Genomic DNA, 56,807 nt, shown 5'->3' on the forward strand with positions numbered 1-56,807 from the left:
AAGAGATCATCCGGTATTAGCACTCGTTTCCAAGCGTTATCCCAGTCTGCCAGGCAGGTTACCCACGTGTTACTCACCCGTCCGCCGCTGACATCAATGGAGCAAGCTCCACATCAGTCCGCTCGACTTGCATGTATTAGGCACGCCGCCAGCGTTCGTCCTGAGCCAGGATCAAACTCTCAAGTAAAGTTTGATTCAAGGCTCGAATCGATTCTCATCTATCACTCGTTTAGTTTTCAAGGATCAATCGCGTCACCGTAGTGTCTCTCGCGGCGACAAGAGTTACTATACCACGCTTCATCCCCGCAAAACAATCTGTAACATCATCCAAAACCAGCAAAAAAAGACTCGTCTCCTAGAGATCGAGTCTTTTTCCCTCCTCGCCCCACACTCATTCAACGTGCAAGGTAAATCGGAACGAAGTGTTGACGTTCAACTGCGTCACATGAGCAGGCTCTGGGATCACAAACGGTGCCGTCGTCACAAAGCTCGCCACCTCATAATCACCCGGCTTGTCCGGTGCGGTCACTTTCAATTTCTTCACCGCATACTTCCCGCGCGGAACCTTCACATACCAATAAGGTTGCGCACTCTCCCACGGCACCTGTTGCCAGCCTAGCGTCGTCCACACCAGATAGTCCTCCACCTCTGGGTCACCCCCGGCCCGGATCAAAAACTCCACAGACTCACCTGGCTTGGCTGTGACCTTTTTCGGCGGAATCTTAAACGTGTCGAAGTTCTCTAGCTGTTGATCCATAAACACGCCTCGAAACCCGTTCGCATCCCGAGTAACCTCGCTCGGCGCGGGAACTGGCGAACCTTGATAGGTTGCCCCTTGCTTCGTGACGATCGTGTACCTCGCCGACGTCCCAAAAAACTCAGACGGCTCCTTGGCCTCACTCGTCAACTTGTTCGAATCCGCGATCAGCGAGAGCACCAGCGCATGCGCCCCTTCCCCGAGATTCGGTAACGGGAAGTGTACGGGGACCAGTTTTTCCTCATTGTTTTTCACATCAAATGTAACAGTCAGCTCCGGGACTTGCTTGTAATCCAGATACACCAACAGCGAGAACTTCGCATCGTGTCCGGAGAAGTTGTGTACTTTGGCTGGGTAATGAAACTCCTGCTGGCCCGTCAGATCGATGACGAATTGCGGATTCACCGGCGCATCCAACCCCAAATTGTAGCCAAAGTCTTGGCCTTGGTTCTCCGACACTTGCTGTGTCTGCGTCTGCTCATCCGGTTTGTCAAAATACGCGATCTTGACGTAGACAATCCCAAAGCCCAACACCAGACCGATCACGATCAGCAGGAGGAACTCCAGCACTTTTTTCTGCATCAGGTCCACCACCTCGAGAAGTAGAACAACTCCCATCACGTGATCACGTGACAGGAGTTGCTCGTGTTCAACTGTAAAACCTAGAAGTACAGGTTCGTGGAAACGACTGCGAAGCCTGCAGTGCTGTCGGTGAATTGATGGTAGCCTGCGAAGTGACCAGAGGTGTTTGCGAGGGTGTTGGAGCTGGACTCGACGTAGGTGCCGTTGTCTACGGAGTTGGAATGGCCACCGTAGTTGATGCCGCCATCGCCGTAGTAGGTGTGCAGGGAAGCAACCAAGTTGCCAACCGGGCTGGAAGTAGCCGAAGTTGCATACGCAGTCGGTTGTGCGCCGCCGGATACGAGAACGAGGTTACCCGTCAAGGTTACACCGTTTTTCACTTTGGAAGCGGTTTGAGCTGCACCTGCAGTGGTAGCAACAGCCAGAGCTGCGACAGCCATAATGGTAGCGAGTTTCGTGATTTTTTTCATTTGATTCACTCCTAACGTAAATTTTATTGGTGGTTACGTCTTTCATATTAATATATTCGATCTCGTTTTTCACCTTAACCAACTCTCGTATATGAGAATTAGAGAAGCCTACCTAACCAATAGCTACTAATTTCGTAGTTTTAAACACAATATCAATATTATGAATTATAATTACATTCAAGAGTAAAATCTTTACACCACTGCCACAAAAAAGACTCGATCCGTTTGCGGACCGAGTCTTTTTTTACCCTTGGAGTTGCTGGAGACGCTTGCGAACTTCTGCTACGAGCGTTTCCTCCGCTGCCACGAGCGGCAGACGCACACCGCCAACTTGCACACCTTGCATCTCCAAGGCCGCTTTAACCAACGTCGGGTTGGTGGCGAGAAACAGACCTTTGAAGATCGGGGTCAGGCGCTTGTGCCATTCGGCAGCCTCTGCCGTGCGACCTTCTAGAAAGGCGTTGATCATCTGTGTCATCTCCTCACCAATCACATGCGAGGCGACCGAGACGATCCCATAGGCACCCGCGGCCATCATCGGCAGGGTCAGGATGTCATCCCCGCTGTAGACGAGGAAACCTTCTGGAGCCCGCGCCGTGATCTCGCTGATCTGCCCGAAGTCACCGCTCGATTCCTTGGTGGCGACGATGTTCGGGATCTCAGCGAGGCGCAACGTGGTGTCCGCATCCATGTTGATGGAAGTACGACCTGGAATGTTGTACAACACACAGGGGATCTCGACCGCTTCGGCGATCGCCTTGAAGTGCTGGTACATCCCTTCCTGGGACGGTTTGTTGTAATACGGCACGACGAGCAACAGCCCGTCGACGCCTGCCGCCGCTGCTTCCTGCGAGAAGTGTACACTGTCTGCGGTGCTGTTGCTGCCGGTGCCCGCGATCACTTTGACACGGCCTGCCGCCTGTTTCACCACGTGTTGGAACAGCGTGATCTTCTCGTCATGGCTCAGGGTCGGGGATTCACCTGTCGTACCGGCGACCACAATCGATGTGGTCCCGGTCGCGATCAGATGCTCAACCAATTTGTCGACTTTTACAAAGTCGATTTGCAAGTTTTGATCGAATGGCGTGACCATTGCAGTCACGAGTCTTCCGAAAGTCACTGTCTACACCTTCCTTATGTCTTAGCGCTGATGAAGTTGAAACTTGTTGTGAAGAGCTCGAATGGCTTTTACCATGTCCTCGCCGCGCACGAGCACCCAGATCGTGGTGTGTGAGTCGGCCGATTGCAGGATCTCGATCCCTTCGGAGATGATCGCTTCGACGATATGCGCCATGACGCCTGGCATTCCGGTCATCCCGGCACCTACGATCGCAACTTTGGCACAGCCGGGCACCACTTCAGGCTCGTAGCCGAGACCTTGCAGCACACGCACCGCTTCTGCTGTATCCTGATCGGTGACCGTATAAGCGACACCGCGCGGGTTGACGTTGATCAGGTCGACAGAGATGCTGTTGTCTGCCATCGCCCGAAAAACGCTGCGCTGCATGTCGGAATGCTGTCCCACCGTGGCAAACACTTTGATCTGCGTAACATTTGCCGTCTGCGTGATCCCTGTGACCATGCGGTCATTCAGCGGATCTTCGATCCGGTTGTTTTCCAAGTGGTTGGTCACGAGGGTGCCTTCGTCCTTGCTCATCGTGGAGCGGACGCGAATCGGGATGTTTTTCTGCATCGCGATCTCGACAGCGCGCGGGTGAATGACCTTCGCGCCTTGGTACGCCAAGTTGCAGATCTCCGCGTAGGTGACGGTGTTGAGGCGCGACGCGTTGTCCACGATGCGCGGATCGGCCGTCATGATCCCTTCGACGTCCGTGAAGATATCGACAATCTCCGCGTCTAACGCCACTCCGAGCGCGGTAGCAGATGTGTCGCTTCCACCTCTTCCAAGCGTCGTGATCTCCTGGTTTTGGGTCGCCCCTTGAAACCCGGTGACGATGACGACGCGATCTTGCTGCAGCTCTTGGAGGATGCGCTTCGGGTTGATGGTCACGATCTGGGCACGCGAGAACTCCTCATTGGTGATGATCCCGGCCTGCCCACCGTTCAAGACGGTGGCCTCCACACCGTGACCACGCAGTTGCCCCGCGAACGAGACAGCGGAGATCAGTTCTCCACAGGACATCAGCATGTCGAGTTCCCGTCGGTTCGTCCGGTCCTGCTCCCCAAGAATCGAGAGCAAGGAATCGGTCGCATATGGATCGCCTTTGCGACCCATCGCCGAGACGACGACCACCACGCTGTAGCCGTCTCGACGCGCATCTAGGATGTGTTCGATCGCCTTCTCGCGAGTCTCCCGCTTGGCAACGGAAGTTCCGCCGAACTTTTGGACTAAGATACGCATAGTGTCCCCTTCTATCTGGTTTTCACCATGTACTCCGCGATCTGCACCGCATTCCAAGCAGCACCCTTGAGCACGTTGTCAGACACGACCCACAGATTCAGACCGCGCGGATGGAACAGGTCGCGGCGGATGCGACCGACATAAGTGTCATAGGAGCCTTCTGCGGTGACCGCCATCGGGTATTCTTGGGCGGCCGGGTTGTCAACGACTTTGATGCCCGGCGCCTGTTGTAACAACTGCACGACGTCTTCCATATCAAACGCATCCTTGGTCTCGATGTAGACAGACTCGGAATGCCCGTAGAGCACCGGAACGCGAACGGTGGTCGGTGTGACCTGAATGTCCGGGTCGCCGAAGATCTTGCGGGTCTCGTTGACCATCTTCATCTCTTCCTTGGTGTACCCGTTGTCGGTAAAGGCGTCAATCTGCGGAATGACGTTGAACGCCTGTTGGTGTTTCTTCGGAAGCGAACCGACCGGGAGCACTTTCGGCTCCGGCTGCTTCCCGTCGAGGATGGCGCGGGTCTGGTCGAGCAGATCGTTGATCGCATTCTGCCCAGCCCCGGACACCGCCTGGTAGGTCGAGAGGATGATACGCTCGATGCCATATGCGTCATACAGCGGCTTCAGAGCAACGACCATCTGGATCGTCGAGCAATTCGGGTTCGCGATGATGCCTTGGTGTTGACCGATCATGTGCGGGTTGACTTCCGGCACGACGAGCGGCACTTCCGGCACCATGCGAAACGCCGAAGTGTTGTCGATGACAACCGCACCGCGCTCTACTGCGGCAGGTGCCAATTTCTCACTGATAGAGCCTCCAGCGGAGAACAGAGCAAAGTCGATGCCTTCAAACGCCTCCGGGCGGGCTTCTTCGACCGTGTATGTCTGGCCGTGAAACGTCACCTGCTGCCCTGCGGAACGCGCAGATGCCAACAGTTTCAGCTCACCGACCGGAAAGTTGCGTTTCTCAAGCGTTTCGATGATCTTTTGTCCGACTGCGCCAGTGGCTCCTACCACTGCGACATTGTAGCGATCCTTTTTCTCCATCTGGTATTCCATCTCCTCAACAAGGGCTTGCCTTTATTTTTGTAAATCCCGCCATTTCTCGACCAATACCGGCTGGATTTGTTTTTTCTCCAAAGCGTGTTCGAGGGTTGGGATGATCATCTCGTTGCGAGCAACCAACGAATTGATCTTCTTCACCGGGTCATCCTGGCCAAACGGCACGAAAAAGATGTTCTTGGTCGCCATCAACCGCGCGAGGTTGGCCATGTTCAGGCCTAGCCCGTCGTTGGTCGAAATCGACAGCACGACAGGTCCCTCGTTGCGCAAAGTAGCTTTGGCCGCCATCAGAACGGGCGACTCCGTCATCGCATTGGCGAGCTTGCTCAAGGTATTGCCTGTGCACGGTGCAATCAACACCACATCGCACATCTTGGTCGGCCCCAACGGTTCCGCTTCCGGAATCGTGCGAATCGCCTTCTCACCCGTGATTCTCTCAATCGTCGCGACCCACTCGTCTGCTTCGGCAAAACGCGTGCTCGTCGACTGTACTGTATAGGAGAGGATCGGAATGACGCGCGCCCCGATCTTGACCAGCTCTTCCAGCGCCGGTTGAACGTCCGCATAGGTGCAATGCGAACCGGTCAATGCAAAGCCTACCGTCTTTCCTTTGAGATCCATAATCGATACCTCCGAGGTTTTATGCGTTTTCCCACAACAACCGGCACAGTGTGCGTGCAAGTATCAGTCCGGAAGTTTTGGGCGCAACGATCCCCGGCAGGCTTGGAGCCAAAATGGCTTTGATTCCCCGTTTCTCAGCGTAGCGGAAGTCCGTACCACCAGGATTGGAGGCGATATCAATGATCACACAGGACTTCGGCACCTTCGCGAGCACTTCAGCCGACAGAACCATCGCCGGCACGGTGTTATAGATGATCTCCGCATCTTGCACAGCTGTCAAAAGCTCCTGCATCGCCACCGCTCGCAGTCCCATCTCTTCGATGCGGGCCAAATCCGGTGCGCTGCGGGCGCAGACGGTGACTTTGGCTCCTAGTCCATCCAGCATGCGTGCCAAGGTAACACCACATCGACCAAAGCCGAGCACGACCGACCTCGACCCATGTATGGTGATGTCCGTGTTCTGCATCGCGTACTGGATCGCCCCTTCGGCAGACGGGATCGAGTTGTGAATCGCCACTTCATCAAGTTCCATCAACTTGAACAAGCGCAACTCAGATTCCTGTGCGATCTTGCTGAGACGCTTGCGAGCGATGCCGGTGAACACTATCGAGTGGCGCGGCATCGCTTCAAAGTGTGACTCGTCGAGCACGAGAGGACTCGAAGAATATTGTGCTTGCACTTTGCCTTCGTCATCCATCCCAGAGACGGGAAGAACGACAGCGTCGACGTCAGCAAAAACGCCAGGGGAGAGCTCCGCCTTCACCGTGTCGGGAAGGAGGGTGGCAAGTTGGTCGAAGCCGATCAACACGATGCCCGCATCCAGTTCACTGGCATGCTTGATGACCTCGATGATGCGGGCGTCGCCACCGACGAACGCCAGTTTGATCCCTGTCAGCATGCTCCGGTGCCCCTTTCAGAACATTTTACGCCAAACCCTGCAATTTGCATAGACTGCGCCGCACGAGAACGGGGATGCTCCATGCCGCGACCGTTGCAGTGAGATATCCTATTCATGGGCACTATGTCTGGTGACACGCGGTGCGGGTTGTGAATCGAGAATGATCATGTCCGGCCCGATCTTGACGACCGCCGACCACGGAATGACCGTCTCCTCCCGGCGCTTGCCAAACGAAAAACCGCTCGAAGCGAGCAGAATCGAATCGATCTGCCCGGTCTCCTCATTCACCCACAGATCGGCTCCTCCCAGCACGCCGACCTTGGTCCCCGTCTGCATGTCGATCATCTCTTTGCCTGCCAACTCGCTCAATCGCATCGATGCACCCCTCCAATTGATGGTTCGTTCGTATTGCTTATGCGGCGCAAAAATAAAAAAGTACCCGCCCGCAGGCTGGTACTTTTTTCGACTTCCTGTTATTGACCCGGTGCTCGCAGCGTCTCGTTGGGACCGACGGCCGCCATCGCAAACGCACCGCTGACCATCTGTTTGGCCACTTCATGCACGTGATCGAGCGTGACCGACTGGACTTTGGCGACCAACTCATCAAGCGAGTTGTGGCGGCCGAGCAGTTCGTTTTTGCCAAGTCGGCTCATCCGGCTGGAGGTGCTCTCCATCGACAGCATCAACGAACCTTTGACCTGTTCCTTCGCCTTCGTCAACTCGTCTTGGGTAACGCCTTTTTGGGCGATGTTGTGGAAGATTTCATGCGTCAAGTCCAGCACGGTCTGCGCACGTTCCGGAGCGGTGCCGCAGTAGAGGCCGAACACACCGGTGTCTTTGTACGCCGTGTGGTAGCTGTAAATCGAGTACGCCAAGCCGCGCTCCTCACGCACCTCTTGGAACAAGCGCGACGACGAGGTGCCGCCGAGGATGTTATTGAAGAGAATGCACGGGTAGATCATCGGATGGTCGTACTGGAAACCAGGCATCCCCAGCACGATGTGCGTCTGCTCGGTGGCTTTGTGGCGAATGGCTTGCCCAGCGGAGAACGTCGCCTGTTCCAGCGTATTCCGACGAAGGGACGGCTTGATGCCACCAAACAGTTGCTCCGCTTGCTTCAACACGTCGTCACGCTTGATGTTGCCAGCGACCGCGAGCACGATGTTGTCGGTGGTGTAGTTGTCAGCCATGTAGGCAAACAGATCCTTGGAGGTGAAGGCGTTGAGCGTCTCCTCCGTGCCGAGGATGTTGTAGCCCAGCGGATGTGTCGGGTAGATCACTTCCGCGATCAGGTCGTGGACGAGTTCATCCGGTGCGTCTTCGTACATTTTGATCTCTTCGACGACAACACGGCGCTCCTTGACCAATTCCTCCTCTGCAAATTTCGAGTTCAGCAGCATATCGGAGAGCGTCGAGAGCGCGAGACCGAAGTGTTCGTCGAGGACTTTCGCGTAGTAGCAGGTGTATTCTTTGGAAGTAAAGGCATTCACCTGACCGCCGATGCCGTCAAACAGCTCTGCGATCTGGCGGGCGTTCAGCTTGTCGGTGCCTTTGAACATCATATGTTCGATAAAATGGGTCACGCCGTTGTTCTGTGGGTTCTCATCACGAGAACCGGTGCCCACCCAAATGCCGAGCGACACGGAACGAACGGTTGGAATCTCTTCAATGACCACACGAATTCCGTTCGGGAGTATTTCACGGTAGATCAAGGACATCCTCCTCGTACACATTGCGTCTTATGGAAACTGCCACTACTATAACAGAACATTCCAATCGTCACAAGAGCGCTGCCTGCCAAGCTCAAGGTGTTGGCAACGGTCGTACCGGGTCGAGCAACGTCGAGACCGTGACGAGGCCGTAGCCTTTTTTCTGCAACCCTTGCAGTATGGTACGCAGGGCATCCCGCGTCGGTTCCGTTGGATGCATGAGCACGAGGGCTCCGTTTTCCGCGCGGGAGAGCACGCGGTCCTCGATGACGGAAGCGGGCGGTTTCTTCCAATCGACCGTATCGAGCGTCCAGAGGATCGTGCGCAACTTCTGGCCGTGCGCCGTCTTCACCGTCGTTTCATTGTACGCACCCGACGGAGGGGCAAAAAGCGTCGGTGTCTGCCCCGTCGCTTTTTTTATGACCTCGTTGGTGCGCGTGATCTGGCTCCGTTGTGAGCCGGCGTCGAGGTGGGACATATCCGGGTGCGAATACGCATGGTTGCCGATCTCATGCCCACGTACCACGATCTGCTTGGCCACGCCTGGATGATCGGCTGTCCACGAGCCGTCGAGGAAAAACGTAGCCTTCACTTGAAACTCGTCCAACGTTTTGAGTAGATCCTCTATATATTCTGTCCCCCAAGCAACGTTTATCATAAGTGCCATCTGTTTTTTTTCTGGATTGCCTCGATAGATCGGCACAGCGCCGAGGTCGTTGAGCGTCACGTTGGGAGGAATTTGTTTGGCGACGAGCGGTATCCGACCGTCCATGGCTTTTTGCGCTTGCTTGATCGTCGCTTCTACATCGACTTTTAATCCGTTCAGCTCTGGAACTCCCTTCCAGACCGGGTCGTTGCGAGCGTCGATCGGATCGGCGTTGTAGAGCTTTTCCAACAGCTGTACGCGCTGCTCCAAACTTCCCGACGGAGAGGCCCCTGCCATCGCGCTGACGACGGCAAGCGTAGGCTTCGCATCTGGCTCCCCCTGTTGCCCGGTCAAAAAAAAGCCGCCCACGAGCAAGACCCCCGTGGCAACACCCGCAAGCAAGCGGCCACGGGCGAGTTTGATCGTCAGAATCGGCTTTGACTGCTTGTTCATGAACGCACCTCCCCTTGCAAGTCGGAACAGGTGCGCCATTGGTACCCTGCCTTTTGCACACGCTGCAACAGTTTCGGCAGTTGCTTGGCGGTCTCCCCGTCGGTGCGCAGACGGAGGATGTCACCTGCGTGCAGGGAAGTTTCCAGTCCACTCCAGACGGCGACCGCATCTTGGCCCGGCTCTGGCGCGAGGTTCGTCGTCCAAGCGATCAGGTTTTCATGGCGCTCACGAATCGCCTTGGCGACCGCACCTTTGGATTCACCAAACGGGATGCGAAAAAGCGTACTGTCCGGCAGGCCAGCTTTTTGCCACGCCTTGTCCGCCTGTGTCAGTTGCGCCTGCACTTCATCCTCCGACATCTCCGTAGCTTTCTGGTAGGTGTAGAGCGTGTGGCCGACTTCATGGCCTTGGCGGACGATCTCCAGTGCCGTGCGCGGGTTTTTCTCCACCCACTCCCCCGTCAGGAAAAACGTCGCGTGTACGCGTGCGGCACGCAACTGTTGCAGCACATCTGCAACGCGTTCCGAATCGCTCGCTCCCACGTCGAACGTCAACGCGACCGCTTGCTCTGCCGTGTTGTAGCTCTGGACAGGCAGGGCGAGGCCTTTCAGATCGCGGACATACGTATTGATCGCCATCGTATCGCTAAGACCCGAAAACAGCAGCAGGCAGACTGCCGCCGCTGCCAACAGTTTGCCAGCTTGTACTCGGCGTGCCGTTGAGGTCGTCTTGTTTTTCATGCATCGTACCTCCTCACTTTGCTAGGAGATTCTATGCGGAACTCGGTAGGACTAGACCGAAAAAAAGAGACAGGCCGCAGGTGCGGACTGTCTCTTTTGCTGATCTAGAGATTGCTTGCTCGGTTATTGCTTGGTTTCTTCGCGCGGACGGTCGTTATTGCTGCGACGGTCGCCACCGCGATCTCCACCACGGTCGCCTCGCGGACCACGATCGCCATCGCGGTTCTCACGACGCGGCGGACGGGTCTCAGACACCGGGAGCGGAGGCAAACCTTTCAGTTCGCGCAGTGCTTCCTTGTGCGACAGGTTGACGCGGCCTTGCGGGTCGATCTCGGTACACTTGACGAGCAACGAATCACCGACTTTGACCACATCCTCGGTGTTCGCCACACGCTCTTCGCCAAGTTGCGAGATGTGTACGAGACCTTCCTTGCCCGGCAGAACTTCGACAAACGCGCCATACTTCTCCACGCGGGTGACTTTGCCGTTGTAGGTGACGCCCGCTTCGACTTCCTTCACGATGCCTTCGATGATCGCTCTGGCCTTGGCACCTGCTTCGCCGTTGGTTGCTGCGATGAAGACGCGGCCGTCTTGCTCGATGTCGATCTTGACGCCGGTTTCGTCGATGATCTTGTTGATCACGCGACCACCCGGTCCAATGACGTCGCGGATCTTGTCCGGATTGATGCGCAGGGTGATGATGCGCGGTGCGTACTGGGACAGATCTTCACGCGGTTCTGCGAGTGCTTCCATCATCTTTTCGAGGATGTGTGCACGGCCACGGTGTGCCTGCTCCATCGCCGTCTCGAGGACTTGGCGGGTGATGCCTTTGATCTTGATGTCCATCTGCAGGGCGGTGATGCCCTTCGCAGTCCCTGCCACTTTGAAGTCCATGTCGCCGAGGTGGTCTTCCATGCCTTGGATGTCGGTGAGGACAGCCATTTTGTCACCATCAGCGATCAGACCCATCGCGACACCGGAGACCGGAGCTTTGATCGGTACGCCAGCGTCCATCATCGCGAGGATCGAGCCGCAGATCGACGCTTGCGAGGAGGAACCATTCGATTCAAGCACTTCAGAGACGAGGCGGATCGTGTACGGGAACGATTCTTTGTCCGGGATGACCGGTTCCATCGCACGTTCACCAAGCGCACCGTGACCGATGTCGCGGCGGGACGGAGCGCGCAACGGACGCGCTTCACCGACGGAGAACGGCGGGAAGTTGTAGTGGTGCATGAAGCGCTTTTCTTCCTCAAGACCGATGCCGTCGATCTCCTGGGCATCCCCGAGCACGCCGAGGGTGCAGACGGAGAGCACTTGGGTTTGACCACGGGTGAACAGGCCAGAACCATGCACGCGCGGCAAGATGCCGACAACGGAATCGATCGGGCGAACTTCGTCGATCTTGCGTCCGTCAGGACGGACGCCTTCGTGTACGATCGAGTAACGAACTTGTTCCTTCACGATGTCGTAGAGGACTTCGTTGATGTCCTTTGCATTCGCGCCGAAACTCTCTTCGCCGAGGTCTGCCAGCAGCGCGGTTTTGACTTCATCCTTCACGGCGGAGATGTTCTGCTCACGCTCATGCTTGTCAAACGTGCGGATCGCTTCTTTGAGCTTGTCCGTCGCGAGAGCGCGGACTTTTTCGTTGATCACGGCATCGACGGTATGGAGAACGACTTCCATCTTGGCCGGTTGCAGTTCTGCAACGATCTGCTCTTGGAATTCAACCAATTCCTTGATTCGATCATGACCGAACATGATCGCTTCGATCATATCGACTTCGGTGACTTCCTTGGCACCCGCTTCGACCATGTTGATCGCGTGCTTGGTACCTGCAACGACGAGGTGCATGTCCGACAGTGCCGATTGCTCGACAGTCGGGTTCACGATCAGTTCGCCGTCGATGCGGCCGACGATGACGCCCGCGATCGGACCTTCAAACGGAACATTGGAAGTCATCAGAGCGACCGAGGTTCCGAGCATGGCAACGATTTCCGGTGCGCAGTCTTGGTCCACCGACATGACGATGTCCATGACTTGAATGTCGTTGCGGAAGCCTTCCGGGAACAACGGGCGGATCGGGCGGTCGATCAGGCGAGACGACAGGATCGCTTTTTCCGAAGGACGGCCTTCGCGCTTGATGAAGCCGCCTGGGATTTTCCCAACCGAGTACAGACGTTCCTCATAGTTGACGGTCAGCGGGAAAAAGTCCAGATCCTTCGGTTCCTTGGATGCCGTGACGGTTGAGAGAACAACAGTATCGCCATAACGAACGAGGCAAGACCCACTGGCTTGCTTTGCAACTTTACCGATCTCAATGCTCAGCGTTCTGCCGCCGAGCGTAGTCGTAAAGGTTTTATGCATGGTATGCAGGATACCTCCTTACGGATTAGGTATTATGTATGAACGACTTAAATCTAAGATTACTTCGCACTTGTGGACAGTATTTCCTTCTTTGCCCTATAAAAATCATCCATTACACAAAGAAGAAGCGGGAAAAAACTTCCCGCTTCTTGCTGTGATTACTTACGCAGACCCAGTTTCGCAACGGTTTCACGGTAACGGTTGACATCCTTCTGACGAAGGTAGTTCAACAGGTTACGGCGATGACCGACCATTTTCAAAAGGCCACGACGGGAGTGGTGATCCTTCTTGTGCGTGCGCAGGTGGTCGTTCAGGTAGTTGATCTTGTTGGTCAGGATTGCGATTTGTACTTCCGGGGATCCAGTATCGGATTCGTGTACTTGGAAGTTTTCGATCAGTGATTTTTTCGCGTCTTGAGACAGTGCCATCTCAATACACCTCCTAGGTTTATATCCCCAAGGCCCAGAATGTCGTCGGTGTGCTCGACAATCCGCGCTCGTGGTTCATGATGTCATTTGCCGATTACTGTGATGACGAGCCGTCCCTGTGCTATGTCTTTTGCTACAATGTCAAAGGCTCTTCCATTGAGGGAGAAAAATCCCCGGAATCTCGTCGCAACCGGTACAACGCCTGGCAACAGCCGCGCAGCTCTCACAATATCATCGATGTGAATGCCTCGCTGCCGCTCCTCATAGAGACGCTGCTTTGCATGGGCTGTGACGATAACCTTCATGACTAGTTGTACTCAAACGACAGTTGAAAGTCGTCGTCTCCCTCGGTGAACAAGGAAAACAGCGAGTCTTGGAACGCTAGCAAAAAGGGATCGTCCATTCCGGACTTGCGGTAGAATTTCAGCAGGTCACGGTTGAGACGTTTGAACTCATCACTGACGCAGATCCGTGCCACTTCGCGGCACCACTCCATCAGCTTTTCATCTCGTTCGTCGACGTGTGGGTATCTCACGGCTTATCCATCCCTCGCTCTCACGATCATCTAAGGCCGGGAGCTGGGTATAGTAGGACGACGTGTAGAACCACTAAGAGATTATAGCATATCTAATACCCAACTACAACACCAGCGCTTGTGTTCATGTGTATGCAGGGGTGAAAGCGCCTTAGACCGGGTATTAGAGGGAATATTGCGCGAGACGCACTTGCGATTCCTGCACATCTGCTTGAATCTGTGCAATCAATTCGTCGATGGAGAAAAACTTTTTCTCATCGCGCAGGAAGTCGAGCAGTTCCACATGGATCAGTTGATCATATAGATCGCCGTCAAAGTGCAACAGATGCGCCTCCAGCGTTCGCTTGGCCTGGTCATGGAACGTCGGCTTGGTACCGATGTTCATCACGCCTGCGTACCGTTCACCGCCGACGTGGACGCGAACCAAGTAGACGCCGTTTTTCGGAAGCGAGTACGATTCGGTCAATTCGAGATTCGCCGTGGGGAAGCCGAGCAACCGCCCGCGCTTCTCCCCATGCACGACATGACCGCTGACCGTATAGGGACGACCGAGCAGTTCGTGAACGAGCCGCATGTCACCATAGCTCAGCTTCTCGCGGATCAATGTCGAACTGACCTTCTCCCCATAGCGGTTGACCGCACCGACGATCTCGACGTAGATGCCGATCTGCTCCGCCAGTTTTTTCAAAACGGACGCGTCCGCTTTGCCACCGCGCCCGAAGGCATAATCAAACCCAACCACGACCGTTTGCGGATTCAATGCCGCCAAAAAGCGGAACACAAACTCCTCGGCGGTAAGGCTTGCAAATTCAGTTGTGAAATTCACCACATATGCGGTCTGCACACCGAGCCGGTCCAACACGCGTGCCTTCTCCTCCAACGGAGTTAACAAGTTGTTGTAGTGGCCGAGGCCCAACACTTGTCGCGGATGCGGGTCGAACGTCAACACGCTCGCAGGCAAACCAGATGCGTCCGCCAACTCCTTGGCGCGACAGATCAATTGTTGATGCCCGATATGCAGGCCGTCAAAGTTGCCGAGCGCCATCACAGACGGACGATCGGCACGACCTTCCGGAAGACCGTTGATCTTCAAGATCTCCATGTCACTCTCACCCCTGCTCTACTGCTCTTTGAACACTTTCTCAGGCAGTGTATGCGTCTCACCGTCGGCGATGGACTCGACCCGGTAGAGCGCCAGCAATTGCCCGGCGGGCGTTTCCATGCGAACCAGCGAGCCAACCTCCGTGCCTGGCACCTCGCGTTTGATCGTAAAATCACGACCGTTGTGAATGCGGCGCTCTAACACTTCTGGCACCAAGTGGATCGGCAAGTGCGGAAGTGCTGCCCCCAGCGGTTGGAGGCGCTGTTCCAGCGTGCCGTCCTGCACCGCAGCTTCGATCTGCTCCAGCGACATCGCCTGCTCTAGCGTAAACGGACCCGAGCGGGTGCGCACCAGATGCGACATGTGCGCGGGGACGCCCAGTGCCTGACCGAGATCGTGGCATAGCGTGCGGATGTACGTACCTTTGGAACATTCGACGCTGAACCGCACCTTCGGGTGCGGCAAGTCGAGTTCCAGCGCCTCGATGTCAAGCTTGTAGATCGTGACCTCACGCGCTGGGATCGTCACCTCTTCGCCTGCCCTCGCCAAATCGTAGGCGCGCTTGCCTTCGATCTTGATCGCGGAATACGCGGGGGGGACTTGCGAGATCGGGCCAAGGAAACGCGCAAACGCTTCCCGGACTTGGTTCTCTGTCAGGTTAACGGCCTCAACAGAGTCCACAGTCTCACCAGATGCATCCTGTGTGGAAGTCGACCAGCCAAACGTCACCTCGCCCCGGTACGCCTTGGCCTGGTCGAGCAGGTATTCGGCCACGCGGGTAGCAGCTCCTACACACAGCGGCAGCACGCCGGTGACATCCGGGTCGAGCGTGCCCGTGTGTCCGATCTTTTTAATCCCAAGAATCCGACGGGCGCGTCCCACCACTTGTTGGGAGGTCAGCCCCGCCGGTTTGTTGACGACGAGAATTCCATTCATGCTGGGTTCGCCTCGACTTGAAATGCGTGCTTCACAAGGGCGAAGACACGCTCCTTCACTTCCTCCATCGTGCCGCTTACCGTGCAACCAGACGCACGGGCATGACCGCCGCCTCCCAACTCCTGCGCCAAAGCGCCAACATCGATGATGTACTTGGAGCGGAAACTGACTTTCACCTTGCCAGGAGTTGCTTCACGGAAGAGGATGCCAACTTCTACCCCTTCGACGTTGCGCGGGTAATTGACGAGACCTTCGACGTCCTCGTCACAGCCTTTGGCGTCCTCGATCATCTGACGGGTAACACAGAGCCATGCGTACTTGCCGTCCTCGCTACGCCCTAAGTTTTCCAATGCAGCGCGGATCAACAACACCTGAGCCCAAGTCATCGTCTCCATGACTTTGTCGATCACGTTGTACGGCTGCACACCGAGCTTGAGCAAGGACGCGGCGATCAGCATCACTTCCTCAGAGGTGTTCGAGTAGCGGAAACCGCCAGTGTCGGTGACCAAGCCGGTATAGAGGCAAGTCGCCGCATCCAGCGAGAGTTCCAGACCCAGTTCACGCGAGATCTTGTACACGATCTGACAGGTTGCCGCCGCCGTGAGATCCACGAGGTTCTCCGTGCCAAAAAAGTCATTGGTTTTGTGGTGGTCGATGTTGAGAAGCGCTGCGTCCGTGGCGATCAGGGAGCCTGACAGCCCCAGACGCGGGCGGTCCCCACAGTCAAAGGAGATGACACTCCGGTACTTGGTCTGGACATCCTCAGGCAGTTTAAAGGAATCCGCCATCGGGAGAAACAAGAACTTGTCCGGAATCGGGTCGTCGTTGACAAGCGTGAACGTTTTGCCGAGTTTTGTGAGGAGGTGGGCCGCACCCAGCACAGAACCAAGTGCGTCACCGTCTGGCTTTTCGTGTACGAGCAACAGAAAATCATCATGCTCGCGGAAGAATTGGGCTGCCGTCTTATACGCCGCTATCAGTTCCGGAGTCATCGCGAGTGTCACCTTCTTTGATATCCCGCAGGACTTCGCCGATGCGGGTGGAGTAGTCGAGCGAGGTATCGAGTTTGAAGTGCAGTTCTGGGGTACGGCGCAAACGGATGCGGCGTCCGACTTCTGCACGGATGAATCCTGTTGCTTTTTGCAGGGCTTCCAGCGTGCCCTTGCGCGTTTCGTCGTTGCCCAAGACGCTGACGTAGACAGTGGCATGCTGCAGGTCGCCGGATGCTTCAACGCCCGTGATGGTCACGAACCCGACACGCGGGTCTTTTACATCAGTGCGCACGATGTCGACAATCTCTTTTTTGATTTGCTCGCCGACGCGGCTGACACGAATCTTGGCCATGTTGGGTCACCTCTTATACCAGGATGTTTGAAAGGTCATATGTAGAAGTTAGGAGTTGCGCTCAGCGCGAACGCGAGACACAACTCCAAGTTGGGTTTATACGATCTTAATCTGTTCCATCTGGAAGGATTCGATGATATCGCCTTCGCGGATGTCGTTGAAACGTTCCAAGGTGACCCCACACTCGAAGTTGGTTGCCACTTCTTTGGCGTCGTCCTTGAAGCGCTTGAGCGCGTCGAGTTTACCCGTGTACAGGACGATGCCATCACGGATCAGGCGAGCTTCTGCATTACGCACAATCTTGCCTTCCGTGACATAGCAGCCTGCGATGGTGCCCACTTTGGAGACCTTGAAGGTCTGGCGGACTTCGGCGCGGCCATTGAGAACTTCCTTGAATTCCGGGTCGAGCATCCCTTTGAGGGCTGCTTCGATTTCATCGATCGCGTTGTAGATGACGCGGTAGAGGCGTACATCGACTTTCTCGGATTCAGCCATTTTCTCCGCATTCGGCTGCGGACGAACGTTGAAACCGATGACGATCGCGTTCGATGCGGTTGCGAGGATGATGTCGGATTCGTTGATCGCACCAACGCCTTGGTGAACGACGCGGACGCGAACGCCTTCGACTTCGATCTTCTCAAGCGAGCTGCGGAGGGCTTCGGAAGAACCTTGAACGTCAGCCTTGAGGATCACGTTGAGTTCCTTCATTTCGCCGTCCTTGATCTTGCTGAACAGGTCGTCGAGCGTTACACGGCTCTGCGAAGAAATGGCTTCCGCACGAACTTTTGCAACGCGCTTGTCGACCAGTTTGGATGCTTTGCGCTCATCGTCGTAGACGACGAAGGAGTCACCAGCAGACGGAACGTCGGAGAGACCGAGGATTTCAACCGGCATCGACGGACCTGCTTCCTTGATTCGGCGACCACGGTCATTGACCATCGCACGGACCTTACCATAGGTGGTTCCGCAGACGACGACGTCGCCGACGCGCAGCGTACCGTTTTGAACGAGCATCGTAGCAACCGGACCGCGGCCTTTGTCCAGCTCGGCCTCGATTACCGTACCGCGTGGGCGGCCGTTCGCGTTCGCTTTGAGTTCGCCGACTTCGGAGACGAGCAGGATCATTTCCAGCAGGTCTTCGATGTGCAACTTTTGCTTCGCGGACAGGGTTACGAAGATCGTTTCCCCACCCCACTCCTCAGCTACGAGGCCATACTCGGTGAGTTCTTGCTTAATTTTATCCGGGTTCGCATCCGGTTTGTCGATCTTGTTGATCGCGACGATGATCGGCACGTTCGCTGCCTTCGCATGGTTGATCGCTTCAACGGTTTGCGGCATGACGCCGTCGTCCGCTGCAACGACCAGGATGGTGATGTCGGTGACTTGCGCACCACGTGCACGCATCGAGGTAAACGCTGCGTGACCTGGGGTGTCGAGGAAGGTGATTTTTTTGCCTTTGATCTCGACTTGGTACGCCCCGATGTGCTGGGTGATCCCGCCTGCTTCAGAAGCGGTGACGTTGGTCGTGCGGATCGCGTCAAGCAGGGTGGTTTTCCCGTGGTCGACGTGGCCCATGATCGTGACGATCGGCGAGCGCTCCAGCAAGTCTTCCTGGTTCTCCTCTTCGATCAGCATGTCGAGAGCTTCCTCATCGACCGGCTCTTTGACGATAACTTCTACGCCGAGGTCTTCGCCGACGAGTTGAACTGCGTCGGTGTCGATCTCTTGGTTGATTGTCGCCATGATGCCGAGGAACAGGAGCTTTTTGATGATCTCGGACGCTTCACGCTTCATCGCTTTGGCGAGGTCGCCAACCGAAATCGGCCCTTCGATCTCAATGGACTTCGGCAAATCCGGCAATCTCGGAGCCGGACGCTGACCGCCCTGATTGCTCTGGTAGCCACCACGAGCGCCACCACGGTTCCCACCGCGGTTGTTGCTGTTGCCGCCACGGTTGTTGTTCCCACCTGGGCGGTTGTTGCCACCCGGACGGTTGTTGTTCCCGCCTGGACGGTTGTTGTTACTACCCGGACGGTTGTTGTTGGTACTCGTACCGCCCGTGGCTGGTTTGGCACCACTAGTGCCTGGCTTCGCGCCCGGTGTCACACCCGGTTTTTTCGGGATGCGCTGGTTGCGCGGTTGAGAGGCTACAGAGGCGACACGATCAGGTACGAGCGTATCGTAATCCTTCTCCGTGTTACCTGCTGCTTCCGACGTTTGCGTCTGTTTGGTTGTTTCATTCGGTTTGTTGTTTTGAGTCATATTCCCCTGTGTTCTCCGTTCTCCACCAGATTGATGATTGGATTCTTTGATTTTTCGCATGAACAGTTCCACCTGCTCGACCATCGGTGTATCCATCACGCTCATGTGGTTGGTCACAGTGACCCCTACACGACCGAGGATGTTGATGATCTCCTTGCTGGACATATTCTGCTGTTTTGCGTATTCATACACCCGCAATTTGGTCACTCAGTCACACTCCCATCCAATTCATTTGCTAATTGGATGATGCGTCCGGCAAAGCCTTTGTCGGTGATCACGGCAATCGCACCATGCTCCTTGCCCAAGGCGCGACCGAGGCGTTCCTTATCGAACAATTCGATGAGGGGCACTCCAAACGACTTGCATTTGTCGTGATACTTTTTCATGGCGTTGCCGCCTGTGTCTTTGGCCACGATGGCCAGCAGTGCCTTGCCTGCACCAGAGCGAATCGACTGCATGCAGGCGTCGCTTCCGGTGATCAGTGCGCCAGCGCGTTTGGCAAGTCCTAAGAGGTTTGCGATTTTTTCTTCACTCATCAGGGCCCTCCGGTTCCACCTCGGCGAGTTGCTCGGCGAGGCTGTCGTAGATGGTTGCAGACACAGACGTTTTCAGGGAGCGGTCGAGCGCTTTTTTCTTGCGGGCAGGTGTCAAACAAGTAACGTTGCGACAGATGTACGCCCCACGCCCTGGCTTGCGGCCAGAAGCGTCGAGGTCAACCGTTCCGTCCGTCTGGTTGTAGACGATCCGGATTAATTCACGCTTGGGCTTCATTTCTTGGCAACCCACGCATTTGCGCAGAGGGATCTTTCTCATGTGGGTGAAACTCCCTCCTTTACGTATTCAGTTGGTTATTCTTGAACTTCGTAAGCAGCATCCCGGACCTGTTCGTCAGAGGACGTGCCGTTGGCTTGCGATTCGCTCTTGATGTCGATCTTCCAACCCGTCAACTTCGCGGCGAGGCGTGCGTTCTGGCCTTCCTTGCCGATGGCGAGCGACAGTTGGTAGTCCGGCACAACAACGCGTGCCACTTTGTTCTCCTCGTCCACGTCAACCGAGACGACTTTCGAGGGCGACAGCGAGTTGGCTACGAGTTCCACCGGGTCCTCGCTCCATTTGACGATGTCAATTTTCTCGCCTTTGAGTTCGTTGACGATCGTTTGCACGCGCATGCCGCGCGGACCGACGCATGCGCCGACCGGATCGACATCCTCGTTGCGCGAGAAGACCGCGATCTTGGATCGGTAGCCCGCTTCACGAGCGACCGATTTGAGTTCGACGACACCTTCGTAGATCTCTGGAACTTCTAGCTCAAACAGGCGCTTGAGCAGACCCGGATGGGTACGGGAGACCATGACTTGCGGTCCCTTGGTGGTTTTTTCAACCTTGGTGATGTAGGCTTTGACGCGGTCGTTGTGCTTGAACTTTTCCGTCGGCATCACTTCGTTCAGCGGCATCACCGCTTCAACTTTGCCGAGGTCTACATAGTAGAAACGGCTGTCTTGACGTTGGACGATACCCGTGACGATATCGTGTTCGCGGTCGACGAACGCCGTGTAGATCAAGCCGCGCTCCGCTTCCCGGATCCGTTGGGTGACGACCTGTTTCGCAGTTTGGGCTGCGATGCGGCCGAAATCGCGCGGGGTGACTTCGATCTCGGCGATGTCGCCGATCTGGAAGCCTGGGTCAATCTGCTCCGCAGCGTCCAGCGAAATTTCCAGACGCGGATCGGTCGGGTCTTCTACGACCGTTTTGCGGGCGTAGACTTTGACCAATCCAGTATGACGATTGACATCGACGCGCACGTTTTGCGCCGAGTTAAAGTTGCGTTTGTATCCCGAGATCAGAGCCGCCTCGATCGCTTCGATCAAGATTTCCTTGGCGATGCCTTTTTCGCGTTCGATCTGTTCTAATGCATCCATAAAGTCTGTATTCATCTGACTCTTGATCCTCCTATCTAGCGGGTGCTGTCAGAATTCAATTTAGAAGACGACAGCAAGACGAGCCGAGGCAATGCTCTCAGCTGGCAGAGTGATGGTTTTCTTCGCTTCCTTCACGGCAACCGTGACGGTTAGAGCACCGCCTTCGTAACCCTCCAGCAGTCCTTCGAACGATTTCTGTCCATTAACAGGTTCATACGTGGTTATGTATACGTGCTTGCCGATCGAGCGTTCGAAGTCGGCCGGCTTTTTCAACGGACGTTCCGCGCCCGGACTCGACACTTCCAAGAAATAACTGGTTGGGATCGGGTCCACCTCGTCGAGCATATCGGAAACTCTCTCACTTACACGACCGCAGTCGTCGATATCAACGCCCTCAGGCTTATCGATGAAGATGCGCAGGAACCAGTTGGCCCCTTCCTTTTTGTACTCCACGTCTACGAGCTCGAGACCCTCGCCTTCGACGAGCGGTGTCGCGAGTTCTTCGACTATCTCGGTGACTTTGCGCTTGGTCATTTGTACCCTCCTTGTGTTTCAGCAAACGGACGTGGCAGTAGTATTCCCACAGAACACCCGATGTGAAACACCTAGATAAACCGAAAGAGTGGGTTTCCCCACTCTTCATACGTACCGTATTCTACGTCTTACCCAAAGTATAGCATGGCTCACAAGACTATGCAACCTTAGAACAGGGACAGCTGATTGGTCTCCGGGAGGCCGACCAAGCACTTGTGCGCCTCCAACAATTCGACCACCGTCTTGGAAATCCGGGACTTTTCCTGCAGATCTTGCACCGACAGAAACTCCCCGTGCTTGGCGGCTTCCACGATCGATTTCGCTGCCGACTCCCCACAGCCTGCAAGTGCGCCAAACGGCGGGAGCAGGCCATTTTCTTCCTTAATAACTTGGAACTTCGTCGCACCTGACTTGTAGAGATCAAGCGGCAGGAACTTGTAGCCCCGCGCCGTCATCTCCAGCGCCATCTCGAGGACGGTGTGCAACGCTTTTTCCTTCGGTGCGGCGTTGAAGCCCTTCGCTTCGATCTCTTCGAGCTTGGCAACGATCGAGTCATAGCCTTTGCCCATGATTTCCAGATCGAAATCGTCGGCGCGAACGGAGAAGTAGGTCGCGTAGAACTCCAGCGGGTAGTGGACTTTGAAGTACGCAATCCGCACCGCCATCAGCACATACGCGGTGGCGTGCGCCTTCGGGAACATGTACTTGATCTGTTTACAAGACCAGATGTACCAGTCGGGCACGTTGTTTCGCTTCATCTCTTCTTCCATCTCCAGGGTCAAGCCTTTCCCCTTACGCACGCTCTCCATGATCTTGAAGGCAAACGAAGGTTCCAGACCCGCGTAGATCAGATAGACCATGATGTCATCTCGACAACCGATAACTTCCTTGAGTTTGCAGATCTTGTCCTGGATCAGCTTCTGTGCATTGTTCAACCAGACGTCCGTTCCGTGCGACAGGCCGGAGATCTGCAACAACTCGGAGAAGGTCGAGGGTTTGGTATCATCGAGCATCTGACGCACGAACTTCGTCCCGAACTCCGGGATGCCATAGGTGCCCGTCTTGGAGCGAATGCGTTGCGGCGTGACCGGATTGTCCGGGTCGATGGTCAGCGCATCCGTGCCGGAGAACAGCGACATGACTTTCGGATCGGAGGTCGGAATTTTTTTCGGGTCGAGCCCGGTCAAGTCTTGGAGCATCCGGATCACGGTCGGGTCATCGTGCCCCAGAATATCGAGTTTCAGCAAGTTGTCATGAATCGAGTGGAAGTCGAAGTGCGACGTTTTCCACTCGGCGTTTTTATCATCGGCCGGGAACTGGATTGGGCAGAAGTCGTACACGTCCATGTAATCTGGCACGACGAGAATACCGCCCGGATGTTGACCGGTGGTGCGCTTGATCCCGGTACACCCCGCAACCAGACGCATCATCTCGGCGTTGCGCAGGTTCCATCCCTTTTCCTCCGCGAACTTCTTGACGTAACCAAATGCGGTCTTGTCCGCAACGGTTGCAATCGTCCCTGCGCGGTACACGAATTCGTCCCCGAACAGGACTTTGGTGTAGGCATGGGCTTGTGATTGGTATTCACCCGAGAAGTTCAAATCGATATCAGGGACTTTGTCGCCCTTGAAGCCGAGGAAGGTTTCGAACGGAATGTCGTGGCCGTCCTTGTCAAATGTAGTGCCACATTTCGGGCAGTCTTGGTCTGGCAAGTCGAAGCCAGAACCGACAGAACCGTCAGAAATCCACTGACTGTGCAGGCAACTTGGGCATCGATAGTGCGGCTGCAACGGATTGACCTCGGTGATCTCGGTAAAGGTTGCGACCAGCGAAGAACCGACAGAACCACGCGAACCGACGAGGTAGCCATCGCTGAGTGATTTTTTTACGATCTTCGCCGAAATCAGATAGATGACGGCGAACCCGTGCGTGATGATCGAGTTCAACTCTTTTTCCAGACGCTTCTCGACGATCTCCGGCAGCGGGGTGCCATAGAGCTCATGCGCTTTTTCATAGCACATCGTGCGAATCTCTTCGTCCGTACCTTCAATCTTCGGCGTGTACAGCTGTTCTGGAACCGGTGAGACGTCCTCGATCATGTCCGCAATTCGGTTGGTGTTGGTGACGACCACCTCTTGCGCCAGTTCTGGGCCGAGGTAGGAGAACGCCTCCAACATCTCATTGGTCGACATGAAGTACAGCGGCGGCTGATCATCTGCATCGCGGTCATTCTGGGCTTTGAGGAAGACTTGGCGATAGATCGCATCCTCTGGGTTCAGGAAGTGTACGTCCCCTGTCGCCACGACAGGCTTGTCCAGCGCCTTGCCGATCTCGAGGATCGTGCGGTGATAGTGCTGAACCGAATCGAGCGTGGAGATCGATTCGTTGCGCAGGAGTGGCTTGTAATGCAAGAGCGGTTGAATCTCCAGGTAGTCATAGAACTCCGCAATCTCGCTCAACTCATCCTTGGTCTTGCCGCGCAGGATGCCGTCAAACAATTCTCCCTGCTGACACGCAGTCCCGACGATCAACCCTTCCCGATACTTCGCGATCAACGATCTCGGGACGCGCGGAACGCGGTGGTAGTACTTGATGTGCGCTTCCGAGACAAGCTTGTAGAGGTTTTTCAACCCGGTTTTGTTTTTGACGAGGATCGTGGCATGAAACGGACGCTGTCGGCTGTAATCGATCTCGCCTTCGTTCGTATTCAGTTGGGTCAGGGTTTGGATGCCCTTCTCCTGCATTTCTTTCAACATATATTGGTAGATTTTCGCCAGCGCCACCGTGTCATCGAGCGCACGGTGGGCGTTGAGCAAATCGACATCGAATTTTTTCGCAAGCGTTCCGAGGCGGTAGTTCTTCTCTTTCGTGTAGAGTTTGCGAGCCAGCGACAGGGTGTCGAGGACGATGTTGTCCCACGATTCCATCCCGGCGCGCATCGAACAAGCTTTCAAAAAGCCCAAGTCAAACTCTGCGTTGTGCGCGACGAGAATCGCATCGCCGATAAAAGCACGGAAGTCAGGCAGCACTTCGTGGAGTTTGCGTTGACCGCGCACCATGTCGTTGGTGATGTGCGTGAGTTCGGTGATCTTGGCGGAGATCGGCACTTCCGGGTCGATCAACTCGGTCCACTCGGCGATGATTTCGCGCCCTTTCATTTTGACGGCGGCGATCTCGATCAGCGTGTTCTCCGCCGCGTTCAGACCGGTGGTCTCCGTATCGAATACGACCCATTCGGTGTGCTCATCAATCGACATGTCGCGCCCGTTCAGTTGGTGCACGACCGGCACGCCGTCATCAACCACATACGCTTCCAAACCAAGCAGCGCCTTCATGTTGTTTTTCTTGGCGAGCGAGTACGCCTCAGGGAAGGACTGCACAACCCCGTGGTCGGTGATCGCAATCGCCGTGTGCCCCCACTTGGCAGCCTGTCCGATCAAGTCTTTGACCGGAGCCACGCCATCAAGTGACGACATCGGGGTATGCAGATGTAACTCGACGCGCTTCACTTCCGCCGTGTCCTTGCGAGACGGCTTCGGGACTTCGACGAGGTCTTGGATCATCAGCACCAATTCCTTCGCGAACGTGTCGAACTGCACGGTCCCGCGCACTTTCAATTGCATGCCATCCTTCAACAGATTCAAGACATCAACTTGCTTGTCACCCTTGGCGAACGTCTTGCAAGAGATCGAGTCCGTGTTGTCGGTGACGTTGAAGGTGAACAGCGTCCGACCTGATGCGAGCTCGCGGGTCTCCACGCCGAAAATCCGGCCTTCGACCGCCACGCGACGCATCTCGTCCTGAATCTGTTTAAGCGGGGTCGGCGGCTCGTCGATCGGATGACCGAGTTCGACTTTGTCAGGCGGCGGTGAACTGTCGCCTTTTTTCCCACCGCTGGTGCCGCGAGTAGCTTCTTGCTTTTTCTCCTCTTCCACCGCAACGAAGGCCTTTTGCCCTTCGAGACGGTCTTCCTCCTGAATCAGCGAACGGAAGTTTTCCATATCCTGTTCACGCTTTTGATCATCTGCGAAAAACTGCACGGTCACATGGATGTCGAGGAACTCGAGCAACCAGTGGGCTAGTTTCTCATCATAGCCCTTCTGTTTGGCGCGGGTGACCATGACATCCGAGATCATCGGCACACGCAAAAAACGCTCCTCCAGTTGCAGACCCGACGGATTTTTCAATTCGGCTTTCAACGAAAAATCGTCACCGAGCACTTGGTCGACCGCGTAGATCCAATAATCTTGCACACAGCCCAACACGTCGGGTTCTGCACCACCGTATTGGAAGCGCACATCCACCTGTCGAGCATCGTCGCCAAAAAACGCGCGGAACGCTTCCTGCGCCTGCGCGTATACGTTAAACGGCACGCGCGTCGGCAAGTGGAGTTTCACCGCGACGGTGCGCTCACGCTTGTTGACCACGGCCGGACTCGCCAGTCGCGCGTCCGGAATTCCGGCTCGTTCTACAAATGTAGAGAGACTTTGCCCATTCACGTCCACCAAACTCATAATGGGAAATCCCCTCCATCTTTCAAAATATCAGGTATCGAATACTCGATATACGATGCATAGCTCGTTCACCGTACTATTGTAGCACAAGTCAAAAACGCCCGCCTCTTGCTAGGCGGGCGTTTTTTTAGTAGAAACGAGATTATTGACCCAGAACGAGCCCGGTAATCTCCTCAAAGGCTTGTTCAAGGGTAAGTTCCTTGGATTCACCGGTTTGGCGAACTTTGAATTCGACGATCCCGTCACCTGCCATCTTGCCGACGGTGACGCGCACCGGCAAGCCGATCAAGTCCGAATCCTTGAATTTGACGCCTGCGCGCTCGTCGCGGTCGTCCATCAGCACTTCGATGCCTTGTTGTTGCAGGCGGGTGTACAGTTGCTCTGCGACCTTGACTTGGGTCTCGTCCTTGACGTTGACCGGGATCAGGTGCACTTGGAACGGTGCGATCGACAGCGGCCAGACGATGCCGTTGTCATCGTGGCTCTGTTCCAACACAGCCGACATGATGCGGGAAACGCCGATGCCGTAGCAACCCATGATCATCGTCTGTGCTTTTTGGTTCTCATCGAGGAAGGTCGCGTTGATCGGCACCGAGTACTTTGTGCCCAGTTCGAAGATATGACCGCACTCGATGCCGCGGTAGAACTCGATCTTGCCTTCCTTACAGCTCGGACACGTATCGCCTTCGACGACATTGCGAATGTCTGCCACACGCTCCAGAGCGAAGTCGCGCCCTGGCACGACATTTTGCAGGTGGTAGTCGCGTTCATTGGCACCCGCGACGCCCACTTGCACGCCTGCCACCGCTTTGTCGACGACGAGTGCGGTGTTTTTCAAGCCAACCGGACCGATGAAGCCCGTCGGTGCTCCCGTGACGCGCTCGATGGTCGCGTCATCTGCGAGTTCGAGCGTTTTGGCGTCGAACAGATCTTTCAATTTCAGTTCGTTGACTTCATGGTCGCCGCGCACGACGACTGCGACCGGTTTGTCATCGACGACGTAGAGCAACGTCTTGAAGAACGTTTGGGCTTCGAGGCCCAGCGTGCTCACCAGTTGATCGATCGTCTTGGTGTTCGGGGTGTGGATTTTTTCAAAAGCGGGCGCTTCCGTAGACGGAGCCGCCCCCGCTGCTGCAACCTCTGCTCCGTGCGCCTCTGCTTGTTCGAGGTTCGCCGCGTAGTCGCAGTGGTCACAGATCGCAATCGTATCCTCCCCGACATCAGCGAGCACCATAAACTCATGGTTGCGACCAGAGCCACCGATCGCACCTGCGTTCGCTTGCACCGGACGGAACTTCAGGCCCACGCGATTGAAAATCGCATTGTACGTCTTGTACATCTCATCGTAGGTCTCAGACAAGCTCTCATAAGAGGTATGGAACGAGTACGCATCCTTCATCAGGAATTCACGACCGCGCATCAGACCAAAGCGCGGGCGGCGCTCGTCACGGAACTTGGTTTGGATCTGGTAGACGTTGATCGGCAGTTTTTTGTAGGAGTTGATCTCCTGCTTGATCAGCGATGTGATGACTTCCTCATGGGTCGGGCCGAGGACGAAGTCACGGCTGTGACGATCCTTCAAGCGTACCAATTCCGGCCCGTAGTCATCCCAACGACCGGTCTCGTGCCAGAGTTCCGCCGGTTGCAGAACTGACATCTGCAATTCTTGGGCACCGGACTTGTTCATCTCTTCGCGCACGATGTTTTCGATCTTCTTGAGCACTCGCAGACCAAGTGGCAGGTATGTATACACGCCCGCGACCAGTTGGCGGACCAAGCCGGCACGCAGCATCAATTTGTGACTGGTGACTTCTGCTTCCTTCGGCACTTCCCTCAGGGTAGGAAGGATCATTCGGTTTTGACGCATTTTGAGACTCCTCCACATCTAATTAACATGATTCTTTATTCTACGGTATTTCATGGCAAAAGACAAACCTCGACCCTTGCGGAGTCGAGGTTTTTTTCTTCTACTTCAGCGAACCGGTCAGTTCGTATTGCTTGGCGAGCAGATCGATTTCCTTTTTCAGTTCTTCGACCATCGTCGCTTCCGGGATCTTGCGCACGATTTCACCGTGCTTGAACAACAGGCCTTCGTTGCGGGAACCCGCGATGCCGATGTCCGCCTCACGCGCTTCGCCTGGGCCGTTGACTGCACAGCCGAGCACCGCGACTTTGATCGGAGCTTTGATTTTCGAAACGTACTCTTCAATCTCGTTGGCGATCGAAACGAGGTCGATCTCGATCCGACCACAGGTCGGGCAGGAGATCAGCGTCACGGCGTTGGAAGCCAACCCAAAAGCTTTGAGCAGTTCACGGCCAACCTTGATCTCTTCGACGACATCTGCGGACAGCGAGACGCGCATCGTCGACCCGATGCCCTTGGCGAGCAGCGTGCCAAGGCCTGCCGCGCTTTTGATCGAACCTGAGAACAGCGTGCCCGCCTCGGTGATCCCGAGGTGCAACGGATAGTTGAAGCGCTCTGCTGCGAGGGTGTACGCGTCGATGGCGAGCATCACATCAGATGCCTTCATCGAGATGATGATGTCCTCAAATCCCAAATCTTCAAGGATGCCGACATGATACTCCGCCGACTCCAGCATGCCTGCAGCAGTCGGGTAGCCGTACTTGTCGAGGATGTGCTTCTCAAGCGAGCCAGCGTTCACACCGATGCGGATCGGAATCTTGCGCTCTTGTGCCGCTTTTACGACCTCTTGCACCTTTTCCCGCTTGCCGATGTTGCCTGGATTGATCCGGACTTTGTCGATGCCGTTTTCAATCGCTTTGAGTGCAAGTTTGTAGTCAAAATGAATATCCGCAACCAACGGGATGTGGATTTCTTTTTTTATCTGTTTGATCGCCTCAGCCGCTTCCATGTTGTTCACGGTGACGCGAACGATCTGGCAGCCAGCTTCTTCGAGGCGGAGAATTTGTTCCACGGTCGCTTTTACATCGGCCGTTTTTGTCATCGTCATCGACTGCAACACAACAGTGTCGGAGCCGCCGATGGTAACGTTGCCCACTTGAACCGGGCGAGTCATAGAACGATGGTGCATGAGTACACGCTCCCGTCTTACAGTTTTTGCGCCACTTCATGCGCTGCGATCCGCGCCCACGCATCCACAGAGAGGATGTCGTCAAGGCTTGGATTCGAGAGCACATCATGGCGCTCCATCACGGACGCGATCACGCGCTCGATGTCGAGGAAGGAGATGCGCTCCTCCCGGAACAGGCCGTTCGCTACTTCGTTCGCCGCGTTGAGCACAGCTGGCATCGAGCCGCCTGCACGACCCGCATCGTAAGCGTAACGCAGGCACGGGAAGCGGTCAAGATCAGGTGCACGGAAATGTAGCGAGGACGCTTCCAGCAAGTTCAGGCGCTTGTAGTTGCCCGGCAGTCGCGTCGGATATGTCAATGCGTACTGAATGGGCACGCGCATATCAGGTGCCCCGAGTTGCGCCATGATCGAGCCGTCTTGAAATTCTACCAAGGAATGCACGATGCTCTCCGGATGCACGACGACGTCAATTTTGTCATACGGCATGTCGTACAGCCAGTGAGCCTCCATCACTTCGAGCCCTTTGTTCATCAACGTAGCGGAGTCGACCGTGACCTTGGCCCCCATCGCCCAGTTCGGGTGGTTGAGCGCGTCTTGGAGCGTCGCTTGCTCCATGTGAGCACGGGTCTTGTCGCGAAACGGTCCGCCCGATGCAGTGACGATAATGCGTTCCACATCGACGCGACGCTCGCCGTTCAAGCATTGGAAAATCGCCGAGTGCTCCGAATCGACAGGCAACAGGTGACATCCTTGTTGCTTGGCGAGCGTCGTGACCAAGTGTCCAGCGGCGACGAGCGTTTCCTTGTTGGCGAGCGCAATGTGCTTGCCTTTCTTCAACGCTTCCAGGGTCGGAAGCAGTCCTGCCGCGCCGACGACCGCCGTCACGACCACATCGACCGCACCATGCGTTGCCACCGCGACCAGCCCTTCGTCCCCGACCTGCACGTCAACTGCAGAACCGAAACGGCTCTTGATGAGGGCAGCACCCTCTGCGGTTGCCACGCTGACCAACTCGGGGCGGAACTGCTCGATCTGCTGCATCAGCAAGTCGAGGTTGCGTCCAGCCGCTAGCGCAGCGACCTTGTACTCCTCAGGGTGTTGGGCGACAACGTCCAGCGTCGACGTACCGATGGAGCCAGTGGAGCCAAGAATTGAGATTGTACGAGACATTGCTTCACCTCATCACTCTTACGAAACTAGTAGCATTGTACCATAATAGGCAATCGGTGCTGCAAACAGAAAACTATCAAAACGGTCCAGCACACCGCCGTGACCGGGCAAGATCGTCCCTGAATCCTTGACGTCTAGTGCGCGCTTCAGTCCGGATTCTACAAAGTCACCGAACTGACCAAACACCGACAGCAACGCTGCGAGCAACATCCATGAGCCCATCGAGAGCCCCATCACGTTCGCGAAGATCATGCCGACGATGACAGCTGCGACGACACCACCCAGCGACCCAGACACCGTCTTGTTCGGCGAGATCGCCGGCCAAAGCTTCGGTCCCTTTAACGTGCGACCTACAAAGTAGGCAGCTGTGTCTGTTGTCCAGATCGTCAAGATCATAAACAGAAAATACGCCAACCCCAACTTCCCATCCACACGCAACAAGATCGCGCAATGGAACGGCAGACCCACATAGAGCGTGCCAGCGAACAGATAGGTCATGTCTTGAAATGTATATCGGTTTTTTGAAATCACGCTGATCGACAGAAACACGAACAGCACCAGCAACAGCCACAGCGCGGAAAGCGAATCGACTTCCGGCATCCAGGTGCCTGCAAACGGTTGCCAGATCGCGCCGACCAACCACATCAAGGTCGCCATGTAACCGACAAGAGCTGGAGCGGACAGTCGCGACCAACCGCGCATGAGCAACAGCTCGCTGTAGCCGACCACAGCCAACAGCACGAACAGCAGGGCGGACGGCAACCCGCCGTACCACACAGCACCCAGATAGAGAGCGCCTCCGATGATTCCGGTCACTACTCGTTGACGCAACATCGAAATCCCCCTACTTCAGCCCACCAAATCGACGGCCGCGGCCTTGGAAGGCGCGAATCGCTTGGAAGAAATAGTCTCTTGAAAAATCAGGCCAAAACACTTCTGTAAACCAAAATTCTGTGTACGCGCATTGCCACAGCAAAAAATTCGAAAGGCGCACTTCGCCGCTGGTGCGAATCAACAAGTCTGGATCAGGTAACCCTGCGGTCAGCAGATGCTGATCCATCGTGGTATCCTCGATCTCATCAAGCGTCAGGCGCCCCGCTTGCACATCCTCGGCGATCTGCCTGACCGCGCTGAGGATCTCGCGGCGCGAACCATAGTTCAAGGCGATGTTCAAAATCATCCCGGTGTTCGCACGGGTCTTCTCCTCCGCTTCGCGTACAACGCGCAACGTGTGTCCCGGCAAACCTTCTGGTTCGCCGATGATCCGGATTCGACAGTTCCGAGCGATCAGCGTGTCGAGTTCCTTGGCCAGCCATTCCTCCGGCAAGCGCATCAGAAATTCAACTTCCTCGATGGGACGCTTCCAGTTCTCCGTGGAGAATGCATACAACGTCAGCACCTTGACCCCGATGTCGTCTGCCGCCAAGCTGATTTCCTTGACTTTGTTCATCCCAGCCCGGTGACCTGCGATGCGCGGCATCCCGCGCTTGCGTGCCCAGCGCCCGTTGCCGTCCATGATGATTGCGACGTGATTCGGTACAGCGTCGGGAACAATCCCGTGCTCATCCGTCTGAATTTGCGGTTGTGTAGTAAAAAGTCGCTTGAGTCGTTGCAGCATCATGAGTCCTCCACGTGAAAAATAACCCCCTTCGATTTGAAGGGGGCTCCGAAGGTCTTTACACTTCCAAAATCTCTGCTTCTTTGGCAGAGAGCAATTTGTCAATTTCCGCGATGTAACGGTCAGTCGCCGCTTGGACTTTGTCCTGCTCACGGCGAATATCATCCTCAGAAACTTCCTTCTCAAGTTTCTTGAGAGAATCATTGACGTCACGGCGAATGTTGCGCACAGCAACACGGCCGTCTTCGGCCAGGCCTTTGACTTGCTTCGCAAGGTCTTTGCGGCGCTGCTCAGTCAGTTGCGGAATCGTAAGGCGGATGATGTTCCCGTCGTTGGACGGCGTGATCCCGATATCCGACTTGGTGATGGCGCGCTCGATCGCTGCGAGGGAACCTTTGTCCCACGGAGTGATCACGAGTTGACGCGGTTCCGGCGTGGAAACGTTCGCCAACTGGTTGATCGGCATCATGCTGCCGTAGTAGTCGACTTGCACACGATCAAGCATCGAAACGCTCGCACGGCCAGCACGAATCGTGCTGAATTCACGCTTGACGTTACCCAGTGCTTTTTCCATGCGCTCATCAAGGGATTTCATAATCTCTTGGATCATTGGTTGGTTCACTCCTCAAGAGTAGTACCGATCGTATAAAGCATCGTATACGCCATACCCTAATTTCTACGCAGGAAATCAAGATTCCTGCTGATGACTTAAAAAAAGGGAACACGGAGAGTGTTCCCTGTCTGGGTCAATTAACCCTTGTTGACTTGGTTCATAACTTCTTCAACGAAGTTATCAACTTTCTTCTCGAGACCTTCGCCCATTTCCCAACGAACGAAACGACGGATGTTGATGTTCTCGCCGATGGTCGAGATCATTTCCTTCACGACGGTTTCAATCGTTTTGTCCGTGTTTTTCACGAACTCTTGCTCGAGGAGGCAATTCTCTTTGTAGTACTTAGCAACGCGACCTTCCACCATTTTGTCGACGATGTTTGCCGGTTTGCCTTCGTTGAGAGCTTGTGCACGAAGGATTTCTTTTTCGTGCTCAACCGTTTCAGCCGAAACTTCTTCGCGGGACAGGTAGAGCGGCTTCGCAGCTGCGATGTGCATTGCGATGTCCTTGACGAAGCTTTTGAAACCATCGTTTTTCGCTACGAAGTCGGTTTCGCAGTTGACTTCGAGCAGAACACCGACTTTACCGCCTGCATGTATGTATGATTCTACAACGCCTTCTGCAGCGATGCGGCCCGATTTCTTAGCAGCAGCAGCCAGACCTTTTTCACGGAGGAAGTCGATTGCTTTCTCGAGTTCACCATTGGTTTCAACAAGTGCTTTTTTGCAGTCCATCATGCCCGCGCCGGTACGCTCGCGCAGTTCTTTTACAAGTGCAGCAGAAATGCTCATGTCTGTCGCCTCCTTGGTTCTTATCATGTCCAAATGGTTGTATTCTGTGTCATACAGATAAAAAAGGGGGACTTAGGGTTCTAGGTTCTAGAACCCTAAGCCCACCCTCAGTACCAAACAATTACGCGTTTTGTTCGCCTTGCTTGCCTTCCATGATCGCGTCAGCAATCTTAGCGGTGAGCAATTTCACAGCGCGGATTGCATCGTCGTTGCCCGGGATCACATAATCGATTTCATCCGGGTCGCAGTTAGTATCTACAATCGCAACGATCGGGATACCAAGTTTGCGAGCTTCTGCAACTGCGATGCGCTCTTTGCGCGGGTCGATGATGAACAGAGCGCCCGGCAGGGATTTCATGCCTTTGATACCGCCGAGGAATTTCTCGAGACGGTCCATTTCCTTCTTCAGAACGATAACTTCTTTCTTCGGAAGAACTTCAAAGGTACCATCTTGTTCCATGATCTCCAGCTTAGACAGGCGATCGATACGTTTTTGGATGGTCGAGAAGTTGGTCAGGGTGCCGCCGAGCCAGCGTTGGTTAACAAAGAACTGGCCTACGCGTTCCGATTCTTCCTTCACGGAGTCTTGCGCTTGTTTCTTGGTACCTACAAACAGAACTGTTTTGCCTTCTGCAGCCAGTTCACGCACAAAGTTGTACGCTTCCTCGACTTTCTTAACAGTTTTTTGCAGGTCAATGATGTAGATGCCGTTACGTTCGGTGAAGATGTAGCGAGACATTTTCGGGTTCCAACGACGGGTCTGATGCCCGAAGTGTACGCCTGCCTCCAGCAATTGTTTCATGCTGATGATCGCCATAATCTTCGACCTCCTTCCGATTGGTTGTTTTCCTCCGCTACCGTCAACCTCTCTCGACACTCGTCCAGACGGACAAGCACCTCCGAAAAAGTCGGGCAGCGTGTGTTGTGTATTCACACCGGAAATTAATATACCACATGCTTGTTAGGAGTGCAACACTTCCCAACAAAAAAACAACCAAGCCGGGTGTTTCTTGGCTGGTTGTTTTATTGGGTAGGCGGCGTGGTAATCACTTTAAAAACCGCCTGCGGATCGCCCTTGAGCGGCAAGTCATAGACGCCTGCTCGGATCGAGGCAGAGCCTTTTTCCCGCAAAGCGATCAATTGGTTGCCGTCCTCCACTACACCAGACGCTTGCAACAACCACGCGACATCTGTCGTGCCCATGCCGGGCTGGATGTAGACATGAATCGTTTGGACTTGCTCCGGCTTTCCAGACAGTTCGGTTTCTTTTTGCTTAGCACCTTCGTCGTGCGCCTGTTTAAGCTGCTGGTCCAGCTCCGTCTGTGCGAGCACGACCATTCCAGACTTCAATGCTTCGGCCTTCCAGTCTGTAGATGGCGTTGGGGTGATAGGTGGCGCTGAGGCAGCAGGCACCAGCGTGCTCGCTCCCCCGATGATCAAGGTCGCGAGGAGCAATCCGGCGCCAAACCCTACCAACAAGCTCCGGCTCTCCATCAGCGCGCTTCCTCCCGCTTCACAAGGCCGAGCACCAGTTGGATCTCTCCAATCCCGATCCCCGTCTCACGAGCGATCTGCGGCGGTGTGAGACCTCCATCTGAGAGCTCCACAACCTTGATGTATTTTTCGTTCAACAAAAAGCCCGGAGCTTTCGGTTCCGCGCTTTCTAGAACCGCTTCTGCCACAGCGGGTATGGGTCTATGTCTCAACTCAACGACTTGCTGCTGCAACTCCTGCACACGCAACTCCAGTGCGTGAACCACATCCTGTTGCCCCGCCAACTTCTCCCGCGTTTCCCGTTGTAAAACGGCAAATGTGTCGTGAATCCGGTTGTTTTCTCGTTCGATTTCGTTCATAAACTCGTCGAACGTGTCCTTCATCTCTTGGTCAACGGCCGTGGAAATTCCAGTGGGAGTTGCTACAACAGAAGACCCGGCGGAGGAGGCAGACTTCGCACGGGTCAGGGCAAACAGAACGATGGCAACGCCGGCAAGGGCCACGTACAGATACAATTGGTTCATCGATCGTCCTCGCTTACATTCGAATGTCTAGACGTTGTCCCTTGTATGGGTGTGGCGCTTCTGACACGGCGTCAGACGCTTGCGAGTCGTGCTTGTTGCCACGTTCCCGCTGCGCGCCGTCTTGACTTTGCTTTCGTTCACGCAGTTCGGCACGGGCACTGTCCTCCGTGTCGAGCACCGTCTGCTCAGTCACGGTCGTGTCTCGGGTCAATTGCTCACCGTCGATCGCATTTTGCAACGCAGCTTGATTCTGTTGAATCTGTTGGTTGCGGCTGTTGTCGACCGTCCGGGGCAAGGCAATTTGTAATTCCACAGGTTTCAAGGACATGGATGTCCACCTCCTGGGTTTCGTTGCCCGATTAGAAACGCGAGGCCGTGATTTCACCGTCTGTGATGCCATAGACAATCGGGCCACGCTGCGGGTCTCGCAGGTAGGTCACCTGTTGCCCCAGTGTGAATTTCACCCCGGCATAGGCCACGTCACTGACGAAGACTTTGGCGTTGCGTGTATCGAGCAGGATCACTTCGATCTCAGAGCGACGATACATCAATTCCTCTTCTTCATGTTGGTAGTGCTCGTAGGTATGCGTGAGGTTTTGACGCAATGCTTGTTTTTCCGGCGGGAGTTGGTTGGCCATCCCTGCCATGTTATCCAGCAATGCTAGCGCTTTCTTGGTTTTGTCCATATGCAGGTACAATTCCTTTAGACGGGTTTGTACCTCGAGCATTTCAGTGCGCAGGTGTGGGTGCACGCCCACTTCAACCTCAGAAGGTGTTGCCATCGGGGAACCAAGCGTTCTCGTGCGCACCTCTTCACCCGCACGCACCAAGCCGCCGACGATGACCGATTTTTGTGCTTCCATCAGCACATGACGACCTGCGGAGATATGACAATGCATGATGCTATCACGGACGATTACATCGACACCCGCCTCCACAGTCGCACCTTGCATAAAGCGAGAACGCACCGTGCCAGATGCCTTGATCAAGCCCTTGCTGCGCATCTGTACACCACCGCGAACGAGGATATCTCCTCCAGCTTCCAAGATCGCGCCATCGATAAAGCCTGTGACTTCAATGTTGCCTGCTGCTACCACTTTAAAACCTGGCAACACACTGCCGTTAATCTTAACATTGCCTAAAAACTCGATATTCCCGACAGAGAAGTCCACATCACTTTTCACTTCAAATACATCGAAAACGTTGATTTTGTTATCGCGCGGGTTGTACGAGACATGACCATCCGCTTCGGCAAGCAATTGCAGACCATCATCGGAACTATGCGTGTTCTTGCCCACGGGAAGCCGCACATCTCGACCCGGTTTTGCCATCAGCGATGCACCGCCGACACCCACACCTTGAATCCCCTCAGTCAACGGCGTTTTCTTGGCCAAGATCTGGCCTTTCAACACGGTGTTCACGATCCCAAGGTTATAAAAATCGACACGACCATCCTCCAGCACACGCGGGTTTTGCGAATGCGGATTGTCGATCAAGATCTCAATTTGAGCGTTTTCTCCGTTGATCGGTTCCTTACCCACAGCGATGCGGGTTTTGCCACCGATATAACCACGCGGATTCATGACAATCTGCTGACATGCGACCATGTCTACACCGAAAGATACGCCATTTTGTCGTAAATACTCCACGAGGCAGTCATAGTTGAGTGCCGGCAATTCCTGTTCTTGCGACAGGCTCTCATGTAAATTCAAACAGGCGGATAGCCCGCCCTGTTCAATGGTGACCTTGGAGTTCTTCGTCCACCAACTCAGCTCTTCTTGTCTGATCGCCATCGTATCACCCCCTGATCGATCCCCTCACGCTCTCAGTTCTTTTTTTCTGCGGCTCAAGGCACCCCGTAACCGGTAGATCGCTTTGGTGTGCAGTTGAGAAACCCGTGAAGAGGACAACTCTACTATCTCTGCGATTTCTTTGAATGTGAATTCCTCGTAGTAGTGCAATGTGACCACGAGACGTTCTTTTTCAGGCAACCGATCTAACACCGCTGACAAAATCGCTTGAACGTCCGCGCGTTCCAACTCCGAATCAGGTTGTGGCGCATTCGGGTCCATAATCGTGTCAGACACCTTAAAGTCGCTGCCCGGATCTTCGTTGGCTAACATGCCATCGAGTGACACCAACGGAGAAACTGACAATTCATAGAGCACACTTTGAAACTCAGCGATGCTTACGCCGATGCGCTCGGCGATCTCCTCGTCCTTAGCCGAGCGGAGCGTCTGGTGCTCCACTTCAGCATAGGCCGCCTCAATCTCCTTCGCCTTGGCGCGGAGCGAACGTGGAACCCAGTCGAGACTGCGCAAACCATCCAGTACGGCTCCACGGATTCGGTGGGTCGCGAAGGTGTTAAACTCAAATCCTCGAAGTGGGTCGAAGCGTGTAACCGCATCGATCAGCCCGAGGGTACCCATCCCGATAAGATCGTCTGTGTTAACAGGTCCGTTCCAATGACTCGTCATTTTGCGAACCACTTTATGCACCAGTGGAAGATGCGCCAGAACCAGAGCATCCCGCGACTGTTTATCTCGTTGTTGACTGTATTGGGCCCACAGTTGTGTATGCTCTTTGGATAAAAGATTCTGTTCCGGCATCTCCACTCACCACCTTTTCTAATCGTCGAGATGTCGCAATGCTTCGGCTAACTTTTCCGGGTCGATATCCTCAAACGGGTCTGTCAAGGAGTCTGAGCCAGGGTTCCAAGGCACGAAATCATCGGCATGATCCAGATTCTTGGCGTCAGCAGAAGCCCCTTGCTTTTTGGAAGATTGTTCTGGAAGTAGTAAGTCAATGTGCTTTCCAAGAACATCATTATGCTTTTCTTCAATAGTGCCTACAAACGTATGCAAGGCAACACGAACGATGATACCAAGGATAAAAGAACCAAAAAGTCCAACTGCACCTCGCAGTATGCTCGTCATCACTGTATTGCCTGCCGCAAGACTCAGTGCTCCCGTGAAGAAAAACCCTACTACGGCAAACGCCACCGCAATACCAAGATCTATACTCTTGTCCTTGTTGTTCATTACAGTGTGCTGACTCCTTGCTTAGCAGTTCGAATAACCAGAGAACCGTCAGCGGAAAATAGCTCAATGGTACGACCGCAATTCCCGCCCGTATCCTCTGCCACCACCGGAATTGTGTACAGCTGAAGCGCTTCTTTGACAGCTTCGACGTTGCGCGGGCCGATGCGCATCAGATCGCTCTGCCCAGCGAACGTGAACATCTGCGCGCCGCCCGCAAGTTTCGCAGTTAGGCGTCGTTTGTTCGCCCCTTTTTTTTCCATCAGTTCGATCAGCAGGGGCACCGCGGTGTTGGCATACTTTGCGCGATTTGACTCGTTAGCGTTCGTGGAGGTTGGAAGCATGATATGCGCGAGGCCCGAGACCTTGGTGTGAGGATCGTACAACGCGATCCCCACGCAAGATCCAAGACCGGTCGTACGTAACGATTCTTCGACACCTGCCACGTTCAAGTCGGCCATCCCCACTCTGATCACGGTCATTGGACATCCACCCCTAATGACTTGAACAGAATGCTTACTGAACCCGGGTCTGGCAACATAAAGAAGTGACCTTCGATGTTGCGTTCCCCTTGTACAAACTCCGTATCAACCAAGAGTGCATAGTCTGCACCCAGTTGCACCAGTCCGATGCTCAGAATTGCGCCCGCCATATCAACAGCAATCGCCGGAGGAGTCGGGGACATTTCTTTTTTGGTGAAATCGGCCAAGGACGAGAGGTACGATCCAGCCAAGATATTACCGATCTCTTGCAGCGCGGAAATCTCCATCTCCGAGAATTCATCCGGCTCAGCCGCCCCCATCGTACCGATCAGGTCAGCGACAAGACGCTTCGCACTCTCGACTTGTAGCAGGAAGAAGATACTGCCGGGGATCTCCCCTTCGACGCGCAGGAAGATTCCGATAACAAACTTCTCGGATCCACCGACTATCTCAGATATCTCCTCGAACCCAACAACGGAGACGCGCGGCACATTCATTTGAATTTCCGAGCCTAACAACTGGGAAAGAGCAGTTGCCGCATGTCCTGCGCCGATGTTCCCTACTTCGCGCAGGACGCTCAGTTGAAATTCGCCTAAATTACGAATTTCTTCACTCATCTCGACTACCTCTCAATCGAGGACATCGCTTGAATCTCTTCGTTGCTCAGAACTTTATCGAGGTTGAGCATGATCAGCAGACGATCTGCAAGTTTTGCTACGCCACGCAGGTAGGCTTTGTTGATACCGCCTACGACAGCCGGCGGCGGCTCGATCTTGTTGACCGGGATGTCGATGACATCGTTAGCCGCGTCCACGATCAAACCGACTTCCATGTCTTCCACCGCTACGATGATAATCCGGGTGGAGTCCGTGTAGTTCTCTTCACCGAGAGCGAAACGAGCTTTGAGGTCGATGACCGGAGTGACGATCCCGCGCAAGTTGATGACGCCCTTAACAAATTCCGGTGTGCGCGGAACGCGGGTAATTTTTTGCATGTGTTCAATCGAACGGACTTGGCTAACTTCCACGCCGTACTCCTCATCAACCAGACGGAAGACGATGACCTTAATTTCCTCTACGATATCCTTGTGCTCCAACATGCCTTTCCCCTCCTCTATATGAGTCCCAACGATTAATGAATCAGAGCGTTGCAATCCATGATCAGTGCAACTTGTCCATCGCCGAGGATGGTGGCACCAGAGATTGCGAACACGCCGCCAGTCAGGTACTTACCAAGCGACTTCAAGACCACTTCTTGTTGCCCGATAAAGGAGTCAACCACGAGCGCCGCCATCTTGTCACCTTTGCGTACGATGACAACATTCTGCTCGTCAAGGTTTTGCTGATCCGGACGCGGGATGGAGAAGATATCTTCCAGTGACAGCAACGGAACGACGCGACCACGGAAATCAATAACCGCTTGCTTGTGGACCTTCTTGATATCCGCTTTGTTGATGATGGCCGTCTCGATGATCGAGCTGAGCGGAATCGCGTATTTCTCATCCGCGATTTGAACCAGCATCGCTTGGATGATCGACAGGGTCAGCGGCAATTGGATGCTGAACTTGGTGCCTTTACCAGGGGTCGATTGCACGAGCACACGACCGCCGAGCGATTCGATCTTGGTTTTGACGACGTCGAGGCCCACACCGCGACCGGAGACATCGGAGATCACTTCTGCCGTCGAGAAGCCGGAGTGGAAGAGCAGGTCGTATACCTGTTGGTCGGTCATGTTCTCCGCCGTGAACTGGTCGACAACGCCCTTCTCCAACGCTTTTTTCAACACGCCTTGGCGGTTGATACCGTTGCCGTCATCGGTGATCTCGATAAAGACATGGTTGCCAGAATGGAAGGCGACCAGTTCGACAAGACCCGTTTCGTCCTTGCCGTTTTGCAGGCGAGCTTCTGGCTTTTCCAGACCGTGGTCGAGCGAGTTACGCAACAAGTGTACCAGCGGATCGCCAATCTCGTCGATGACAGTACGATCGAGTTCGGTCTCTTGTCCACGGATGACAAAGTTGACTTTTTTGTTGAGGTCGCGCGCCAAGTCGCGAACCATGCGCGGGAAGCGATTGAAGACCGTCTCGACCGGAACCATCCGAATCGTCATGACGATGTTTTGCAGGTCGGTGGAGATGCGGCTCATGTGTTCGACAGTCTCATACAAACTCTGATTGCCGAGGTCGCGGGCGATCTGTTCGAGACGAGTACGGTCGATGACCAATTCGGAGAACAGATTGATCAGCACGTCGAGGCGTTCGATGTCCACGCGGACCGATTTGCCAAGTTGCGGCTTTTTCGTCGTTTCTTGGACGCTTGCTTTCGGTGCAGCAGCTACAGGTGCAGAGGTTGCAGCAACCTGTTGAGCAGCTTGGATGATCGGTGCGATTTGTGGGATCGCGACGACAGCCTCCGGGGCCGAAACGTGTACGTCGATCACCGTTACGGTGACATTGGACACTTCCGACACGTTAAGTCCGGCTTTACGAACTTTTTCGACATCTTCTTGCGTGACGAGTACGAGCATGAATTCATTCTCGAACTTCTCTTCTTCGAGGTCTTCAACACGCGGGTCAGACTTGATAATTTCGCCGATTCGCTCATAAGCGTCAAATACCATGTAGGCACGAGCTGCACGCATCACACACTTTTCTTCGAGTTCTACGTTGATCTGGTAAGCGATGAAGCCTTTCTCCTTCGATTGCTGGAGAATGGTCGATTCATATTCGTTTAAGCTGAGGTTGCCAGTTCCCGTAGCATCTGGCGGTACAACCACGTTCGCTGCAGCCACAGCGGGTGCTGGTGTTGCGGCTGCAACAGGTTTGCCTGACGCGATCGCTTTCAGTTGTTCCACCAAGCTGTCCACGTTGACGCCTGCATCAGTTCCCGTCTCGATGATTTGGTTGAGCTGAGTTTCCAATACGTCTACACAACTGAACAGTACATCCATCGCATATTGGGTTACAGACAGCTTGCCATTGCGCATCAGGTCCAGACCGTTTTCCATATCGTGAGTCAGATGTGCCATCTTTTCAAAGCCCATCGTTGCCGCCATACCTTTCAACGTATGTGCGGACCGGAAAACGACATTAATGATGTCAAGAGATTGCGGGTTTTGCTCCAAAGACAGCAAATTTTCGTTGATCGCCTGTAAATGTTCCTTTGATTCCTCAATGAACATATCCAAATATTGATTCATGTCCATGTCTGACACCTCCTAGCGTTTCCAAGGCTTCGTGAGTTCGTCCGCGATGCGGTTCAACGGGGCGACGATGTCAACGCAACCCTTGGCGATGGCCGTGCGCGGCATTCCAAATACAACACATGATTCCTGTGATTCCGCGATCGTTCGACCGCCTTGGGCCTTAATCTTCACCATGCCGTTCGCGCCATCTCCGCCCATTCCCGTCAGGATCGCAGCTCGTACTCGAACACCGCGAAGTTCTGCAACAGAGTCATACATGATGTCTACAGCGGGACGATGACCGCCAAGCGGCGGTTCTTGGTTTAACCGAATAACATACGTACCTGAGGTTTGTTCCACAATTCGCATGTGGTAATCCCCCGGAGCGATGTACACATGACCTTCTTCCAACACCTGACCGTCATGCGCTTCATGTACGCGGACGGTGCAGATTTGGTCGAGACGTTGTGCCAGTGACTTTGTAAAACCCGCTGGCATGTGCTGGACGACCACTACGGCAGCGGGTAGTTCGCCTGGTAGGTGCGATAGAACCACCTGCAAAGCGCGCGGACCACCTGTTGACGTGCCGATCGCCAGAATCTCTTCGACGCGCTTCGCCGTGCGCATTGGCTTTGGCGGAGCGGGAATCGGTTTCGGGTATGGTTTAAAGTACTTCGTGCTTTGGACGACTTGTTCCTTTTTTGCGGCGGCTTTAATTTTATGAAGTAGATCCTCGCTGATCTTCGCCAAGTCGAGCGAGATCGACCCAGATGGTTTACCAACGAAATCGAACGCGCCAAGTTCCAACGCTTTGATCGTGGCGTCCGCCCCTTCTTGTGTGAGGCTGGAGAGCATGATGGTGGGAATTTTGTACTTGCGCCAGATCATCGGCAACGCTTCCAAGCCATTGAGCACCGGCATCTCGATGTCTAGCGTCAAGACATCCGGCTTCAATTTCGGAATAAGGTCGAGAGCTTCCTGACCGTTCTTGGCTGTCCCTACTACGATGATTTCAGGGTCCGACTTGAGAATGTCGCTGATAATGCGACGCATAAGTGCTGAATCGTCACAGACGAGAACTTGAATCGGCTTCATCCCGGTCATTCATCCTTTAATTCCAATTTTATCGAAACAGCCGAGCCATACGATGCAGAAACTGTTTCATACCCTTTGGAGACGTGTCCTGCTCTGCTTCCCCGTGCAATTGCGCTTGAATCAACTGCTTAAGACTGCGAGATGCGACGGTCTCAGGGTGTGCGATATAAAATGGCACTTGTTTTTTGACCGACCTGAGAACGTTTGGGTCATCCGGCAGAATGCCAAGAATCGGGATCTGCAAGTTGAGAAAACGTTCCGCAACGAGCTTGATTTTGTCTGCCGCTTCCCGACCTTCCTCATTCGATTGGGCCCGGTTGACCAACAGTTTCATACGGGCATTCGGTTCGCGGTTGATGACCATCTTGATTAACGCATACGCATCGGTGATCGAAGTCGGCTCTGGTGTCAAGACGACAAAGATATCATCTGCCGCCAAGATGAGACGGAGCGATTGGGCGGTCAAACCTGCCCCCGTATCGATCAACACGTAATCCGCGTATCCTTGTAACAATCCAAGTTGCTCGATCAAGTAGTCAAATTGCTCCGGCTGTAAATCAAGCAGGTCTTGAAATCCTGAACCTCCGGCGATGAACTTGATGCCCATCGGACCAGTTTCCAAAATGTCCCACACGGTAACCTGCTTACGGATCAGTTCTGCCAACGTAAGTTTCGGCTTGACGCCCATCAGCACATCAATGTTGGCAAATCCAACGTCAGCATCGAGAATGACGACCTTCTTGCCTTGGTCTGCCAAAGCAAGCGCATAATTCAGAGTGAAGTTCGACTTGCCGACACCACCCTTGCCGCTGGAGATTGTAATCACCCGCGTGTCCCGGCCGGCCGAGCTGCGATTGGCTTGTGCGACCATCGTACGCAAACGCTGTGCCTGGTCATGCATCGGACTTCTCTCCCACTACTAGACTCGCTACTTTTTGGGCAGACACGATCTCGATGTCATCGGGAACGGTCTGACCCGTGGTCAGGTACGACAGCGGAATGTTGCGACGGACGACTAAATTGTAGATCGCGCCATAGCTTGTGGTTTCATCAGCCTTTGTGAACAAAAACTTCTGGATCGGTACTTGCTCGAAGTTTTTCACGATGTCGGTGAGGTCGGACGCTTTCGAGGTTAACGCAAGTACCAAGAACGTTTCATCCGGTGTTAGCGCCTGTAAAAATGGCTTCAACTCCCGGACGTTCAGTTGGTTGTGATAGTTACGCCCTGCTGTGTCGACGAGAATTAAGTCAAACTCTGCGAACTTTTCCATCGACCGCTGGACATCCTCCGGCGAGTAACAGACCTCCAACGGCAGATTCAGAATCGTTGCGTAGGTGCGCAATTGCTCCACCGCTGCGATTCGGTACGTGTCGGTGGTGATCAGCCCGACCCGCTTGCCGTGCGACAACACTTGCTCAGCTGCGAGCTTCGCAATCGTTGTGGTCTTCCCCACGCCAGTCGGTCCCATGAACGAAGCAACGCGGGTGGTTGGAGCAATCGATGACGGAACACCGACCTTCTCCAACTCCTCACTTATAAACTTTGTCAAAATACCTCGAAATTCCTGCTCAGTGATGTCTTGAACTTGTTGGAACTCGCGAATTCCTCGTTCAACAAGGTCGTCAACCAATTCCTCATCAACTTGATTCGCTAGAAGTTCCTTGCGAACGCGGACAACCGCCTCAGGTAGCACTTTGTTATCCGTGGTGTGGATAAGACTGCGAATCAGGTGTCGCAGGTCTTGCACTTCCTTCAAAACCTGTGTGTCATCCTCCTTAGCGCGGGGAGCAAGGAGCGGTTCCGTAAAGACTTGTGGAGGTTCTAGAACTGGCTCCACAGGGGTGGCGGACACCGCAGCAACAGGGGCAACCGGTGGGGCTGCCTCAGGTTGGAACGCCATTGCTCGTTCCGGCTCTAAGGTTGCAGTCGCGCCTGCGGCAGTGGGTCGCACTTGATGTTGTTGGTAAGCGCCCATCGCGAAGTTGCGCGGCATCGATGAAGGTGAAACCGGCGGGCGTTCCGGCGGTTTTTCCTCATTGGCCGCAGCCACCACTTCAATGTGCGTTTTGCTGAACAATCCGAGGAAGCCTCGGCTCTGAATTTTTTTGGTGGAAAGGATCACCGCGTCCTTACCCAAGTCTTCTCGAATCATCGCGACCGCTTCCGGCATTTCCTTGACCAAATAACGTTTGACCAGCATTACAGGTTCACCACCCCTCCGCTTTGAACATCAACGGTAGTATCGAGTTCGTTAAAGGAAAGCACCGCCACATCCGGCAACACGCGCTCGATCAATTTGCGAACGTGCATCCGAGTGTTTGGCGAGGTGAGCAGGAGCGGCGAGTGGCCAAGGTTGGTCACCACTTGCACCTGTTCCGCCAACTTCTGGTAGATCTGTTGTGAAACGCGTGGGTCCAGCGCCAAGAACGTACCTTGTTCCGAACCCTGGATGTTGTCCAGCAACAGCTTTTCGACGTTCGGACTCAAGGTGATCACCTTGAGCGGACCGCCACCCGCCTTGTGTTGGTTTGTGATCTGGCGAGAAAGTGACTGGCGAACATACTCTGTCAAGATGTCCGCATCCTTGGTATACCCAACATAGTCGGCCAAGGCTTCGAGAATCGTGACCAGATCGCGGATGGAAACTTTTTCGCGCAAGAGGTTGATGAGCACTTTTTGGATTTCACCGATCGACATCTGGCTTGGCACCAGTTCGTCGACGAGCGCCGGGTAGGTCTCACGCAGCGAATCGATAAGCTGCTTGGTCTCTTGGCGACCGAGCAGCTCGCTCGCATGCTTGCGAAGAACTTCCGTCAGGTGAGTTGCGACGACCGATGGTGGATCAACGACGGTGTAACCAGCGAATTCGGCCTGTTCACGGATGTTGTCCGCAATCCAGAGCGCCGGAAGTCCAAAAGCTGGCTCCTTCGTCGGGATGCCCACGATGTTCTCGTCGTCAAATCCAGGGCTCATCGCAAGGTAGTGGTCAAGCAACAACTCACCACGGGCTACCTCGTTGCCTTTGATCTTGATTACGTATTCGTTCGGACGCAGTTGGATGTTGTCACGGATGCGGATCACCGGAACGACCAGCCCCATTTCCATCGCAAATTGGCGGCGGATCATGATGACACGGTCGAGCAGGTCACCGCCTTGGTTGACGTCTGCGAGCGGGATCAGCGCGTATCCAAACTCGAACTCGATCGGATCGACATGAATGAGCGAGATCACACTCTCTGGGCTGCGTACTTCTTCTTGCTTGTTCTCCTCCACTTGCTCCAACTCGCGGATCGTCTCCAGTTTCATCGTGCGTTCCATCATGTAGCCACCGTACACGATCAAACCTGCGATCGGCCAAGCCTTCAGCACACCGATCGGTGTGAAGATGCCAAGCATCCCGATCACGGCCCCGACGATGTACAGCATTTTCGGATAAGCGAGCAACTGCTTGATGAGGTCGTCGGAGAGATTTTCCTCCGATGCCGCTCGGGTGACGACGAGACCCGTTGCTGTCGAGATGAGCAGGGCCGGAATCTGCGAGACCAACCCGTCACCGACAGAGAGGATGGTATAGTTTTGCATCGCTTGCACGGCGGACTCGCCACGCATGGCTACCCCGATGATGAAACCAGCAATGATGTTGATCGCAACGATGATGATCCCTGCGATCGCGTCGCCTTTGACGAATTTCGAGGCACCATCCATCGCCCCGTAGAAGTCAGCTTCGCGTGAAATTTTAGTTCGCTTTGCTCGCGCTTCATTTTCATTGATCAAACCTGCGTTCAAGTCAGCATCGATGGAGATCTGCTTACCCGGCATCGCGTCCAAGGTGAAGCGTGCTGCGACTTCCGCTACGCGCTCCGAACCTTTGGTGATGACAAGAAATTGAATGATGACGAGAATCAAGAACACGATAAAACCGACGACCGCATTCCCTCCGATGACGAATGTACCGAACGTGTGAATGACTTCCCCAGCTTCCCCTGTTGAGAGAATGGCTCGGGTGGACGACACGTTCAGAGACAACCGAAACAGCGTCGTCAAAAGCAGAAGCGAGGGGAAGATCGCAAAATCAAGCGGTTCTTTGGTATTCATCGCCACGAGCAGAATCGTCAAGGCGATGCTTAAATTGATGATCAACAAGAAGTCTAGCAAAAAAGTAGGCAAAGGGATGACCATCATGATGACGATCCCAATGACAGCTCCGATGACTCCTAAGTCTTTGAGTTTCAACCCCGGTCCCTCCTACCTACACCTTGCCTTTTAGTCTGTATACATACGCTAGCACTTCGGCAACCGCTTGGAAAAGGTCCCCCGGGACAGCATCCCCGATTTCGACCGTTCTGTAGAGCGCTTGCGCAAGTGGGCGGTTTTCGACACATATCACATTGCTTTCTCGGCCAATCTTCTTGATTCGTTGGGCCGTTTCATCTACACCCTTCGCGATCACCTGGGGGGATTCCATGTTGTCAGGGTCGTATTTAAGAGCCACTGCAAAGTGCGTCGGGTTGGTGATGATCACATCGGCTTTCGGTACGTCAGACATCATGCGACGCATCGCCATCGCACGCTGGCGCTCTTTGATCTTGCCTTTGACTTCCGGGCTCCCTTCCATCTGCTTGTACTCTTCCTTGACCTCCTGCTTGGACATCTTGAGGTTTTTCACAAAGTCGAAGCGTTGGTAGATCAAGTCGGCAAGCGCGATCGCAAATATCGCAAGCCCAACTTTCCAAAAGATCCCGAAGGCAAGTGAACTGATGACAGAAAGTATGTCGATGACGTCCATCTCACCGAGTTGGCTGACTCTCATCCAACCGCTCTTCAGTTCACTGTACACGAGAAAACCGATCACGAGCATTTTTACAATCGATTTTAGAAGTTCGACGAACGTTCGCATCGAAAAAATTCGTTTAAACCCATCGATAGGGTTGATTTTTTTGAAGTCAGGCATTAAAGGCGTTAAAGTGAACAGCGAGCCCACTTGTAGATACGAAGTAAAGGCACCGACTACCATGATAACACCAGCAACCGGCAAGATCAGCTTGGCAAGCTGGATCAGAAATTTTAAAAACAGTGGTGTGATTGATTCATCTGTCAATTTGTAATAAAGTCCACCGGTCAGGTCAAACTGAAACATGTGTGTGAACTGATCCATGTAGTAACCGGAAAGTACTTTGATGGTGAAGAGTCCGGCCAGAAGAACGGCCGCTTGGCCGAACTCCTGACTGCGGGCGACCTGCCCCTTTTTGCGGGCGTCGCCCCGTTTCTTAGCTGTTGGTTTTTCTGTCTTCTCGCCGGAAAACAACTGGAGGTTCAGTTGAATCATCGTTATCCTCCTAGCACCCGCAGAACGGTGTCCATTTGAGTAAACATCGTATGGAACATCTCGCGGAGAAGGTAGATGAACGTTGGCAAAGTGACGATGATCATCAGCCCGCCAATGAGAGTCTTTAACGACATCCCAAGCGCAAACACGTTCATCTGTGGAACAGCTTTGGAAAGCATTGCAAATCCGAAATCGATCAAAAATAGTACAGCAACAACTGGAATTGCGATCTTCAACCCCAACACGAACATCGCAGAGAACGTCGCCATCAGCACAGACATCAGGTTGTCAGTTATCTGAAAAGCTCCAATCGGAACGAAGTTGTAGCTTTGCATCATCGCGGTAATCAGACCGTGGTGACCATCGAGTCCTAAAAACAACAAGAACGTGAGTGCGTACTTGAATTGACCGGTCAGCGGAGAGGAAGCTCCAGACATCGGGTCAAAGACATTGGCCATCGCGAACCCGATCTGAAGGTCGATGAACATCCCACCCAGCTGTACAGCTGCGAAGATCATCGCGGCCGTCAATCCGAGCGTTATGCCCACCATAAATTCCTTCACCAAGACCAGCACCAGATCGGCAAATGAGGCTCCCATGTAGAGCGCTCCCATATCCGTTGTCGCAATTGAGGGAGTGATGATGATCGTTAACAAAAAAGCCAGCCCTGCTTTCACGGACGCCGGTACGTTCCGGGTTCCGAAAAACGGCGTCAGGAAAAAGAAGCTGGACATGCGGACGAGCACCAAGAGAAACACTTGCGCATACTGAAGTGCGACATCTAGCATCAGATATCGCCCCTATCGAATAAACGAACTTAAGTTGCCGAGGATTCCGCGCGTAAAATCCAGAGTCAGTGAGAGCATCCACGGCCCGAAAACCAGCATCGTCACGAAGACGGCGATCAACTTCGGGATGAACTGCAGCGACTGTTCCTGAATTTGCGTGGTGGCTTGAAACACGCTGACAATCAACCCTACCAAAAGCCCGACCCCAAGCAAAGGCGCACAGATCTTGAGCATCGTCCAGATGGCGTTTTGACCGAGCGTGATCACGAAATCACTGCTCATGACGTAACACCCTTCCCATACCTTATTGGTAACCGGCTAACAGGGACTTGACGACGAGATACCAACCGTCGACCATGATGAACAACAAGACCTTGAACGGCATTGAGATCATCACCGGCGGCAGCATCATCATCCCCATTGACATCAACACGCTCGCAACGACCATATCGATGATCAAAAAAGGGATGAAGATCATGAAGCCTAGCTCAAACGCAGTCTTCAATTCACTGATCACGTAGGACGGCACTAGTGTGGAGAGCGGAATCGCCTCTACAGAGTCTGGCATGGGCTGTTTGCGGTAGTCCAAAAACAGCTGCAGGTCTTGTGGGCGAGTCTGGTTCGCCATGAAGTGTTTGAGCGGAATTTCGGCCTGAGTAAGCGCCTGCGTCTGAGAGAGTTGTCCTTGCAGATACGGTTGAAGCGCTTGGTCATTGATCGTCGTAAGCGTCGGGTACATGACGAAAAGCGACATGAACATCGCGAGCCCGATCAAAACCTGTGTCGGTGGCATCTGTTGCAACGCCAAGGCGTTGCGCACAAATGACAGCACGACGACGATACGAGTAAAGCAGGTCATCAGAACCAAGATCGACGGCGCCAAGGAAAGCACCGTCAAGATGGTGATGATCTGCAAAGAGGTCGCAACAGATTCAGGGTTGTCCGATGTTGAAACACCGATGTTGATGCCTGGAACAGCCGTCCCTTCCGCAAGCGCCGGGTGCGCCCACACCAAAGTGAACAGCATCATGACGAAGAGGAAGAGCATTCTCATGTTTATCTTCATTTGGAAGGATCCTGCCAATCGTCGACCGTCTGATGACGCCTTTCCTTCAGGTTGTGTAGCTTTTCGCGCAAGGCAGCGTCAAACGGCAATTCTTCTACTCGGACCTCTTCCGCCTGAGCTTTGGATTTAGGGCGCAGGCGGGTGATCCATTCTTGCATGCCCGATACCGGACGTGCGAGTGGCTGCTGGGAGGTTTCCCGCAGTCGTTCAATCAAGGCGGCGTCGGTTACAGTATCCAACAGCGTAATGCTGTCCCCTACTCCTAGCAGGTACACTTTGTCCCCGACGGAGAGCAAGTGTACCGAGCGGTCCTTGCCAAGCGATTGGACGCCCAGCGACTGGAACACTTGGTTGCGGGAGAGATTCGTTTTCTGCGAGAGGAATCGAATCAGGAAATAAATGATGGCTATAATAATCCCTAAGGCGAAAATCAATTGTAACAACGACCATAGGAGCGAACCATCACCGGAGGCAGCTGGCGGTGCCGTCGGAACGGACCCGTTTTGCTTGTTATTTATCAAATCCGTGACGTTTTCGCCAACCGCCAACACGTGAGGTGGGGAGGACAACAAGAAAGTACCCAGCGCAACAGCCATAGCGGTACTGATACGTTTGATCGTCGGTCGCATGACCCCACCCTTTCTAAGATGTTGACGTTCAGGGTAAAACTAGCCCAAAGTCTTCTTGATCGCTTCGATAACACGATCGGCTTGGAACGGCTTGACGATAAAGTCTTTCGCACCAGCTTGAATTGCATCGATAACCATGGCTTGTTGGCCCATCGCGGAACACATGATAACTTTCGCGTTGGCGTCGAATGCACGGATCTCTTTGAGCGCGTGGATCCCGTCCATCTCCGGCATCGTGATGTCCATGGTCACGAGGTCCGGACGCAATTCTTTGTATTTTTCAACAGCTTGTGCGCCGTCCTGCGCTTCTCCTACCACGTTAAAACCATTGCGGGTGAGGATTTCCTTAATCATCATCCGCATGAAGGCCGCATCGTCTACGATCAAGATTTTGTGAGACATTGTTTGGTTCCCCCTAGTCTAAATTACTGTAATTTGCGAACTCGTTCGGCCGGACTAATAATATCCGTGACCCGTACACCAAAGTTTTCGTCAATGACTACGACTTCTCCTTTGGCGACCAACTTATTGTTGACCATGATATCAACCGGGTCCCCTGCCAATTTGTCTAGTTGGACGATCGAACCAGGTACGAGTTCGAGAATGTCACGAATTAATTTCTTTGTGCGTCCTAATTCAACAGTAATCGAAAGCGGGATATCTAGCAAGAGGTCAAGATTCCCTTGCGCACCAGTAATGTCGGACGCATCGAACGAAGCGAACTGAGCTGGCTGCACATTGACGTTCTGTTGAACGGGACGCGGCTGATTGGCAGGAGCTTGAAGTGCCGGGTCCATGTAACCAGGCGGATACCCTTGGGGCGGGTATTGCGGCGGATACTGAGGATACGCATACGGTTGCGGCGGGTACTGAGGTGGATATTGTGGGTAACCAGCCGGCGGTTGTTCCGCGTACATCGGTTGTTGTGGGTAGTTCGGTTGCGGCGGCGGGTAGTGTCCCTGTGCGCTCTGAGCAACCGGTGCCTCATACATCGGCTGCGGTGCAGGGGTTGCCGCGACCGGAGTCGGTTCTACCGGGGCAGCCGCGACCGGTTGCGGTGCAGGTTCGGATGCAGCCGGATCGTCCATACCGCCCGTCAGTTTCGAGATCATGTCTTTTGCGAACGCAATCGGAACCAACTGCATGATGTGCGAGTCAATCAGTGTCCCGATGATTAGACGGAAGGAAATCTTGATCAGCACTTCGTCGTTCGGGAACAGCGTTGCGGATTGCTTGTTGTCAAAATCCATCACGTCTACAATCGGCGGCGTGATGTTGACCATCATATTGAAAATCGTCGACATCGAAGTAGAAGCGGAGCCCATCATCTGGTTCATCGCTTCTGCTACAGCAGACAGATGGAGTTCGTTGAGTTCAGACGGAGCAGTTGTCCCGTCGCCTCCCATCATCAAGTCAGCAATAATCTGCGCATCCTCAACACGAATCGCTAGAACGTTTGCACCGATAAAACCATCTGTATATTCCACTTTGATTGCCACGTGCGGCAGAGGGAAATCATTGCTCAGTTGGCTGCGAAGCACGGCCGATACTTTCGGAGTCGTGATGTCTACTTTTTGCCTCAGCAAAGTCGAAAGAGCCGTTGCAGCAGTCCCGAACGAAATGTTCCCGATCTCCCCGAGAGCGTCTGTTTCAAAGTCGCTCAGGTGTTCATTCAAGCGGATATCGTCGGAATTCGTGTCAGTGCCGTCGTCGTCGCCATTCTGCCTGAGGAGGGCATCGATTTCTTGTTGTGACAAGACATCCTTATTCATCATCGCCCACTCCTTCATCTATAACTTGTGAAATCTGCACCGCGACTTTGCCGCGCACGGTTCCAGGTTGACCCGTGAACTTCAGTCGTTCTCCTACTTTGAGTTGGAGTTTTGCTTTGACGTCTTGGTCCAGCGTGATCACATCGCCCACGTTCAAGGCGAGAAACTCGCCAATGGAGATCGAGGAGGAACCAAGTTCAGCAACCAACGGTACTTGCGTCTTCCCAAGGTTTTGACGGATGGATTCCCATTCCTCACTATAATCCTTGGTGCTCTTCGAAGTACCCATCCAGTAGTGGGTGGAGAGTTGCGGGACGATCGGTTCCAGCACGACGTGCGGCATACAAATGTTGATCATCCCGGTGATTTCTCCGATCTTGGTAGACAAGGAGACAACTGCAACGGTTTCGTTAGGAGACACCAGTTGCAAGAACTGAGGATTGACCTCCAAGTGATCAAGTTCTGTCACCAACTCTGCGACGCCCTTCCAAGCCTCTTCAAAATTATCAAGCGCCCGTCCGAACACGCGTTCCATAATCGTCATTTCAATCTCTGTCAAATCGCGCAAGACATCCGTTCCGAGACCCGCACCACCGAGCAGGCGGTCAAGCATCGCGTAGGCGATGTTCGGGTGTACTTCCATCACGAACTTTCCTTCAAGTGGTCGGCAATTGAACACGTTTAGGATCGTCATCTTGGAAATGGAGCGAATGAACTCTTCGTAAGGTAACTGGTCGACAGAAACGACGGAAATCTGGACGAACGTTCGCAATTGGGCTGAAAAGTATGTGGTGAGCAGGCGCGCAAAGTTCTCAAAGATCCGCGTAATGCTTCGGATGTGGTCTTTGGAAAAACGCATGGCGCGTTTGAAATCGTACACTTTGATCTTGCGGTCAGAATCGTCCTTGCGGATCTCTTCCGCAGTAATTTCACCAGAAGTTAACGCTGATAACAGGGCGTCGATTTCATTTTGCGACAAGACCTCAGCCATCGGTCATCACCTCCTTTGGACCAGGATGTTCTTTATTGAACGACGATGTCGGAGATGTACACGTTGGTTACTTTCCCCTCAAGCATCACTTTGTTCAGTTCGCCAATCAGCTTGACTTTCAGCAGTTCAATGCCTTCCGCCTTTTCTAAGTCTGCCGGCGTTGTTTTGTGCAGAACGGAGTTGACGACGTCTTTCACTTGCACTTTGCGTTCTTCGAGTTCGGTCTTCATCTTGGTGCTATCTCCTTGGACGGAGATTGTAGCTTGGATGAGAGCGTTCCCAGCCAAGTTCGTGGTCATCTTGCCAATTTCAAATTGGCTGGCCAGCAATTCCTTTGCGGTGGGCACTTCTGGTTCCGCACCGTCTGTTTTCCAAAACATTTTGTAGCCGACAAGACCCAAGATCCCAATCAATACGACAGCGATAATGGTAAGTAGAGCAATATTAAATGCCTTGTTCCGAAACATCTGATACCTCCGCATTCTGTTGGACTTGTATAGCGAGCAGCCCAACTCTTCGGTAGTACTCTTCAACCATCTTCAGAACGTCCTCGACAGTCTCACGAACGATTAGCTTTTTCCCGTTGACCAGCGTAATCATCGTGTCTGGAGTCGATTCAACCGACTCGACGAGTGTAGCATTGACATACACCGTCGAGCGATTGAATTTGGTGACCGGAATCATGGTCTTAATTCACCGATTAGCCGCGCTTGAGGTTGACTACTTCTTGCAGAATTTCGTCAGCAACGGTGATCGTGCGGGAATTCGCTTGGAAACCGCGCTGTGCCACGATCATCTCGGAAAACTCGTTGGTGAGGTCGACGTTCGACATTTCAAGTGCGCCAACTTGCAAGGTACCAAGACCGACGTCTGTGCTGCCCGGGCCACCGAATGCCGCAGTGCCGGAGTTACCGGATTCACGGAACAAACTTCCGCCTACTTTTTCCAGACCAGACGGATTGGAAAACTTCGCGAGGCCGATGGTAGCTGCTGCAGTGCCGTCTGTGGTTCCATCGTTGTTGACGAGGTACAAGTTGCCTTTGGAGTCAAAGGTGTACGACTTGACAGCTTCCAGGTCGATTGTGATCGGGGTAGCTCCGTCATTCGCAGCTACTTTCCAACCATCGGAGTTGACCAGGTTGCCACCGTTGTCAAAGTAGAAATTCCCTTGACGAGTGTAGAACTTTTCACCTGCGTCATTGACGAGGGTGAAGAAGCCATTGCCTTGGATCGCAAAGTCAAGCGGACGGTTGGTGATCTGGGTCGATCCATCATTCATGACGGTGTCGATCGCCGCGATACTAGAACCCAGACCGATCTGCAAAGCGTTGGTTCCGCCAAAGCCGTTGGTCGGGCCGCCTGCACCTTGCAGGGTTTGGCTCATGATGTCCTTGAACATCACGCGTCCTGCCTTGAAACCAGCGGTGTTGACGTTTGCCACGTTGTTACCGATCGTATCGAGCTTGGTTTGGAAACCACGCATACCAGAGATACCCGAGTAAAGAGAGCGCAACATCAGTTAGTTCCTCCTTTGGGTTTTGAACCGCGTCTGTCATTCGGCGGTTAGGGGCCTCCACATCGTGGGCCAGCCCTTGCATTCCATCAATTACGCGAACACGGCGCTGTCTATTTTTGTAAAGACATGATCTTGCATATGTGCTTTGTCGACGGCTGTGATCACGGTACGATTCTTCACATTAATCAGATAGGCGGTGTCGTTGTAGACCACCAGAGACTCGCGTCCCCCTTTGGCGGCCACCCGATCGATGGCACTTCCAAGACGTGTCATGTCATCCTGAGTGAGGCGGATGTTCCGCATGCGCAGTCGTTCCAGCGCGTGCGCGGAGAACGTGACGGGTTGTTGCTGGCGAACTTGAAGTTGTTTATTCAGTTCATCTTGAAAGGACACCGTTCCGGCCGCTCGCTGAGCGGACGGGTTGTTTCGGATCGGCAACTCGGTTTGGGGAGCGTTTGGTCGTGTTACAGGCCGCATCGGCCATCCCTGACTCACAAACTACACCCCCTGGTGCCTAAATTTGCTTCTTTTTGACTTCGAGAATTTGATTCAGATCGATCATGTCGTTCCCAATTTGTACTTTTACAACTCCGTCGATCGTCTGCGCGGAAGTGACTTCGCCCTCTTTGAGAGAACCATCTGGCATTTGATAACCCGCGATGTTCCCAATCATCTGCGTGCCGAGTGCGAGCGAGTTAACTTGGTAGACTTTGCTCGTCTGTTCCAAGGCGCTGAATTGTGCCATCTGCGCGATAAACTCCTTGTCTTGCATCGGCTGCGACGGGTCTTGGTATTGCAACTGGGTGATCAAGATCTTCAGAAACGCGTCACGATCCAATTGTTTGTTCGCAGGTGCCTTTACAGCAGTCGTGCTGCGGACATACGAACTGGGATCAAACGAGATGTTGCCGCTGTCTGCCATTTCGATTGCCCTCCTTTACGCCGTGACGTCGATGCTCGCGTCGGAGTCAATTTCCTCCGGCTGCGGATCGTTCGCGGTCGTTAATGCGTCAATGCCATCAAGGGAGAAACGCTCTTCGTCCGAGCGCTTGCGGTTCGATTGATTGCCAGACTGACCTTGCGAGTTCTGACCCGATTGGCGATCGTGTGGAAGGCCGCTGTTCAAGCTGCTATTTTGGTTGTTGTTGCCCGTGTTCGTAGAGGAGACTTCGATACGATCGAACTGGATACCTTGTGCTTGCAGTTGTGACTTAAGACTCGAAAGGTTCGAATCCAAAAGTCCCTTGGTGGCGGCACTGTCCGCCGAGAGATGCATCGTAATCTGATTACCGATGGCTTGCACGCGCACTTCGATCTCACCGAGACCCTGCGGTTGCATCACGATGCGGAACTCATGACGGCCCGGTGCTTCGATCAAAGCCGCACGTTTTACCACGAGGTTCGCAAACTCC

61 protein-coding genes and 1 rRNA gene (1 of these 62 running past the window's edge) are annotated in these 56,807 nt (G+C 54.1%); 1 reads left to right on the plus strand and 61 read right to left on the minus strand.

All coding sequences use genetic code 11. The features are described 5' to 3' along the window. The 14 genes from C7459_RS11130 to rpsO all read right to left on the minus strand — a co-directional run. Positions 1-187 (minus strand): 16S ribosomal RNA (locus tag C7459_RS11130); the annotation flags it as partial. Positions 188-391: 204 nt separating this feature from the next. Further along, positions 392-1,339, minus strand: coding sequence for a hypothetical protein (locus C7459_RS11135; RefSeq protein ID WP_109689247.1), 948 nt, complete (start codon positions 1,337-1,339; stop codon positions 392-394). Positions 1,340-1,419: 80 nt separating this feature from the next. Continuing rightward, the gene (locus tag C7459_RS11140) at positions 1,420-1,809 is read right to left on the minus strand and encodes a hypothetical protein (protein ID WP_109689249.1); all 390 of its coding nucleotides are present in this window, start codon (positions 1,807-1,809) and stop codon (positions 1,420-1,422) included. 244 nt (positions 1,810-2,053) lie between these two features. After that, on the minus strand, positions 2,054-2,929 hold the full coding sequence (gene dapA, locus C7459_RS11145) for a 4-hydroxy-tetrahydrodipicolinate synthase (RefSeq protein ID WP_109689251.1): 876 nt from the start codon (positions 2,927-2,929) through the stop codon (positions 2,054-2,056). Between the two features lie 21 nt (positions 2,930-2,950). Beyond that, positions 2,951-4,171, minus strand: coding sequence for an aspartate kinase (gene dapG / locus C7459_RS11150; protein ID WP_109689253.1), 1,221 nt, complete (start codon positions 4,169-4,171; stop codon positions 2,951-2,953). Positions 4,172-4,182: 11 nt separating this feature from the next. Then, positions 4,183-5,220, minus strand: coding sequence for an aspartate-semialdehyde dehydrogenase (locus C7459_RS11155; protein WP_109689255.1), 1,038 nt, complete (start codon positions 5,218-5,220; stop codon positions 4,183-4,185). A gap of 33 nt (positions 5,221-5,253) precedes the next feature. Beyond that, the gene (locus C7459_RS11160) at positions 5,254-5,856 is read right to left on the minus strand and encodes a dipicolinate synthase subunit B (RefSeq protein WP_109689257.1); all 603 of its coding nucleotides are present in this window, start codon (positions 5,854-5,856) and stop codon (positions 5,254-5,256) included. A 19-nt stretch (positions 5,857-5,875) separates the two neighbouring features. Further along, a complete protein-coding gene (gene dpsA, locus C7459_RS11165; RefSeq protein ID WP_109689259.1) occupies positions 5,876-6,754 on the minus strand; it encodes a dipicolinate synthase subunit DpsA in 879 nt (292 codons plus the stop codon). Between the two features lie 108 nt (positions 6,755-6,862). Then, entirely contained in the window at positions 6,863-7,129 is a 267-nt protein-coding gene (locus C7459_RS11170) for a YlmC/YmxH family sporulation protein (protein WP_109689261.1), read from the minus strand. 98 nt (positions 7,130-7,227) lie between these two features. Then, entirely contained in the window at positions 7,228-8,466 is a 1,239-nt protein-coding gene (locus tag C7459_RS11175) for a M16 family metallopeptidase (protein WP_245884505.1), read from the minus strand. A gap of 91 nt (positions 8,467-8,557) precedes the next feature. Continuing rightward, positions 8,558-9,562, minus strand: a complete 1,005-nt coding sequence (locus C7459_RS11180; RefSeq protein WP_170119422.1) for a polysaccharide deacetylase family protein — start codon at positions 9,560-9,562, stop codon at positions 8,558-8,560. After that, on the minus strand, positions 9,559-10,302 hold the full coding sequence (locus C7459_RS11185) for a polysaccharide deacetylase family protein (protein WP_109689266.1): 744 nt from the start codon (positions 10,300-10,302) through the stop codon (positions 9,559-9,561). Before C7459_RS11185 ends, C7459_RS11180 begins: the two co-directional genes overlap by 4 nt. Positions 10,303-10,425: 123 nt before the next feature. After that, positions 10,426-12,669: a polyribonucleotide nucleotidyltransferase gene (gene pnp / locus C7459_RS11190; RefSeq protein WP_109689268.1), complete on the minus strand. Its 2,244-nt coding sequence runs from the start codon at positions 12,667-12,669 to the stop codon at positions 10,426-10,428. A gap of 158 nt (positions 12,670-12,827) precedes the next feature. Next, complete coding sequence (rpsO, locus tag C7459_RS11195; protein ID WP_109689270.1) at positions 12,828-13,097, minus strand: 30S ribosomal protein S15; 270 nt, start codon at positions 13,095-13,097, stop codon at positions 12,828-12,830. A gap of 50 nt (positions 13,098-13,147) precedes the next feature. Between rpsO and C7459_RS23665 the strand changes: the two genes are divergently transcribed. Beyond that, positions 13,148-13,408 (plus strand): hypothetical protein, encoded by a 261-nt coding sequence (locus C7459_RS23665; RefSeq protein WP_211320381.1) that lies wholly within the window; start codon positions 13,148-13,150, stop codon positions 13,406-13,408. Here C7459_RS23665 and C7459_RS11205 read toward each other — a convergent pair. The 47 genes from C7459_RS11205 to C7459_RS11435 form a co-directional block, all read right to left on the minus strand. Beyond that, positions 13,405-13,632 (minus strand): hypothetical protein, encoded by a 228-nt coding sequence (locus C7459_RS11205; protein WP_146200993.1) that lies wholly within the window; start codon positions 13,630-13,632, stop codon positions 13,405-13,407. The two genes, C7459_RS23665 and C7459_RS11205, sit on opposite strands and share 4 nt — an antisense overlap. A gap of 163 nt (positions 13,633-13,795) precedes the next feature. Continuing rightward, positions 13,796-14,734: a bifunctional riboflavin kinase/FAD synthetase gene (locus C7459_RS11210; RefSeq protein WP_109689276.1), complete on the minus strand. Its 939-nt coding sequence runs from the start codon at positions 14,732-14,734 to the stop codon at positions 13,796-13,798. Positions 14,735-14,752: 18 nt separating this feature from the next. Next, positions 14,753-15,670, minus strand: a complete 918-nt coding sequence (gene truB / locus C7459_RS11215) for a tRNA pseudouridine(55) synthase TruB (protein WP_109689278.1) — start codon at positions 15,668-15,670, stop codon at positions 14,753-14,755. Then, positions 15,667-16,662 carry a DHH family phosphoesterase gene (locus C7459_RS11220; protein ID WP_109689280.1) on the minus strand — a complete coding sequence of 332 codons (996 nt, stop codon included), beginning with the start codon at positions 16,660-16,662 and terminating at the stop codon, positions 15,667-15,669. The genes truB and C7459_RS11220 overlap by 4 nt, the downstream gene beginning before the upstream one ends. Then, positions 16,634-17,014: a 30S ribosome-binding factor RbfA gene (gene rbfA, locus C7459_RS11225; protein WP_109689281.1), complete on the minus strand. Its 381-nt coding sequence runs from the start codon at positions 17,012-17,014 to the stop codon at positions 16,634-16,636. The genes C7459_RS11220 and rbfA overlap by 29 nt, the downstream gene beginning before the upstream one ends. A 96-nt stretch (positions 17,015-17,110) precedes the next feature. After that, positions 17,111-19,441, minus strand: coding sequence for a translation initiation factor IF-2 (gene infB, locus C7459_RS11230; RefSeq protein WP_245884509.1), 2,331 nt, complete (start codon positions 19,439-19,441; stop codon positions 17,111-17,113). A gap of 38 nt (positions 19,442-19,479) precedes the next feature. Continuing rightward, the gene (locus C7459_RS11235) at positions 19,480-19,812 is read right to left on the minus strand and encodes a L7Ae/L30e/S12e/Gadd45 family ribosomal protein (protein WP_109689286.1); all 333 of its coding nucleotides are present in this window, start codon (positions 19,810-19,812) and stop codon (positions 19,480-19,482) included. Continuing rightward, on the minus strand, positions 19,805-20,089 hold the full coding sequence (rnpM, locus tag C7459_RS11240; protein ID WP_109689288.1) for an RNase P modulator RnpM: 285 nt from the start codon (positions 20,087-20,089) through the stop codon (positions 19,805-19,807). The genes C7459_RS11235 and rnpM overlap by 8 nt, the downstream gene beginning before the upstream one ends. Positions 20,090-20,124: 35 nt before the next feature. Further along, positions 20,125-21,210: a transcription termination factor NusA gene (gene nusA, locus C7459_RS11245; RefSeq protein WP_109689290.1), complete on the minus strand. Its 1,086-nt coding sequence runs from the start codon at positions 21,208-21,210 to the stop codon at positions 20,125-20,127. A gap of 45 nt (positions 21,211-21,255) precedes the next feature. Beyond that, positions 21,256-21,729 (minus strand): ribosome maturation factor RimP, encoded by a 474-nt coding sequence (gene rimP, locus C7459_RS11250; protein ID WP_109689292.1) that lies wholly within the window; start codon positions 21,727-21,729, stop codon positions 21,256-21,258. Between the two features lie 167 nt (positions 21,730-21,896). Next, positions 21,897-26,243 (minus strand): PolC-type DNA polymerase III, encoded by a 4,347-nt coding sequence (locus tag C7459_RS11255; protein ID WP_109689294.1) that lies wholly within the window; start codon positions 26,241-26,243, stop codon positions 21,897-21,899. A 142-nt stretch (positions 26,244-26,385) separates the two neighbouring features. Further along, positions 26,386-28,110 carry a proline--tRNA ligase gene (locus tag C7459_RS11260; RefSeq protein WP_109689296.1) on the minus strand — a complete coding sequence of 575 codons (1,725 nt, stop codon included), beginning with the start codon at positions 28,108-28,110 and terminating at the stop codon, positions 26,386-26,388. A 100-nt stretch (positions 28,111-28,210) separates the two neighbouring features. Next, positions 28,211-29,296: a flavodoxin-dependent (E)-4-hydroxy-3-methylbut-2-enyl-diphosphate synthase gene (gene ispG / locus C7459_RS11265; RefSeq protein WP_109689298.1), complete on the minus strand. Its 1,086-nt coding sequence runs from the start codon at positions 29,294-29,296 to the stop codon at positions 28,211-28,213. Between the two features lie 17 nt (positions 29,297-29,313). Beyond that, positions 29,314-30,468: a 1-deoxy-D-xylulose-5-phosphate reductoisomerase gene (locus C7459_RS11270; protein WP_109689300.1), complete on the minus strand. Its 1,155-nt coding sequence runs from the start codon at positions 30,466-30,468 to the stop codon at positions 29,314-29,316. A gap of 18 nt (positions 30,469-30,486) precedes the next feature. Next, positions 30,487-31,302 (minus strand): phosphatidate cytidylyltransferase, encoded by an 816-nt coding sequence (locus tag C7459_RS11275; protein ID WP_109689302.1) that lies wholly within the window; start codon positions 31,300-31,302, stop codon positions 30,487-30,489. A gap of 10 nt (positions 31,303-31,312) precedes the next feature. After that, positions 31,313-32,086 (minus strand): undecaprenyl pyrophosphate synthase, encoded by a 774-nt coding sequence (locus C7459_RS11280; protein ID WP_109689304.1) that lies wholly within the window; start codon positions 32,084-32,086, stop codon positions 31,313-31,315. A 58-nt stretch (positions 32,087-32,144) separates the two neighbouring features. Then, entirely contained in the window at positions 32,145-32,696 is a 552-nt protein-coding gene (gene frr, locus C7459_RS11285) for a ribosome recycling factor (RefSeq protein WP_109689306.1), read from the minus strand. 140 nt (positions 32,697-32,836) lie between these two features. Further along, entirely contained in the window at positions 32,837-33,490 is a 654-nt protein-coding gene (tsf, locus tag C7459_RS11290) for a translation elongation factor Ts (RefSeq protein ID WP_109689308.1), read from the minus strand. A 121-nt stretch (positions 33,491-33,611) separates the two neighbouring features. Further along, a complete protein-coding gene (rpsB, locus tag C7459_RS11295; protein WP_109689310.1) occupies positions 33,612-34,307 on the minus strand; it encodes a 30S ribosomal protein S2 in 696 nt (231 codons plus the stop codon). Between the two features lie 206 nt (positions 34,308-34,513). Beyond that, positions 34,514-34,984: an MltG/YceG/YrrL family protein gene (locus C7459_RS11300; protein WP_109689312.1), complete on the minus strand. Its 471-nt coding sequence runs from the start codon at positions 34,982-34,984 to the stop codon at positions 34,514-34,516. Then, positions 34,984-35,508, minus strand: coding sequence for a hypothetical protein (locus C7459_RS11305; protein WP_109689314.1), 525 nt, complete (start codon positions 35,506-35,508; stop codon positions 34,984-34,986). Before C7459_RS11305 ends, C7459_RS11300 begins: the two co-directional genes overlap by 1 nt. A 13-nt stretch (positions 35,509-35,521) precedes the next feature. Continuing rightward, the gene (locus C7459_RS11310) at positions 35,522-35,836 is read right to left on the minus strand and encodes a hypothetical protein (protein ID WP_109689315.1); all 315 of its coding nucleotides are present in this window, start codon (positions 35,834-35,836) and stop codon (positions 35,522-35,524) included. A 31-nt stretch (positions 35,837-35,867) separates the two neighbouring features. Further along, positions 35,868-37,301, minus strand: a complete 1,434-nt coding sequence (locus C7459_RS11315) for a flagellar assembly protein A (protein WP_109689316.1) — start codon at positions 37,299-37,301, stop codon at positions 35,868-35,870. Positions 37,302-37,325: 24 nt separating this feature from the next. Next, positions 37,326-38,117, minus strand: a complete 792-nt coding sequence (locus C7459_RS11320; protein WP_109689318.1) for a sigma-70 family RNA polymerase sigma factor — start codon at positions 38,115-38,117, stop codon at positions 37,326-37,328. A gap of 18 nt (positions 38,118-38,135) precedes the next feature. Beyond that, on the minus strand, positions 38,136-38,549 hold the full coding sequence (locus C7459_RS11325; RefSeq protein ID WP_109689320.1) for a hypothetical protein: 414 nt from the start codon (positions 38,547-38,549) through the stop codon (positions 38,136-38,138). Beyond that, positions 38,549-39,028: a chemotaxis protein CheD gene (locus C7459_RS11330; RefSeq protein WP_109689322.1), complete on the minus strand. Its 480-nt coding sequence runs from the start codon at positions 39,026-39,028 to the stop codon at positions 38,549-38,551. The genes C7459_RS11325 and C7459_RS11330 overlap by 1 nt, the downstream gene beginning before the upstream one ends. Continuing rightward, a complete protein-coding gene (locus tag C7459_RS11335; protein ID WP_109689325.1) occupies positions 39,025-39,645 on the minus strand; it encodes a chemotaxis protein CheC in 621 nt (206 codons plus the stop codon). The genes C7459_RS11330 and C7459_RS11335 overlap by 4 nt, the downstream gene beginning before the upstream one ends. Before the next feature lie 5 nt (positions 39,646-39,650). Further along, a complete protein-coding gene (locus C7459_RS11340; RefSeq protein WP_109689327.1) occupies positions 39,651-40,127 on the minus strand; it encodes a chemotaxis protein CheW in 477 nt (158 codons plus the stop codon). Between the two features lie 32 nt (positions 40,128-40,159). Then, complete coding sequence (locus C7459_RS11345; protein WP_109689329.1) at positions 40,160-42,232, minus strand: chemotaxis protein CheA; 2,073 nt, start codon at positions 42,230-42,232, stop codon at positions 40,160-40,162. Positions 42,233-42,244: 12 nt separating this feature from the next. Then, positions 42,245-43,306, minus strand: coding sequence for a protein-glutamate methylesterase/protein-glutamine glutaminase (locus C7459_RS11350; protein WP_109689331.1), 1,062 nt, complete (start codon positions 43,304-43,306; stop codon positions 42,245-42,247). 28 nt (positions 43,307-43,334) lie between these two features. Beyond that, positions 43,335-44,207: a MinD/ParA family protein gene (locus tag C7459_RS11355; RefSeq protein ID WP_109689333.1), complete on the minus strand. Its 873-nt coding sequence runs from the start codon at positions 44,205-44,207 to the stop codon at positions 43,335-43,337. Then, a complete protein-coding gene (flhF, locus tag C7459_RS11360; RefSeq protein ID WP_109689335.1) occupies positions 44,200-45,507 on the minus strand; it encodes a flagellar biosynthesis GTPase FlhF in 1,308 nt (435 codons plus the stop codon). The genes C7459_RS11355 and flhF overlap by 8 nt, the downstream gene beginning before the upstream one ends. Then, entirely contained in the window at positions 45,507-47,540 is a 2,034-nt protein-coding gene (flhA, locus tag C7459_RS11365; RefSeq protein ID WP_109689337.1) for a flagellar biosynthesis protein FlhA, read from the minus strand. The genes flhF and flhA overlap by 1 nt, the downstream gene beginning before the upstream one ends. Positions 47,541-47,556: 16 nt before the next feature. Further along, positions 47,557-48,633, minus strand: coding sequence for a flagellar biosynthesis protein FlhB (gene flhB, locus C7459_RS11370; RefSeq protein ID WP_109689339.1), 1,077 nt, complete (start codon positions 48,631-48,633; stop codon positions 47,557-47,559). Between the two features lie 2 nt (positions 48,634-48,635). Next, entirely contained in the window at positions 48,636-49,421 is a 786-nt protein-coding gene (fliR, locus tag C7459_RS11375; RefSeq protein ID WP_109689341.1) for a flagellar biosynthetic protein FliR, read from the minus strand. Positions 49,422-49,433: 12 nt separating this feature from the next. Then, the gene (fliQ, locus tag C7459_RS11380; protein WP_109689343.1) at positions 49,434-49,703 is read right to left on the minus strand and encodes a flagellar biosynthesis protein FliQ; all 270 of its coding nucleotides are present in this window, start codon (positions 49,701-49,703) and stop codon (positions 49,434-49,436) included. A gap of 22 nt (positions 49,704-49,725) precedes the next feature. Next, positions 49,726-50,475, minus strand: coding sequence for a flagellar type III secretion system pore protein FliP (gene fliP, locus C7459_RS11385; RefSeq protein WP_109689604.1), 750 nt, complete (start codon positions 50,473-50,475; stop codon positions 49,726-49,728). Positions 50,476-50,483: 8 nt separating this feature from the next. After that, positions 50,484-51,116 carry a flagellar biosynthetic protein FliO gene (locus C7459_RS11390; protein WP_109689345.1) on the minus strand — a complete coding sequence of 211 codons (633 nt, stop codon included), beginning with the start codon at positions 51,114-51,116 and terminating at the stop codon, positions 50,484-50,486. Between the two features lie 39 nt (positions 51,117-51,155). Beyond that, positions 51,156-51,518, minus strand: coding sequence for a response regulator (locus C7459_RS11395; RefSeq protein ID WP_109689347.1), 363 nt, complete (start codon positions 51,516-51,518; stop codon positions 51,156-51,158). Between the two features lie 23 nt (positions 51,519-51,541). Further along, a complete protein-coding gene (gene fliY / locus C7459_RS11400) occupies positions 51,542-52,888 on the minus strand; it encodes a flagellar motor switch phosphatase FliY (RefSeq protein WP_109689349.1) in 1,347 nt (448 codons plus the stop codon). Further along, on the minus strand, positions 52,881-53,879 hold the full coding sequence (gene fliM / locus C7459_RS11405) for a flagellar motor switch protein FliM (protein ID WP_109689351.1): 999 nt from the start codon (positions 53,877-53,879) through the stop codon (positions 52,881-52,883). The genes fliY and fliM overlap by 8 nt, the downstream gene beginning before the upstream one ends. 32 nt (positions 53,880-53,911) lie before the next feature. Then, positions 53,912-54,346 (minus strand): flagellar basal body-associated FliL family protein, encoded by a 435-nt coding sequence (locus C7459_RS11410; RefSeq protein WP_170119423.1) that lies wholly within the window; start codon positions 54,344-54,346, stop codon positions 53,912-53,914. Then, positions 54,324-54,563, minus strand: a complete 240-nt coding sequence (locus tag C7459_RS11415; RefSeq protein WP_109689355.1) for a flagellar FlbD family protein — start codon at positions 54,561-54,563, stop codon at positions 54,324-54,326. Before C7459_RS11415 ends, C7459_RS11410 begins: the two co-directional genes overlap by 23 nt. Positions 54,564-54,579: 16 nt before the next feature. Then, positions 54,580-55,395, minus strand: a complete 816-nt coding sequence (flgG, locus tag C7459_RS11420; RefSeq protein ID WP_109689357.1) for a flagellar basal body rod protein FlgG — start codon at positions 55,393-55,395, stop codon at positions 54,580-54,582. Positions 55,396-55,485: 90 nt separating this feature from the next. Then, positions 55,486-55,872 (minus strand): TIGR02530 family flagellar biosynthesis protein, encoded by a 387-nt coding sequence (locus tag C7459_RS11425; protein ID WP_109689605.1) that lies wholly within the window; start codon positions 55,870-55,872, stop codon positions 55,486-55,488. A 37-nt stretch (positions 55,873-55,909) separates the two neighbouring features. After that, on the minus strand, positions 55,910-56,317 hold the full coding sequence (locus C7459_RS11430; RefSeq protein WP_109689359.1) for a flagellar hook capping FlgD N-terminal domain-containing protein: 408 nt from the start codon (positions 56,315-56,317) through the stop codon (positions 55,910-55,912). Positions 56,318-56,332: 15 nt separating this feature from the next. Next, a protein-coding gene (locus tag C7459_RS11435; protein ID WP_109689361.1) for a flagellar hook-length control protein FliK crosses the window boundary here: on the minus strand, positions 56,333-56,807 show its final stretch. The gene runs 953 nt beyond the window's last position; the window shows 475 of its 1,428 coding nt (coding positions 954-1,428); its start codon lies beyond the right edge, outside the window — the gene reads right to left on this strand; the stop codon is at positions 56,333-56,335.

This window comes from Tumebacillus permanentifrigoris (assembly GCF_003148565.1).
Lineage (GTDB): Bacteria > Bacillota > Bacilli > Tumebacillales > Tumebacillaceae > Tumebacillus > Tumebacillus permanentifrigoris.

What these genes read in the sequence shown, in the direction of transcription:
- rbfA (WP_109689281.1), bottom strand. Translation starts at nt 17,014, where the DNA reads ATGGCCAAGATTCGTGTCAGCCGCGTCGGCGAGCAAATCAAAAAAGAG.
- rnpM (WP_109689288.1), bottom strand. Translation starts at nt 20,089, where the DNA reads ATGAGAAAGATCCCTCTGCGCAAATGCGTGGGTTGCCAAGAAATGAAG.
- C7459_RS11395 (WP_109689347.1), bottom strand. Translation starts at nt 51,518, where the DNA reads ATGTCTCACAAAATCTTGATCGTAGACGATGCGGCCTTCATGCGGATG.
- C7459_RS11275 (WP_109689302.1), bottom strand. Translation starts at nt 31,302, where the DNA reads ATGTTGCGTCAACGAGTAGTGACCGGAATCATCGGAGGCGCTCTCTAT.
- fliQ (WP_109689343.1), bottom strand. Translation starts at nt 49,703, where the DNA reads ATGAGCAGTGATTTCGTGATCACGCTCGGTCAAAACGCCATCTGGACG.
- C7459_RS11140 (WP_109689249.1), bottom strand. Translation starts at nt 1,809, where the DNA reads ATGAAAAAAATCACGAAACTCGCTACCATTATGGCTGTCGCAGCTCTG.
- C7459_RS11270 (WP_109689300.1), bottom strand. Translation starts at nt 30,468, where the DNA reads ATGTCTCGTACAATCTCAATTCTTGGCTCCACTGGCTCCATCGGTACG.
- C7459_RS11330 (WP_109689322.1), bottom strand. Translation starts at nt 39,028, where the DNA reads ATGACCGTGATCAGAGTGGGGATGGCCGACTTGAACGTGGCAGGTGTC.
- C7459_RS11325 (WP_109689320.1), bottom strand. Translation starts at nt 38,549, where the DNA reads ATGAACAACAAGGACAAGAGTATAGATCTTGGTATTGCGGTGGCGTTT.
- C7459_RS11220 (WP_109689280.1), bottom strand. Translation starts at nt 16,662, where the DNA reads ATGACTCCGGAACTGATAGCGGCGTATAAGACGGCAGCCCAATTCTTC.
- pnp (WP_109689268.1), bottom strand. Translation starts at nt 12,669, where the DNA reads ATGCATAAAACCTTTACGACTACGCTCGGCGGCAGAACGCTGAGCATT.
- tsf (WP_109689308.1), bottom strand. Translation starts at nt 33,490, where the DNA reads ATGAGCATTTCTGCTGCACTTGTAAAAGAACTGCGCGAGCGTACCGGC.
- fliY (WP_109689349.1), bottom strand. Translation starts at nt 52,888, where the DNA reads ATGAATAAGGATGTCTTGTCACAACAAGAAATCGATGCCCTCCTCAGG.
- C7459_RS11315 (WP_109689316.1), bottom strand. Translation starts at nt 37,301, where the DNA reads ATGGCGATCAGACAAGAAGAGCTGAGTTGGTGGACGAAGAACTCCAAG.
- C7459_RS11260 (WP_109689296.1), bottom strand. Translation starts at nt 28,110, where the DNA reads ATGCGTCAAAACCGAATGATCCTTCCTACCCTGAGGGAAGTGCCGAAG.
- C7459_RS11410 (WP_170119423.1), bottom strand. Translation starts at nt 54,346, where the DNA reads ATGTTTCGGAACAAGGCATTTAATATTGCTCTACTTACCATTATCGCT.
- C7459_RS11305 (WP_109689314.1), bottom strand. Translation starts at nt 35,508, where the DNA reads ATGAACCAATTGTATCTGTACGTGGCCCTTGCCGGCGTTGCCATCGTT.
- C7459_RS11335 (WP_109689325.1), bottom strand. Translation starts at nt 39,645, where the DNA reads ATGAGTGAAGAAATTCGTAATTTAGGCGAATTTCAACTGAGCGTCCTG.
- rimP (WP_109689292.1), bottom strand. Translation starts at nt 21,729, where the DNA reads ATGACCAAGCGCAAAGTCACCGAGATAGTCGAAGAACTCGCGACACCG.
- ispG (WP_109689298.1), bottom strand. Translation starts at nt 29,296, where the DNA reads ATGCACCATCGTTCTATGACTCGCCCGGTTCAAGTGGGCAACGTTACC.
- dapG (WP_109689253.1), bottom strand. Translation starts at nt 4,171, where the DNA reads ATGCGTATCTTAGTCCAAAAGTTCGGCGGAACTTCCGTTGCCAAGCGG.
- C7459_RS11160 (WP_109689257.1), bottom strand. Translation starts at nt 5,856, where the DNA reads ATGGATCTCAAAGGAAAGACGGTAGGCTTTGCATTGACCGGTTCGCAT.
- nusA (WP_109689290.1), bottom strand. Translation starts at nt 21,210, where the DNA reads ATGAATACAGACTTTATGGATGCATTAGAACAGATCGAACGCGAAAAA.
- dpsA (WP_109689259.1), bottom strand. Translation starts at nt 6,754, where the DNA reads ATGCTGACAGGGATCAAACTGGCGTTCGTCGGTGGCGACGCCCGCATC.
- C7459_RS11155 (WP_109689255.1), bottom strand. Translation starts at nt 5,220, where the DNA reads ATGGAGAAAAAGGATCGCTACAATGTCGCAGTGGTAGGAGCCACTGGC.
- frr (WP_109689306.1), bottom strand. Translation starts at nt 32,696, where the DNA reads ATGATCCAAGAGATTATGAAATCCCTTGATGAGCGCATGGAAAAAGCA.
- C7459_RS11310 (WP_109689315.1), bottom strand. Translation starts at nt 35,836, where the DNA reads ATGTCCTTGAAACCTGTGGAATTACAAATTGCCTTGCCCCGGACGGTC.
- C7459_RS11235 (WP_109689286.1), bottom strand. Translation starts at nt 19,812, where the DNA reads ATGAGTGAAGAAAAAATCGCAAACCTCTTAGGACTTGCCAAACGCGCT.
- C7459_RS11135 (WP_109689247.1), bottom strand. Translation starts at nt 1,339, where the DNA reads ATGCAGAAAAAAGTGCTGGAGTTCCTCCTGCTGATCGTGATCGGTCTG.
- C7459_RS11255 (WP_109689294.1), bottom strand. Translation starts at nt 26,243, where the DNA reads ATGAGTTTGGTGGACGTGAATGGGCAAAGTCTCTCTACATTTGTAGAA.
- C7459_RS11180 (WP_170119422.1), bottom strand. Translation starts at nt 9,562, where the DNA reads ATGAACAAGCAGTCAAAGCCGATTCTGACGATCAAACTCGCCCGTGGC.
- C7459_RS11350 (WP_109689331.1), bottom strand. Translation starts at nt 43,306, where the DNA reads ATGAAGCCGATTCAAGTTCTCGTCTGTGACGATTCAGCACTTATGCGT.
- flgG (WP_109689357.1), bottom strand. Translation starts at nt 55,395, where the DNA reads ATGTTGCGCTCTCTTTACTCGGGTATCTCTGGTATGCGTGGTTTCCAA.
- flhB (WP_109689339.1), bottom strand. Translation starts at nt 48,633, where the DNA reads ATGATTCAACTGAACCTCCAGTTGTTTTCCGGCGAGAAGACAGAAAAA.
- C7459_RS11170 (WP_109689261.1), bottom strand. Translation starts at nt 7,129, where the DNA reads ATGCGATTGAGCGAGTTGGCAGGCAAAGAGATGATCGACATGCAGACG.
- rpsO (WP_109689270.1), bottom strand. Translation starts at nt 13,097, where the DNA reads ATGGCACTGTCTCAAGACGCGAAAAAATCACTGATCGAAAACTTCCAA.
- C7459_RS11280 (WP_109689304.1), bottom strand. Translation starts at nt 32,086, where the DNA reads ATGCTGCAACGACTCAAGCGACTTTTTACTACACAACCGCAAATTCAG.
- flhF (WP_109689335.1), bottom strand. Translation starts at nt 45,507, where the DNA reads ATGCTGGTCAAACGTTATTTGGTCAAGGAAATGCCGGAAGCGGTCGCG.
- infB (WP_245884509.1), bottom strand. Translation starts at nt 19,441, where the DNA reads ATGTCCAGCAAGGAGATCATCAACATCCTCGGTCGTGTAGGGGTCACT.
- C7459_RS11340 (WP_109689327.1), bottom strand. Translation starts at nt 40,127, where the DNA reads ATGTTGGAGCACAAGGATATCGTAGAGGAAATTAAGGTCATCGTCTTC.
- C7459_RS11185 (WP_109689266.1), bottom strand. Translation starts at nt 10,302, where the DNA reads ATGAAAAACAAGACGACCTCAACGGCACGCCGAGTACAAGCTGGCAAA.
- C7459_RS11390 (WP_109689345.1), bottom strand. Translation starts at nt 51,116, where the DNA reads ATGCGACCGACGATCAAACGTATCAGTACCGCTATGGCTGTTGCGCTG.
- C7459_RS11430 (WP_109689359.1), bottom strand. Translation starts at nt 56,317, where the DNA reads ATGGCAGACAGCGGCAACATCTCGTTTGATCCCAGTTCGTATGTCCGC.
- C7459_RS11300 (WP_109689312.1), bottom strand. Translation starts at nt 34,984, where the DNA reads ATGGAGAGCCGGAGCTTGTTGGTAGGGTTTGGCGCCGGATTGCTCCTC.
- fliM (WP_109689351.1), bottom strand. Translation starts at nt 53,879, where the DNA reads ATGGCTGAGGTCTTGTCGCAAAATGAAATCGACGCCCTGTTATCAGCG.
- C7459_RS11425 (WP_109689605.1), bottom strand. Translation starts at nt 55,872, where the DNA reads ATGCGGCCTGTAACACGACCAAACGCTCCCCAAACCGAGTTGCCGATC.
- C7459_RS11355 (WP_109689333.1), bottom strand. Translation starts at nt 44,207, where the DNA reads ATGCATGACCAGGCACAGCGTTTGCGTACGATGGTCGCACAAGCCAAT.
- C7459_RS11345 (WP_109689329.1), bottom strand. Translation starts at nt 42,232, where the DNA reads ATGGACATGAATCAATATTTGGATATGTTCATTGAGGAATCAAAGGAA.
- C7459_RS11320 (WP_109689318.1), bottom strand. Translation starts at nt 38,117, where the DNA reads ATGCCGGAACAGAATCTTTTATCCAAAGAGCATACACAACTGTGGGCC.
- fliR (WP_109689341.1), bottom strand. Translation starts at nt 49,421, where the DNA reads ATGCTAGATGTCGCACTTCAGTATGCGCAAGTGTTTCTCTTGGTGCTC.
- C7459_RS11415 (WP_109689355.1), bottom strand. Translation starts at nt 54,563, where the DNA reads ATGATTCCGGTCACCAAATTCAATCGCTCGACGGTGTATGTCAATGCT.
- C7459_RS11210 (WP_109689276.1), bottom strand. Translation starts at nt 14,734, where the DNA reads ATGGAGATCTTGAAGATCAACGGTCTTCCGGAAGGTCGTGCCGATCGT.
- rpsB (WP_109689310.1), bottom strand. Translation starts at nt 34,307, where the DNA reads ATGGCGATCATCAGCATGAAACAATTGCTGGAGGCAGGCGTACACTTC.
- fliP (WP_109689604.1), bottom strand. Translation starts at nt 50,475, where the DNA reads ATGAGAATGCTCTTCCTCTTCGTCATGATGCTGTTCACTTTGGTGTGG.
- truB (WP_109689278.1), bottom strand. Translation starts at nt 15,670, where the DNA reads ATGAATGGAATTCTCGTCGTCAACAAACCGGCGGGGCTGACCTCCCAA.